Source organism: Vibrio sp. ABG19 (genome assembly GCF_029962385.1).
Lineage (GTDB): Bacteria > Pseudomonadota > Gammaproteobacteria > Enterobacterales > Vibrionaceae > Vibrio > Vibrio ostreae.
Map to the genome: position 1 here is coordinate 115,344 of NZ_CP071707.1, position 57,671 is coordinate 173,014.

Consider the following 57,671-nt stretch of genomic DNA (forward strand, 5'->3'; position numbering starts at 1 on the left):
CGGCACACTAATCACGTTATAGTCCAACAAACGAAACACAATAATAATGATTAGGACGAAGTATGTTATCGACTCAACAACGTTTAGCCTTGGCAACCACGCTGGGTGCAGCGCTCACTCTGGCGGGTGGCTGGCGGCTCGGCATCGAAAGTGGCGGCTTCATTTTTCTCAGCGCTGCTATCCCACTGTTACTCGCTCCCTGGCAAATGCGCAGCCAGCATACAAACAGGCAAACCGACTCATACGCCAGCGACGACAATGCCCTGATCGCTGCTCAGATCGGTGCTGAACTGAACAAAAATGCCGTCAGTGCTGCGAAAGTGTCGTATGCACTTGATACGGTAAAACAACAGACATCGCGTCAGGTTACATCAATCGAGCGGATTTCTGACAGCTCAGAAGCGATTACCGACACGCTGGCAGTCAGCGCATCGCACACCAGCTCAGCGCTACAGGCCACTCAAGTGATGCGGGCGACCAGTGAAGAAGGGCGAGCAGAGCTGGATCAAGCGGTGCAAAGTATGCAGCAGCTCAGTCATCAGACAGACGCATCGGTCGATCAAATCAAGACCCTGGAATCTCAGGTTGAACGTATCGAAACCGTGGTCGAGGTGATTGAAAGTATTGCCGCTCAAACCAACCTGCTGGCTCTCAACGCCGCAATTGAAGCGGCACGGGCCGGGGAAAGTGGGCGCGGTTTTGCTGTGGTTGCCGATGAAGTGCGTAATCTGGCAGAACGCACCGCTCGCAGCACCGAAGAAGTTTCGACGATTGTCGGGCAAATTTTCGCTCAGACGCGTCAGGTAACCGCATCGATTGGTGAGTTGTCTACCAATGTGACACAAGGTGTCGCACGAGTGGAAAGTGTCAGCCAACGCCTGGAAACGATCGCCAGCCAGTCGCAACAGGTAGAACAACAGATGAGTGCCATCAGTGACGACGTAGCCACTAATGAGCAGAGCCTGCGTCAGATCGCCCGTTCCATTACCCATAGTCAGCAGGAATTATCAGCCAGTGATCACGAACTGCTCGAACTACAGACCGAAGCAGAACATTTAATGCAACTTGCCGAGCACAGTAACGCGGTCCTGGTCGAACACTATCCGCAATCCATGCACCGGCCTTTCTATGAACTGGCCTCAGCACTGGCAACGGCGGTGGGTAAAAAATTCGAACAGGACATCGCCAGTGGCGTGATATCGCAGCAGGCGCTGTTCGACCGTCAGTATCAACCCGTTGGCAACACCCAGCCGGCCAAATATCAGACCGCATTTGATCAGTATTGTGACTCGGTCCTTCCTTCCATGCAGGAGCCGGTTCTGACCCAGCGTCCAGAGATGGTTTATGCCATTGCGACCGACGACCATGGTTACGTCCCGACTCACAATAATCAGTTCTGTCAGCCACTGACCGGCAACCCGCAGCAGGATATGGTTGGCAACCGCACCAAGCGTATCTTTTCGGACCGGGTCGGCATGCGATGCGGCCAGCATCAGCAGACCATGCTACTGCAAACTTATAAACGCGACACTGGAGAAGTGATGCACGATATCTCGGTACCCGTTTACGTTAACGGCCGTCACTGGGGCGGAATGCGCCTTGGTTATGCACCACCACAGTAATCCGGCCTGCCCTTGAGACCTCATTCGTCCCGTCTGCTTTGATCGGCGGGGCGAATTTTTCATTTCCACCGCGGTGAAAGCGTGCCACACCTGCGATTACTGCAATCTAACTGTGAGGTTTTGAGCAAGTTTGCCAATTGATAGTGTTGATTAGGTTAATTAGACTCCCGACATGGACCTGCTTATCATTTTCAAACTTTATCTTCTTTCCGGACTGGCTTTTTTTGCCATCGCTTTCGCTATTTTCTCGCGTAACCTCAACAACAGCCAAATTCTGATTGCCAAAGTACTGCCGATTTTCGCCCTGTTCGGGCTTGTTCATGCTGCGCATCTGTGGTCTGAACTCTATTTCGATCTCTATCAGCATGAATTCGCTTTGACCCGGCAGTTGGAAACATTCCTAGTGCTCAAATTGGCGCTCTCATTTATGCCCTTGGCTTACTTTGCCTGGCGCATGCTGGAACTGACACGCTGGAAAGCGTCTCTGCTACGCCGGATTAAACGTGTTATCGGGCTGCTGACCATCATTTTACTCAGCCACCTGTGCTGGTTATACAGCCAATTCAGCTATCCGGTGTTTGTGCACTATGCCAGTAACTATCTTTATTGGACCTTGGGCGTCGGATTCAGCATTCTAGCCGGCTGTACGCTTTTTTCTTATGCACATCGTATCGCTGGCAACGGCTACGGCTCACCGCTACCGTTTCAGGCACTAGGATTATCACTGATCAGCTACGCGCTTAGCGCCAGCCTGCTCGGAGAGGGCACTGAACCTTTGTGGGTACATCTTCTGCGTCTGGTCTGTGCTTATGCCGTGATGCTCAGCCTCTGGCATACACTGCGTGTTTTTGACCGTGAGCACGACCAGCAGTTGCAGTCAAACCTGCAATTGTCTCTGCAGGATGCCAAATTGCGCGAGCTTGGCGAACTGACCTCGGCGATTGCCCACGAGATCAAAACGCCGCTTAGCAGTGCCATGATGAGCTGTGATTTACTCGAGCGCCAACTGATTGATAATGCCAATCACAAGCGCCAGATTGACCGTATCCGCTTTGGCTTGAACCGCGCTGCAGAAATCAGCCAGGAGGTACTCAACTATGCACATCACAGACCGATTCAGCGTCAGCCCGTCAACCTGTCACAGGTCATTGAGCAAGCTTTAACGCTCAATCAATACCGGCTGGAAGAGTTCGATGTGCAGGTTGACGTTGACCATCAACTGGGCATTTCCGGTGATGCCGGCTTGCTGGAAGAAGTGTTCAGCAACCTGATTGGTAACAGCGTTGATGCCAGTCATGGCACCAAGGTATTGCGTATCCGGGCTATTCAGAATCAACAATACGCCATCGTCACCTTCACTGACTGTGGGAGTGGAATGCCGGATGCCCTGTTACATAAGGCGACCCAACCGTTTTTTACCACTAAACCCAAAGGTGAAGGAACCGGTATGGGCCTGGCGCTATGCAAACAAATCATTATGCAACACAACGGCGAACTACTGCTCTATAACCACGATAACGGCCTGACGGTGGAAGTTCGCATTCCGAGGAGTATTTGATGACTTTAAAACTGTTACTGGCAGAAGACGATCCGCAACTGCGTGAAGTCCTGCTTGAAGCTTTGGCACTGGAATCGTTTGAAGTGACTGCTTTTGATAATGCTGAAGATGCCCTGGATGCCGCGGCCAGGCAGCCGTTCGAACTGGCTCTGTTTGATGTCGTGATGGGTGGCATGACAGGTATTGATGCGCTGACAACACTACGCCGCCTGCAACCTAACATCGGCATTGTCATCACCACCGCTTTTGCCACCGTCGATCTGGCCGTTGATGCCATGAAAAAAGGCGCGGATGAGTTTCTCACCAAGCCGTTTAATCTGGCCACCTTGTCGGTAACTCTGAAACGGGTCCATGCTGAGCGCAGCCCGAAAGCCCAGATTGAAGAACGTCATCATGACCAGATCTTCAGCGCCCTCTCCAATCCGATTCGACGCACCGTGGTGAAACAGCTCAAATTACACCGCAAAGTCAAATTTATGGATTTGTGTCGCATGGTGGGGGTCGAAGATCATACCAAATTTAACTTTCACTTACGCCAACTGGTCAACAGCGGCCTGGTGGTTAAAGAAGAAAAGCGGGTCTATTCTCTGACCGCACAGGGCCAGCAAATATACGCCAGCTTGCTGCTGTGAATCGTGATCACGTGTAACGCGGCGCGGACAGCGTAAGTCACACAAGTTCACCTTGCCCTTATTGGCAAGGTGAAACCCTAAGCCCTATTCTTTAAATGGAGCTTGTTTCAAGCCAGAAAGGGGGTGACCTATGTTTTCCGTTAACCGTCATGGAGAAAACCGCCTCGATATTCAAATCAGCGGTACTCTTGATAAAGAAGGCATGACTTTCGCTTTGGATCAACTGCTGACCCAGGGTGAAGGCATGCAAAATGGCGTGATGCTGTACGATGTCATCGATTATCATCTGCCAACACTGGATGCCATCTGGGTTGAACTGAAACAGATGCCTGAATTAATTGCCCTGATGCGACGGTTCAATAAGGCCGCGATTCTGTCCGATAAACAGTGGATCAAAACCGCCAGTGAACTGGAGGGGAAACTGATGCCCCATATCGAAATCAAGGCGTTTGACCGCAGCGAAAAAGCGCAGGCTGAAGCCTGGCTAAACAGCTGATCAGTTCTGGCGAAGCAGCCGTTCGACGAAGGGCCGGGCTACCCCGGCCGCTGCGGCTAATCCGCTTCTTTTGCCCCATCTTTCACTCCTCTGTCATTCTTCCACTCTCCCGTCATTCTTTTAACTTTCCTGCCAAGCATCACCATTGACGATAATTTTTGTTATCCATATCATCTTTAAAACAAGCAGTTACATATCAATTCATTGCAGTTATGCTAAGGTGTTTAAAGGACACTCAGGAGTGTCGCTGTCCGCTACAAGGAGCGTATATGTACACAGGAAACATTGACGAGCTGTTGGGGTGCGAACTGCCCATTATTCAGGCGCCGATGGCTGGTGTGCAAGACAGCGAACTGGCCATCGCGGTGTGTCAGGCCGGGGGCCTGGGCTCCCTGCCCTGCGCAATGCTGAGTGCAGACGGCATGGTGGAGGAAATTAAACTCATTCAACGTTCAACGGATAAACCGTTTAATCTCAACTTTTTCTGCCACTCCATGCCTGCCTTCGATCCTGGAAAGCAACAGCGCTGGCAAACCACACTGAGCCCTTATTTTCAGCAACTGAACGCCGAGTTACCGGCGGCAGAGAATGGGGCCAGCCGGATGCCGTTCAGCCACGATATCGCCGATGCCATCGAGCCGTTTCACCCCCGGGTACTGAGTTTTCATTTCGGGCTGCCGGAGCCGGATCTGCTCAAACGAATCCAGCATTGGGACTGTACAATTCTCGCCTCCGCGACCACCTTACAGGAAGCACACTGGCTTGAAGCTCGCGGTGTTGATGCCATTATTGCTCAGGGCGTCGAAGCCGGAGGACATCGCGGTATGTTCCTCAGTCAAGACACCAGCACCCAAATCAGTACTACCGCACTGGTGCCACAAATCGCCCAGCAAGTGCGGGTACCCGTCATTGCTGCCGGTGGCATCGCTGACAGCCGTGGCATTCAGGCGGCACTGATGCTGGGAGCCAGCGCCGTTCAACTCGGCACGGCTTACCTGCTCTGTACAGAGGCAAAAACATCGTCGTTGCATCGTGCTGCGATTAAAAGTGAGCGTTCGCAACATACGGCCCTGACCAACCTGTTTTCCGGTCGTCCGGCACGCGGCATCGTCAATCGGTTAATGAGCGAGCAAGGTTACCTCAGCGATTCGGTCGCTGATTTCCCGTATGCCGCCAGCGAAGTCACTGCCTTGCGTAAACTGGCGGAAAGCCAGGGCCTTGATGATTTTTCTCCACTATGGTGCGGGCAAAACCCATCCGGCTGCGTTGAAATTTCTGCAGCGGAGCTGACCCTGCTGCTGGCGTGTGAAAGCGGAATGATCGATTGTCAGTACCTGTATGATGAGCCCTACCCTTACTCAATCTGAATTAGTTCTCACCATTTTCATCACCAGACACAAACGTGAAAAAAAGTCACTATTGTATCCTTAGTCTTTGACGTTACTGAATATCAAACCGTTATCATCAAGATCAAACTTGCACAGAAATCAACCTAATTTCTTCGTCAATAGCGCTGGCTGATATGCGCTATCATGAGCTAAATTCAAACACTGCTGAGAATGATCGTTAACGCGCACTAAAATAGTGATTCAGGTGTATTAAATATACGTAAGATTAAAACCGCAAAGAAATTTAAACTTGGCAGGAAACTCTCTCCATAATCAGTTAATTTCTCAGACAAAAATTTCACACGCCGTCTCCTAACCGCCTTCAAACAACAGGCATATCGATAAATATGAAATTTATCATTTCATTTTTACTGATGAGATTCATTTGTTTTTGCAAAAATAAAGCGATAAAGTAAACACAAGGTTATAAATTAATGCAGATACGAGTGATGTTAACATCATTTGCGATTTTCAATTTATAGGGTATTGGTTTATTAACCCAAATAAAAGCTAACTCTGATTTATATTAATCACCACTCTGAATGAATTTATTCAGAGTGGATTTTTTATTTAAATAATATTTAGATTTGAACCATAGCAAAATAAATTATTATAAATAGTAAACCTATATTTCATTCAATGCATATCAATAAATAACATCACTCAAATATATCAGGGTTGAACAATTTTCTCTTCAACCCTGAAAAATATCGCGAGATAAGTAAGTTTGGAGTTAGTTACTGACGAAAATTCTCGCATTACGCGGTTGAATCGGACGATTGTTTTGGCCCATCATACCGGTCAGGACCGCCCGTTGTTGCTCCGACAATGCTTTGGGCTGCTGCATAACAAACCAACGCACACCTTCACTGCAGGGTGGTGTCGTGAGAGAACCGTTGAAACGGTAGTAATGATTGGTCTCCGGCAGCAGCGTGTCGACGGCAAACGGATGAGCCAGATCGACCGTGTGCCCCTTATCAGGCAGAGACTCGGTCAATTGCTTGAGAGCAATATTCTCTGAACCCATATCGAACATAACCGCGACCACGGCCAGATTCCCCTGCTCATCGGCATTCACAAAATGCGCTTCCAGCGGGTATTGATAGGCCTTAATCAGGTTTTCCGACGGAGTATGGAAATGAAACTGCTTGAGGGTGAATGTTTTACCATCAACTTGCAGCTGATTATTACCTTCTACCGTCGCTTGCAAGGTGTGACCATTGTTAGTCAGAGCGGTTACCTGCCCCTGATAACTGACATTGAGTGCGGAAAGATTAGCGGGTAAGGCACCTTCAATATCGACCGGACTTTGATTTTGTCCCTTCGCACAGGTTTGTGAAACACCGCCCCAATGCGCCGGGCCATGACTCCCCTCATATCCCCATTCCGATGCCGCCGCTCCGGCACTGTAAAAAGCATACACAGACATTGCCAGCAAAAGCTTGTTCATTGTATCTCCTTGGTTTTTCTGTTGCCCTGAGGCGGTAAATACGTTGTAAGTTGTCAACACGTTGCAATCAACCCGATGATAAACAGCGAGCTATCGGTTACAACGATTCCCTGCTGGTAATCCATCGATGCGCAGTAAGTTATCAACAGCTGCCGGTATCGGATTTGATTTAAAACAACGGGTTGTCAATTTCGTCAGACAGTAAAACCCTTTTTATCCTGTGTGAATGATGAAATATAAGATTGAAGCGGAGAGTTGGAAGGACTATCGCACACATCTCACTGCTAATATGAGTGTGGCCAGTAAAACTGGAAGCTAAATCGCGTCATGTGCGACACACAGTTTCTTGGCTGCTACCAACGAAAAACCCGCTCCGTTTCCGGTAAAAGAAACTGAGCGGGTTTAAGCAGTCAGACGATCACTTAAGCAGAAGGGATAGCTTAAGCCAAATTTTTCCTTAATCGCTGATATGGGTCTGATTATCGGCAATGGTTTGCGTCAGGCGCTCAAACGTCATGGTCAGACGTTCGCACATCCCTTCCACAATTTCGTATTGACCCGGCAACAGAGGATAAAAACGTAATTGCGTCAGCAAGTCATTACACGCCTTGTTAAATTGCGAGGAGAACTGCCCTTTTGAGCACTGCATAAAGGCCTCAGCTAACCCATTCTGCCAGTTCTCCAGACCTTGCTGCAGATTCTCATCCACCACGCTGCCCACCATACGCCGCAGACGTACCGACACGTGCCCAAGGTTAAGACCGGTCAAAGCCAGCTCGGTAATATCACGAGTGCGGGCCGCCATACTTTTATCGTACGTCGCAATCCGTAACAAGCGATCGCCCATGCGGGCATTGAACCAGTGTTCAGGTGAAGGATGATTCATGATCTCACTCAGATCCTGCTTGGTGGCACGCAGCAGGCGGTATTGCATAAGCTGTAGTCCAGGTCCGGTGATCATTTTGAACATCCAGTACAACACCGTCACCCCGACAAAAATCGACAGCGAGTTACTCAGGGTGTAATCGACTGAGAAAGCCCGGCTCATATCATTACTCGGGCTGATCAAAATCGTGAACGGAATACAAAAGCCCAGGCCATATGGCATGGTCGCCCGGTTGGCCAATGCCATCAGGCCAAAGAAATACGGGCCGGCCAGCACCATGACCAGAATTTCATAATCTCCGCTACTTTGAGCCAACAGATTAAGGCCGTAAAACACCGCGACCGGCACGGCAATCATGACCCCGACCAACAGACGCTGCAGAACGATCATCAGAATCGTCATTGGCAGACGTGCCAGCATAATCGAGAAAATAACCGGCAGGATCATCATCATCAGCACGGCTGTCGAGCCCGTGCCAATCCACAAGCCAGCCCCGACCAGAAACACCAGCATGGTTCGACCGCCAGTCACCAGCCCCACCAGTGGATCCTTGTAGCTTTTCTGGGTTGGCGCGTTGAGTCGCACAGGCACAGCACTGATAAGCGCATTATAACCTTTCAGGATCATCACCAAATCGGCGCTGAGTTCGAGCGAAACTTTCATCAGCCTTAATTGCAGCGGCGTCAAATCACATGCCTGATTACTGTACACCAACTGGCGGCGGCGCAAAGATTGCGCCTGTTTGTAACATTCGTTGTAGTCGTTGGTTTCTTCCATACGTTTGAAAGAGTCACGCATGTCAGCAAGCATTTCTGCCAGATATTCGCCGATCAAATCAGGATGGTTACGTTGCAAGCGGCCGAAAATCTGAATCATCGCCAGTAGAGACAGGGTTTTATTGGATATCTGGCTGGCAGCGCGGCTTTGACCCGGCCCATCCGGGCCCTCGTAGACGACCGCGCTCTGGTCATCACTCATGGCAGCAATCGACTCCAGTATGGTATCGACATGCTGATGGCGGCCATCGTGAGAACCGTTCGGATCCAGCTCCAGGTTCAGGTAACTCAGGGTCTGGTTAATCACATGACGGGCGTGGGTACGCAGCCCGTCTTTAACCTGCATCGGAAAGACCAGTTTACTGACCAGGGCGGCACAAATCGCACCCACAATAATTTCACTGACCCGGGCCTGGGCGACTGCAAAGATGGTCTGGCTGCTGGCGGTGGCCGGAGACACCATCACCAGCAACACAATCAGACATGCCGTGATACCTGCCATCGCAAACAGATATATGAAGTTGGTACGACGTACCATCGCGCCCATGCCTGAGTTGATCCCCAGCCACAGCGCCAGACACCCGATCGCCAGTTCCGGATAAGGCATAAACCATTGCAGGATCGTGATCCCGACAATCCCCCCGACCAGAGTACCGACAATCTGGCAGATACCCTTTTCAATCACCAGACCACTTTCCGGGCGGATCTGCAGAAACACCGCAGAGACCAGCGCCCAGTATGGGCGATCAAGATTAAGAAACATGGCGATATAGAGGGAGAGCGCCATCGCGACCACCCCTTTTATCGCAAATATCACCGACTGTTTGTTCGGCATCAGTAAGGTGTTAAGCAGCACACCCATGACGTTCACTCAGCCTCTTGCAGATAGATCGAGACCGTCATACCGGCACTGATATTGACATTTTCATCCAGCGGATCGAGCTTGATATCGACCGGAATACGCTGTGCAAGACGAACCCAGTTAAAGGTTTGCTGCACCTGAGGCAATAACTGACCATTACTGCTGGTATTGGTATCCGCGATGGCTTTACCAATGCTGACCACCTTGCCGGTTAACGGTTTACCACCACTCATCAGGGTGATTTTGGCCGACTGGCCGACTTTAATCATCGGCAGTTTGGTTTCTTCAAAATACCCGGTGACGTAAAAAGAGTCTTTTTTCACCAGCGACAGGACCGAACTCCCCTGACTGACGTAGTTACCTTCACGTAAATTAAGGTTAATCAGCGTGCCATCTGCCGGTGCATGAATCTGGGTGCGGTCGAGGTTAATTTGCGCGGTATTGAGCTGTGCTTTGGCAATATCCAGACTTGCTTTTGCCAGTTCGGTATTAATACGAGCGCTTTCGACGGTCTCTTCGCTGATTAGGTTTTTACCCGTCAATTGCTGTCGACGTACATAGCGGTGACGTTCCAGATCGAGCGCGTATTGTTTGTTTTCTACTTCCGCTTCCAGCTCTTTGATCTTGGCCGCATAGCGGGTGGGATCGACACTAAAGATGAGTTCCCCTTTTGATACCTGCTGGTTATCCTGCACATTGAGGGTATCAACCCAGCCAGACACGTCCGGAGCTATGGTGATCACTTGGGCGCGGATTCGGCCATCACGGGTCCAGGGTGAGTAGAGATAATGATCCCATACCCAGTGACCGGCAATCACGGCAATGATAACCACCGCCAGAGTGAGACAAATACGCAATACTTTTCCCATATTCAACATTAACTCCCGAAAAAATGAATAATAATCGCCAGATAACAGACAAACAGCCCGACCTCAAACCAAGCTACTTTCCACAGTTTCTGATACACGCCCGTCTTGTGCAGCACTAGCCTGGACACACAGGAGAGCGCAAAGGCCATAGGTGCAAACATCACCAACGGGCTGAACAGCAAGCCTCCCAGCGCTAATTCTTCAAACATAACGAAATCATCTCAGTAGGTTAGATTAATAGTATATACCCAAGTCAGGACAATATGCCGAATTGGTGACACTCCGCCGGCAGGCAGATCACACCGGCTGAATAAGCAGGCCTCAGTTACAATCAACCATCGCTTTCGCAATTCTGAAGAACTCAATGACAGCGCAGGCTGCTGGATCGGCGATCCCGCCAGGTAACCACCGTTTAGTGCCGGCATAAAAAGAGAGAACGAAATGGGATAAACAGACGAAGACAGCTTATTCTTAATGAATTGTTACTTCTTAATGAATTGTGACTAATTACACAATTGTGCCTATTTGGCCGCCAGCCATCAAGCACCTGTCAGGACGCAGACTATTAACTTTAAAGAATAAATGATTCCGCAGAGCGTCAGAATAAGGCCTGTAAGGAAAGGATATCGCCCGCTCAAACAACGAGCGGATATCCGGCTGATGCGGGATTGCTTAATCCGTTGTGAAGTGACGACTCACGTGTGATACAGGCCTAAGACGGCTCGGCTAGTGAGACAGATGGGTATATTCGATAATGACCTGGTTGCCATCAACCTGAACGCGTTGAATTTCACCGTCAACAGTAATGCGATTTTGCAAACGCACTAAATGCTCACCGGAGGTAAACTTACTTTTTAATGTCGGCAGCACATTGTAAGGCTCGACATGCAAATGCTGGCAGAAGGTGGTCACAAAGGACATGGTCAGCGGAGCGTTACCGCGTAATAGGTTAGAAAATTCCACCTGACTGACACCCAGCCGTTTTGCCATTTCCATCTGGGTTAAATGCATTTTTGCTTTTTGGGACATCCAAATATCGTACAGTGCATGACGATCTTCTGGGCCAAATTCCATCGTATTTCCTCGCTTGAACTCAATGCGATAAAAATGACAAAAACAGTTAATCACAATGTCAATCGAAAGTGAGTTTCTGTCCAGAGTTTGCCCCGCGAGCCTCTGTTTGCGAGCAAAATCGCCCTCAATGTCAGCTCTCTGTCACCAAAGTAACGCCGCAAAAAGTAACGCCCGCAAATCGCGGGCATTGAGAACACAGTCATTCCAATTGAGAGAATCAGGAGAACAGACTGGCAAACAAGCGCTTAATCCAGTCCATCGCCTGGCTGAACCAACTGCCTTTTTGCACGCTTTCAAGTGCGACCAAAGGTGATTCTCCTACACTGCGGCCATCCACCTGATAGACCACTTTACCCACAACCTGACCTTGTTCTATTGGTGCCTCTAACTCTTTATCCATTTCAATCAGGCCGCTGAGCTGCGCCAGCTCCCCTTTCATGACCGTAATATATGTGGTTTGCGGCACACCGACCGCCACAGTGCTTTTCTCTCCCATCCAGATAGGTGCCTGTTCGAGGGCTTCACCTTGCTGATGGGGAGCCACGGTTTCAAAAAAACGAAAGCCATAACTCAACAACTGTTTGCTGTCCGACTCACGTCCTTTCTGGCTGCCTGAACCCATGACCGCAGAGATAAGGCGCATGTTACCATTGGTGGCTGACGTCACCAGGCTGTAACCAGCGCCACTGGTATAACCGGTTTTCATCCCATCCACATTCATACTGCGGTCATGCAACAGACCATTGCGGTTATACTGCGTGATACCGTTGTAGGTAAAAGACGTTTCGCTATACAGTGGATAGATATCCGGCAAATCACGGATAATCGCCTGAGCAAGCTTGGCAATATCATACGGCGTGGTGTAGAGGCCATCGCTGTCCAGTCCGTGCGGGTTAGTAAAGGCGGTATTGTTCAACCCGAGGCGCTGCGCCCATGAATTCATCAAATCGACAAAGCCACTTTCCGACCCTGCCACATGTTCGGCAATCGCGACGCTGGCATCGTTGCCGGACTGGACAATTAAGCCGCGGTAGAGATCCATCATGTTGACACTGGTCCCTACCTCAATAAACATTTTGGAAGAATCGGGGAAGTTTTTGGCCCAGGCATGTTCGCTGATGGTGACATTATCACTGGCGGAAATTTTGCCGCTTTTCATCTCCTGACCAGCGACATAAGACGTCATCAGCTTAGTCAAACTAGCCGGATTCATTTTTTCATTGCCATTGTGCTCAACCAGGACTTGCCCGGTGTGATAATCCATCAGCACATACCCTTTGGCAGACAATTGCGGCGGATTCGGAATCACGATCGGCTCGGCCGACGCCCATGCAGAAAATAAGCTCATACCGGTCGCAGAAATGGCGACCATCCATCCAGTTGTTTTCATAACCCGCATCCAGAACCATTAATATTGATTAACGTTGTAGTACTGCCAGCCACCTGATAATCAGGTTATCGGACTTTTGATTGTGGTGCTGACAACATGACGACTCGCATCACAATCAGAAATATTTGCGCCAATACGATGATCCGTTACGCCTGTAAAAAGCAGCGCGACGTAAGGCCATCAGGGCCGGGCATTACGGTGGTTATTGTACCCGAGTCACCCGGTAAGGCTGTGTTCTTTACTTAGACTTACGCAGCTGTAAATGATCGTTACAATCCACCTGAAACTGAGAGAAATCATGCGCCAAAGCGGGCTAAAATTCAGGCTATGGCACAGAAAGTGTGCTTTGGATAACAAAAAACCGAGCCTGTTGAGGCTCGGTTTGTGATTATTTCCCGGCAAATGGTTACAAACTATAATCTCATCGCCAAAATGTCGGGTGAGGGCGAATCAAACGTCACAGCACCTTAGCCAGGAACTGCTTAAGCCGCGGATGCTGAGGGTCATCAAACACCGCTTTGGGTTGGTCGTCCACCAGCAGTTTGCCCTCTTCCATAAACAGGACACGATCCGCCACTTCACGGGCAAAGCCCATTTCGTGGGTTACGATCACCATGGTCATGCCTTCTTTCGCCAGACCTTTAATTACATCCAGCACTTCACCCACCATCTCCGGGTCCAGTGCCGATGTCGGCTCATCGAACAACATCAGATCAGGCTTCATCGCTAACGCACGGGCAATCGCCACACGCTGCTGCTGACCGCCGGACAGATGAGACGGGTAGTTGTTCATGCGATCTTCGAGGCCCACCCGCTTAAGCAGATTTTTGGCATCCACCATAACATCGCTGTTCTGGCGCTTGGCCACTTTAAGCGGCGCTAACATCACGTTCTGTAATGCCGTCATGTGCGGAAACAAATTGAAGCTCTGGAACACCATACCGACGTTCTGACGCAGTACGTTGATATCGGTCGACTTCGCATACATATCAAACCCATCCACTATGATGGTGCCGGAAGAAATTTCTTCGAGCTGATTGAGCGTGCGTAAGAAGGTCGATTTACCAGAGCCGGACGGACCAATGATCGCGACCACTTCACCCCGTTTAACCGTGGTGGAGACTGACTTAAGTGCGTGGCATCCGTTCGGATAATATTTGTCAACTTCGCTGGCATAAACCATATCTTCGCCGTTGTATTCACTAGTCACTGGCCGATAACCTCTTCTCTAAACGTTGGATAGCCCACGACAGGGTCCCGGTGACCACCAGGTAAAGTGCCGCTACCGTAAACCAGACTTCAAATGGCGCAAAACTGCCGCTGACCACTTCACGTCCGGCCTTGGTCAGGTCGGTGATGGAAATCACTGAGACCAGTGAAGAATCTTTGATCAGGTTGATAAACTGACCGGCAAGTGGCGGCAGAGTGCGCTTCAATGCCTGAGGCAAAATGACATAGCGCATCGCTTTCGGATAAGTCATCCCCAGTGAACGAGCCGCTTCCATCTGTCCATTCGGGATAGCCTGAATACCGGCACGCACGATCTCTGCAACGTACGCCCCGGTAAAGACCGACAACGCAACCACACCGGCAGTAAAGCGCTCGAAATCAAGCACAGTGCCGATAAAGAAGTAAACAATAAAAATTTGTACCAGTAACGGCGTGCCGCGGATTAATTCCACATAGGTAATGGCAAGATTGCGCACCGTAAGGTTTTTGGACACCCGCATCAGGCCGAATATCAGCCCGAGAATGACCGCGAATATCAATGAAATAAACGAAATTTCGATCGTGACCCACAATCCGGTCGCAATAGGGCCGAATTGCCACTCGTTGAGTTTGGCAACGGTATCGCCCTGGAAGATAAGGTCGCCTTCACCCACCATCAGTTGAGTGTAGTCTGTGATAACCTGCGGCGAACCCTGGTTATCGAATTCTATGACTAGCTGGCCGTCTTTGATGCTTGCTGTGCCATCACCGGTTGCACGGATCTCCTGCATTTCGGTATTAATGACGTATGGCCACAAACGATCCCAGTGCCAATTGTAATTAATGCTGCGCCCGGAAAAATACACCGCGCTGACCAGCATTAGCATGATCAGACCATAAATCAGATGTCCGACCCAATTTGAGGATTTTGACTGCATCACTCAGATTCTCTTTATTCTTGGAATGAACCGGGCAGTCGGGCCGCCCGGCTTTGGCAACTTAAGTGACGACGTTTACTGTACGTCACTCAGCCAGCTGTCACTTTTGAACCACTTATCGTAGATACGATCATAAGTACCATCGCCCTGAATCTGGCGCAGGTAGTTGTTCAGGAAGTTAAGGAAGTTCGGGTCATCCTGACGGATTGCCCAACCCAGCGGCTCATAGGTAAACGGTTTTTCAAGGTGCACCACTTTGCCCTTGTTTTGCGCGCTGTAAATCGCGTTGTAAGGCAAGTCATAAACGAAGGCATCCGCTTTACCGTTAACAACCTGCAGCACAGCATCCACTTCCGTGTCATACAGGTCAAGCTTCGCGTTTGGTACGTATTTTTTCGCCGCTTCAGCACCTGTAGTCCCCAGCTTAGTAGCGATGGTGTATTTCGGATCGTTCAGATCTTTGTAGCTGGTCACTTTTCCTTCCAGTTTTGGCGACAACACCACAGACTGACCGATAACGATGTATGGCGTGGCAAAGTTCACTTTCAGGTTACGTTCCGCTGTTACCGTCATACCCGCCATAATGATGTCACATTTACCGGTTTGCATCGCAGGAATGATGCCATCCCATGCCGTGTTGACCGGCGTAAACTTCACCCCCATTGAACGCGCCATATATTTCGCGATATCAATGTCAAAACCGATGTAGCGACCATCCTTGGTTTTCATTTCGAACGGCATGTAACCCGCATCGAAACAGACTTTAAGTTCACCTGTATTTAAAATGTTTTCCAGCGCAGACTCCGCCGCAGAAGCCTGAGAGGCACCTAACAGAGAGCAAGCGAAAAGCAGCCCGGCTGCAGAAGATTTAATGAACTTTTTCATATTATCCCTTATGTAGATCTTGTTATTTTGTCGTTCGTCCTATGACAAAAACGCTGTCTGACGACACAAATGTGACTGACATTAACGTCTTGCAGATAATGCGATATTTTATCGCCGAGTTCCACCAACTTTTCGAATTTATAACCAATAGCGTGGTATAAATATGCAACCACTACCTGAGTAAACGCTGCAAGTCCCGAATTAAATCTTCCGCGGCCTCCAGGCCAATCGAAAGTCTCACCACGCCTTGTCCGGCATCGCGACAAAAATCGGCTTTTTGTTGCGGCGTAAAGCGGTAAGTTGACGCATCTAAGTCGTCGGTTCTCATTACCACAGCCAGGCTGCGCTGATGACCAATAGAATAAGCATAATAAAAAAGCGCCGATTCCTGGGCAAAACGCTGCTCGATCAAATCAATGTCATCGACCTGGAATGCAATAATGCCGCCAAAATGATCCATTTGACGCTGCGCCAGACTAAATTGCTGGTGTGAGGCCAATCCGGGGTATAAAACTCGTGCTACACGCGGATGGCTTTCCAGCCACTGAGCTATCTGTAACGCGGAGTCACACAAAGTTTTCATCCGCGGATAAAGCGTCTCCATCCCGCGCATAATTAGCCAGGCACTTTGTGCCGAGAGTGTCGCGCCCAGATAAACGCCTGCCATCGCTCTGATGGGTGACAACAGCGCTTTACTGCCCAGGATACAGCCCCCCAGCACATCGCCATGACCATTGATGAATTTGGTCAGCGAGTGGATGACAAAGTCCGCTCCCAGATCCAGTGGACGGGTCACAACCGGGGTAGAAAACGTGCTATCGACACTGAGCCGTACTCCGTGAGATTTCAGACACTGCGCCAGCGCGCCAATATCGGTTAAGCGAAGCAAAGGATTACTCGGGGTCTCAATATGCACTAACTTGGTGTTCTTTTTAAGCGCCTGTTGCACATTATTAGTGCATTCAGTATTGACTACCGACACTTCAATCCCAAATCCAGGCAACACCTGAGTGGCAAATTCATACACGGCGGCGTAACACATATCACTGACTATGAGGTGATCGCCTGCTTTGAGTATCGAGAGAAACAGGCCGGAAGCGGCTGCCATACCCGTTGCGGTAGCCAGGGCTTCTTCTGCGTGTTCCAGCACTGCCAGCCTTTGCTCCAAAAGGCGCACCGTAGGATTGGTCCACCCGGCATACAGGTAAGGCGCATCCGCAATGTCATCCAGTCCGCAGGCCGAAAATGCGCCACTTTCCGGACTGAAACTGTGATTGACTGACATGACGATACTGGGCGCGATCGCCTGATGAACCGGGTCGGCCTGCAACATAGCATGCAACGCCTGAGTCTGCGGCGCATAGGTCTCTGGTTCAGTCTGGTCAGCATCATGATAATGCATAATTACTCATTTCCTTTTACACGGGTTTAAATAGGAGGTTGACCACCATTGTCAATTCGATTGGCGCACAAAAATCGGCTATCCTAGCCGCCAAGATGCACAATCGCCGCATTTTTGCGGCCAATGATGCGGCCAGACCGCACAAGGATGACTATGAGTTCCCCACTGGATACGTTTGATCAGAAGATTCTCGAACTGATGCAGCGTAATTGTCGCCTGGCGGCAGATGTGATAGCTGAGCAAGTTGGACTGTCCGCCTCAGCGGTGCAGCGCCGGATTAAAAAACTGCGTGAAGAGGGGGTAATCCGGGCTGAAGTGGCGATTGTCGATCCGGCAGTGACCAGCCATAAGATGACGTTTCTGGCCGGGGTTGAGATTGACCGTGATAACTACGCAGTACTGAGCCGCTTCAAACGCTGGGCAGAAGGACAGAATACCGTGCAGCAAGTGTTCTACGTCACCGGCCATGTTGACCTGATGCTGGTGATCACCGCGCCGGATACCCGGGCTTATGACGCCTTTATCGAACAACTGATGCAACTTTATCCGCAGATCAAACGAGTCACCACCAATGTAGTGCTGGATACACCGAAAAAAAGCCTCTACGTACCGGTCTGCGACGAAGATATCACCGCTTAAGTTGAGCGCATTGCAGAGGCAACACGGCCACCGAAACGGGGGCGTAAAAAAACCGAGGACAGACCTCGGTTTTGATTGGCTCTTTGCAACTATTCGTCGTCGGACTTATTGGATGCCCACACGTAAAGCAGTTCCAGTGCGATGGTTGCGCCGGCCAGTGACGTCAAGTCACTCTGATCGTATGGCGGAGATACTTCAACCACATCCATACCCACCAGATTAATGCCTTTCAGCGCCCGGATGATTTTCAGAATTTTGTCTGAACTCAGGCCGCCGCACACCGGCGTACCAGTACCCGGTGCGAACGCCGGATCCAGGCAGTCAATGTCAAACGTCAGATAAACCGGCTTATCACCGATAATGTGTTTAATCTGACCGACAATTTCATCCACCGCCATGTCGTTAGCCTGCATTGCATTGATCACGTTGAAGCCATGACCTTCCTGCTTATACTCTGTACGAATACCGATCTGCACTGAATGACGCGGAGAAATCAATCCCTCCTTCGGCGCATGGTAGAACATGGTGCCGTGGTCATAGGCGCTGCCATTGGCATAAGTGTCGGTATGAGCGTCGAAGTGAATCAGCGCCATCTCGCCGTGATGCTTGGCATACGCACGCAGAATCGGCAGGGTAATAAAATGATCCCCGCCCAGAGCCAGCATGGTTTTACCGCTCTTCAGGATCTCATTGGTGGCTGCTTCCAGACGATAGGTAAAATCCTCTGCGTCACCGCAATCAAACACCAAATCACCGGCATCAACTACGTTAATGCGCTTGAACAGATTGAAATCCCACGGGAATTTCTTGCCTTCCCACGCCAGGTTAACCGAAGCGCGACGAATGGCATCCGGTCCCATACGCGCACCGGGACGGCCGGACGTTGCCATATCCAACGGTACACCCAGCACGACGATATCGGCGTCTGTTTCCAGCGGATCACGCTGGTACGGACGACGCACGAACGTCATCGCGTTGGAGTAGAGTGAATAATCAGTTTTAGTAAACAAATCATTCATTTAAAAATCCTCTAGATAAGTATAACCGTTCAGGCCCTGTTCCAGTTCGGCCAAAACAGTCGCTTGTTCCTGCGCCGCCACTCGCTGGCTTACCAACTGACGATAATTGGTGCGAATCGCATCCACATCAATATGTACGTAACGCATCATGTCTTCGACCGTATCACCTTCATTGACGAAGGTAATGTCTGACTCACCCTGATCGGTAATGTTGACCACCACACTGTGGGTATCACCAAACAGGTTGTGCATGTCGCCCAGGATTTCCTGGTAAGCACCCACCAGGAAAAAGCCCATCAGATATGGCTGATCTTGGTTCCAGGCGGGTACCGGCAGAGTCGTTTCAATCCCCTGGCCTTCCACGTACTGTTCCACAGCGCCGTCCGAGTCACAGGTAATGTCCAGCATCACCGCGCGACGGTCAGCCATGTTTTCCAGTCCTGACAAAGGCAGGACCGGAAACACCTGATCGATACCCCAGGCATCCGGCAGCGACTGGAACAACGAGAAGTTGACGAAGAACTTATCCGCCAACCGGTTCTGCAGTTCATCCAGGATTGGACGGTGGAAACGGTTTTTGGTGTTCATTTTCTGGCGCAGTTCATGGTAAATACGCAGTGACAGCTGCTCCACCCATGCCCGGTGCTGCAAATTGATCACACCGGTTGCAAACAGGCTGTGCGCTTCGGACAAGTCACTTTGCGTGTCGTTAAACAGCTCAATCAGAGCACGGGCATCACTGCCTTCGCTCAGGTTTTCCCAACTGCGCCACATGTTCTGCAGCAGAATCGGGGCGTCCTCTTCCGGCGCTTCAATCGCTTCCGGCTGGTACGACTCAGCACCAATCACGTTAGTAATCAGCACAGCGTGATGCGCCGTTACCGAACGACCGGATTCCGAGATAATGGTTGGCATCGGCTGGTTGTACAAAGTACACACATCACCGACTGTGTTAACGATGTTGCGGGCGTATTCCAGCAAACCGTAGTTCATCGAGTTCGATGACTGGCTGCGGGTGCCGTCATAATCCACCGCCAAACCGCCCCCCACATCAAAGTACTGGATCTGTGCACCCAGCTCACGCAGCTCGCAGTAGAAACGCGCCGATTCATTCACACCGTTGCGCACGTCGCGAATATTCGCCATCTGCGAACCTAGGTGGAAATGTACTAACTGTAGCGCGTCTAACTGCTGTTCCTGTTTCAGGCGGTCAATCACACTCAGCACCTGAGCCGCCGCCAGACCAAACTTAGATTTGTCGCCACCGCTCGACTGCCACTTACCCGCTCCCTGAGACGCAAGACGAATACGCAGGCCCAGGCGTGGTTTCACACCCAGACTTTTGGCCTCTTTCAGAACCAGATCCAGCTCAGACAGTTTCTCCAGCACGATGAACACTTTGTGGCCCAGTTTTTCACCGATCAGAGCCAAACGCATGTACTCACGGTCTTTGTAACCGTTACATACAATCACAGAGCTGGCTTGCTGTGCCATGGCCAACACCGCCAGAAGCTCGGGCTTACTGCCTGCTTCCAGACCGAGCTGCTTGGTTTCCAGCTCTGCCTGGCTGGCGAGGATTTCATCCACCACTTCTTTTTGCTGGTTCACTTTAATCGGGTAAACCAACAGGTATTTGTTCGGGTAATCGTACTCTTCAATCGCCTGGTTAAACGCATCACAAATGTTGTGCACACGCTGATGCAGGATTTGCGGAAAACGCACCAATACCGGCAAATTCAAATTACGCGCTTCGAGTTGCTTTACAATAGAACTCAACTGAGTGGGGTGAGCTCCGTCTTTACGGGGCGAAACATACACTTCGCCATGATCGTCAATGCCAAAAAAACCCTGGCTCCAGTAATGAACGTTGTAATCAGCTCGAACGCTGTCTAATTTGGATTGTTGCTCCACATCAAGTCTCACAATATCAAGAGAATTTGTCTGTGGCTTTGCGATAAAGCCACACCCGACACCCTAAATGTCACGCGCTTTATCAGGCAAAACACCCTAGGTGTCTAATGATAATAATTTGTCGTCAGGACAAGCTTTGGTTATAGCGCATAACTTTGCAAATTAATGAGTAATCAACAAATTTGCCCGGTGCCCTATCAAAGAATAGAACAAGATGAAGCCTTGTCAGATGAGAGTGGAAAAGAAAAGCGCGCTCCGGGAGCGCGCTAAGTTAATGCATAAAGTAATTGTGACTATTATTCAATTGCTTGTATATATTTAATCCGCTTGAGTTGCTTTGACTAACGCATCAAACTTTTTATTGCCATACAGGGACTCAAAATCTGCTTCATCAGCGATCAGTTCGCGCAGCGAAGGGGTGGTTTCCAGCGCGCGGGTCATGTCTTCCATGGCTTGTTCTTCTGCCCCCAAACGCGCATAAGCACAGGCACGCTGGTACAGGGCCGGACCATTATTTTCATCCAGTTCGAGCACTCGGTTACACAGGCTCATTGCCCAGTGGTACTCTTTAATCTCCATCGCAGCATCGGCTTTGTAGGTTAATGCTTCCAAATCACCAGGGCGGATTTTAAGAATTTCATCGTACACTTCGATGCGCTGGTCAGCGGTCTGCGCGTTCTGCGCTCGCAGCCACAGGTTGTGTATCTCGTTAATAATTTCGATTTCACGGTTATTCTCCGACAGCATCCGGGTTTTACGCTTCAAATCCCGCTCCAGTGCCACGAACTTCTTCTCATATTCCATGGCAATTTTGTTGAGACGCTTATCCGCCATTTCACGGGTGTTATGTTTCACTTCCCGTAACGACTGCCAGCCGACTAACGCCACCAGCGATGCAACTCCGGCGATGATATAGAAGAAATAAGTCACGGTAACATTGGCGTAGTTCATCGATTTATCCGCCACCGTCAACTCACGATCGGTAATTTGGGTGATCACCCTGCGCTCGAGATCCTGCTGGTCCTGACGCAAAGATTTCAATTCATCAAGAATGTAACGTTCCATCAGTGGCCGATCCAGCAATGCTGATTCTGAGTAAGCCGGCGCCTGTTGTTGTGCTGTGTCCTGCGCGGCTTCTTCGGCCTCTTCGGCTGAGACTCCGAAAGTGAACAACATAGCCAAACAGCTGATTATTAGCCAAATTTTATGCACGTAGCGCTCCTTAAATGATGCATTTCCTGTCAGTGGAAAGCAGATTGAATGCTGTAATTTGTCGGTGTGTTACCCGATTATTCTACTAATACAAAACATTCTAACTCAAATTAACTGTAAGTTTTTTGAAAATTTAATTTTTCTTATAAATCATAGAAATAAGTAAAGATCGCAACATCTTTCTCTCTTTAACAACTTGATAACTGCGAAGTTAATGTTTAGTGTACTATACATATTTACAATTTATCGTCGCTAATTTTTGACGACAACAAAGGATGTAAATGATGTCAACCATGCTAGAAGTTAACAACCTCTATAAGGTGTTTGGAGAGACACCGCAAGAGGCATTCGCCCTGATCGATAAGGGGCTCAACAAAGATGAGATTTTCGAGCAAACCGGCCTTACTGTGGGGGTTAAGGACGTGTCTCTCTCGATCAATGAGGGTGAGATTTTTGTCATTATGGGGTTGTCCGGTTCCGGTAAATCGACCCTGGTCCGCTTGCTGAACCGCCTGATTGAACCCACCCGTGGCAGTGTATTGCTCAAGGGTAAAGACATTGCCCAGATCTCGGATAACGAACTGAGAAAAGTTCGGCGTCAAAACATTTCCATGGTGTTCCAGAACTTTGCGCTAATGCCGCATATGACAGTGATTGAAAATGCCGCCTTCGGTCTGGAGCTGGCTGGTGTTGCCGAGCAGCAACGCCACACTGCCGCCAAAGCCGCTCTGCAACGAGTAGGCTTGGAGGCTTATTGCGATTCATACCCCGATGAATTGTCAGGCGGGATGAAGCAACGGGTCGGGCTGGCACGTGCACTGACCAATGACCCGGACATCCTGCTGATGGACGAAGCTTTTTCTGCTCTCGACCCGTTAATCCGAACCGAAATGCAGGACGAACTGATTCGACTGCAGAATGACGATAAACGTACCATTGTCTTTATTTCTCATGACCTGGATGAAGCGATGCGCATCGGTGACCGCATCGCCATCATGCAAGACGGGGTTGTGGTCCAGGTCGGAACACCCGATGAAATCCTGCATCATCCGGCTAATGATTATGTCAGTTCTTTCTTCCGCGGCGTCAATGTCGCCAGCGTCTTCTGTGCCAAAGACATCGCGCGCAAAAAGCCGGCTGCGATGTTCAAAAAACACGATAACGATGGTCCTGCGGCGGCAATGCAACTGCTGATGGACAACGATCGCGAATACGGCATCGTGGTCGATCGCAGCAATAAGTACACCGGGATCGTTTCCCTCGATTCTCTCAAAGCCGCCAAACGCGAGCAACGCTCTCTCAGCAGTGCCCTGCTAGATGACACCATCACTATTGACCCGGATGTCTCTGTGGGCGATCTGATCGGCCAGGTCGCCGAAGTGCCTTACTCAGTGCCAGTCGTCGATGCCCAAGGTCATTATTATGGTGTGATCACCAAAAGCCGCTTACTGCAAACTTTAGATAGGGAATAATCATGACGACGGAAACGACAACTTCGGCTGCACAAGCCGCCGATCCCTGGGGCGCCGCGAATCAGGCTGCGTCATCAAACAGCGATCCCTGGGCTGGCAATGCCACAGCTTCAGGGGCAGACTGGCTTAATACCGCCACTCCTGATGCCACGCCTTTTGACTGGCTACATCCATTCAAAGACGCGATTCTGCCCTTTGACAGCTGGGTTGAAACTGCTCTTGACTGGCTCGTGACCCACGGACGTCCCGTATTTCAGGCGATTCGCATCCCGATAGACTTAATACTGACCTCATTTCAAACCGCATTGGTATCCACCCCTGCTCCGGTCATGCTGCTGATTCTGTTTCTGATCACCTGGCAACTGGCTGGTTCAAGAATGGGCATCGCGACGTTCTGCTCATTACTGGTCGTCGGCCTGATCGGCGCCTGGGATGAAGCCATGGTCACACTGGCACTGGTGATGACCTCAGTGTTCTTCTGCCTGCTGATCGGGCTGCCGCTCGGTATCTGGCTGGCACGCAGTGAGACCGCAGGCAAAATTATCCGGCCGGTGCTGGACGCGATGCAGACCACGCCCGCCTTCGTCTATCTGGTGCCGATTGTAATGCTGTTTGGTATCGGTAACGTACCGGGCGTGGTGGTGACGATTATCTTCGCCCTGCCGCCTATCGTGCGTCTGACTATCTTGGGTATCCAGCAGGTACCTGAGGAGCTGATTGAAGCCGGTCACGCCTTTGGCGCCAGTCCGAAACAGATGTTGTATCGCATTCAGTTACCGCTGGCGATGCCAACCATTATGGCCGGCGTCAACCAGACGCTGATGCTGTCGCTGTCCATGGTCGTGATCGCATCCATGATTGCGGTCGGCGGTTTAGGTCAGATGGTGCTGCGTGGTATTGGCCGTCTCGACATGGGCTTAGCCGCAGTCGGTGGTCTGGGTATCGTCATTCTGGCGATTCTTCTCGACCGGATTACTCAGTCCATAGGCGCAAACAGCCGTGACAAGAAAACCCATTGGTACCAGAAAGGCCCGGCCTCACTGGTATACCACCTGAAACAGAAACTGATTCACACAGAAGGTAAAAACACGCTAGGAGAACAGAAATGAAGTTAGCATGGAAGACAATACTCACCACAGGATTTGTGGCCGGTACAACACTCGCAGCCCCGGCCTTTGCCAAGTTGCCTGGTGAGGGTATTACAGTGCAACCGGTTCAGTCGACTGTGGCTGAAGAAACGTTCCAGACGCTGATCGTTAATAAAGCGATGGAAGCACTAGGTTACACCGTATTACCAACCAAAGAAGTGGATTACAACGTCGGTTACACCTCGATCAGCGAAGGCGATGCCACCTATCTGGCGGTTAACTGGGCGCCGCTGCACAAAGACAAATATCAGGCAGCCGGCGGTGACGCTAAATTTTATCGTAAAGGCGAGTATATTTCTGGCGCTGCACAAGGGTATCTGATTGATAAAAAAACCGCAGACAAGTACCACATCACCAATATTGAACAGCTCAAAGATCCGAAAATCGCCAAGCTGTTTGACGCCAACGATGACGGCAAAGCGGATTTAACCGGTTGTACTCCGGGCTGGGGCTGTGAAGGTGTAATAGAACATCAGATGGATGCTTTTGGCCTGCGTGACACTGTCACTCACAATCAGGGTAACTATGCCGCAATCATAGCCGATACCATCTCGCGCTATAAAAAAGGCGATTCAATCTTCTACTACACCTGGACTCCGTATTGGGTAAGTGGTGTGCTGGTTCCGGGTAAAGATGTTGTGTGGCTGGAAGTGCCCTTCTCTGCTCTGCCTGGCGATCGCAGCGACGTAGATACCACACTGCCGAATGGCAAAAATTACGGCTTCCAGATGAACTCGATGAAAATCGTCGCCAACAAGCAGTTTGCTGACAACAACCCGGCCGCAGCGAAACTGTTCGAAGTGATGAAACTCAACATCAATGATGTCAGTGCTGAAAACATGATGATGAGTCAGGGTCATAATTCCGAGCAGGATATTGAAGCGCATGCCGATGGCTGGATTAAAGCGCACCAGAAACTGTTCAATTCATGGATTGAAAGCGCTAAACAGGCCGCGATGTAATCACCACCAGGCAAAGGTGAAGTGATAGGCACCGGCGGGCTAATCGAGCTCACTAACGTCAGGGGAGATTAGCCTGCCCGGTCATGAACATCAGACGCTTATCACTATTCAGACAATTCAGTTAATTCAGATAATTCAGGTAACTCAGTGATAAGCGGGCATTTCAGCCCCAAACAGATATTTCGCACCACGCCGATATTTCGTACCCAATAAGCATTCAGTACCCAACTATTATAATGATAACGACAAGTCAGGCAGTTTTCTCTTCAGAGCGATAGGACGGAGAACGCCAATAAGACTTGATGGAGGATAACTTGGATATCCACGAGGAAGTATTAGTCGCGATACGACAAATCATACGCGCTATTGATCTGCACTCCAAAAAACTCAACAAAGACTTTGGACTGACCAGCCCGCAACTGCTGCTGATGAGAGCAATCAAAGCCGAACCGAGCATGACCATACGTCAGTTGTCTGGCGCGACCAACATGAGCCAGGCAACGGCCACCAGCATTCTGGATCGACTGGAAAAACGTGAACTGGTGAAACGGGAACGCGATACCACCGATAAACGTAAGGTGCACGCCCATCTCACGTCAGAAGGAGAGAAGATTCTTTCAGCCGCGCCGCAAATGCTGCAGGATGACTTTGTGCACCAGTTTCGTGCCTTGGACAAATGGGAGCAAACCCTGATTCTTTCTTCGCTGCAGCGTTTAGCACGGATGATGAATGCGCCGGAAATCACTCCCGACGCTTTATTACTCACCATAGAGAATGAAGATGCAGAGCCGCTCAAACTTCCGTAAGGGTCAACTAATCTTGCGCACCGTCATGACGCCGTTTTATTTGTACTTCGGCCAATAAAACAGCACATCCCCGGTTAAGGGGATAATTCAATTTGTAATTCCCTGTAATTCAGTTATTTTGAAGCAAACTTCTGTGTGCGTTGCCACTATGGATTACATTGCTTTATTACAAGACTATTACCAATGGTGGATCACCATTGTTGCTCTGCTCATCTACCCTAAAATTGCCAATGTGCTGCTGCGCCTGTTTGAAAGCACCGTGAGCGATCGTCATGACGTTCATCGCATCAAGCGCGCGCGCTGGCTGATCAAAGCAGCCATGCTGATCACCCTGCTACTGACCTTAATGATGATGTGGGGGATTGAACTACGCGGCTTGCTGGTGGTGGGCTCATCTCTGTTTGCCTTATTGGGCGTCGGCCTGTTCGCCAGTTGGTCGCTGCTGAGCAATGTCACCTCGTTCCTGGCGCTGTTTATTCAAAATCATTGCCGGATTGGCCTGTGGGTCCGCGTGGTCGATGGCGCTAACCATGTTGAGGGCCGAATTGTCGATATGACCTTCCTCAATGTCGTACTCGATACCGTTGATGGCAACCGCATCCTTTACCCGAATAATCTGTTTATTGTTCGCCCCGTGATTGTGCTGAGCAAAGCACCGGAAAAAGCGCTCAAGAAAGCAGACAAAAAGCAATTACCGAATGGAGTGAAACGTTGAGCGAGTACCAGGATCTGTCACAACAAATTCAAACCCTGGCCCAGGCTGACGACGATCAGCATCAAGTGGCTCTGCTTGGGGAAATGGTCGAAAACGGACTGGATGAAGGCTCACTGGCACTGATTCTGGAAGCGTTTCCGGTCGATGACCGGGTACGTTTATGGCGTAGCCTGCCGATGGAGATGCACATCGATGTGCTGACCGAAATGCGTGCCGACGTGCGGGTTTCTGTTATCAAAGCCCTGTCCGAAGCCGAGCTGAAACTGACTCTGGCCAATCTGGACAACTTATCACTGATCGAATGGGAAGACTCTCTGCCGGATGAGATCGTCTCGGAAGCACTGCGTCTTATCAGCCGTGACGAGCTTGAGTTGTATGATCAGGCCAATGAATTTGAAGATGACGAAATCGGCCACTGGGCAGACAGAAAGCTGTTTACCCTGCCGTTTGGGATCAGCGTAACCCGAGCTCTGGCCCTGATCGATAAATACCATCTGGAATCACCGCAATACATTTATCTGATTACCAAAGCGCGTAAATTCCGTGGAGTGGTGGCCTACAGTGATATTCTGCAAGCCGAGCGCAGCACACCGATCAAAGAGCTGAAAAAGGATGAACTGGTCCTGATCAACGCTCGTCAATCCCTGTCCGATGCCGTCGAAGCGCTGGAGCATGCTGACCTGCCCATGGTGCCGGTGGTCAGTGACGATGATACTCTGGTGGGTGCGGTTGACTGGCAGTTTGCCCTCAGTACGCAACGTGAATTGTACGAAGCGCGCCTGATGGCGGGTACCGGTATGGATGAAGGCGATGACCTGTTTGCTCCGGTCGTGCGCAGTTCCAAACGCCGTGGTGTCTGGCTCGGTATCAACCTGCTGACCGCTATTCTGGCCTCGGTCACAATTGGCCTGTTTGAAGATGTCATTTCCCAGGTCGTAGCCCTGGCAGTGTTAATGCCAATTGTCGCATCGATGGGCGGTATCGCCGGCAGTCAGACCCTGACTCTGATGGTACGAGCCATGGCACTCAATCAGGTCACGACAGGTAACCGCATTGCACTGATGAAAAACGAACTGGGCATCGGCGCCATTAACGGCGTAGTGTGGGCACTGATCATCGGCGGTGTCGCCGGGCTCTGGTTTCAGTCACCTATGATTGGCTACACCATTTCGCTGGCGATCGTGGTCAATATCATTACCGCGGCACTGTTTGGTGTGCTGATCCCTATTATTCTGGATAGACTGAAGCTCGATCCGGCATTGGCAGGATCGGTGATTCTGACCACAGTCACGGATGTGGTGGGTTTCTTCGCTTTCCTTGGCACCGCCAGCCTGGTGATGCTGTAACGACCTCTTTTATTGGCGCATGTTGTCAAATGCCCTGCAGCTGCAGGGCATTTTGGTTACTGCAAGAGTAAATTAAATCCACACCGGCCTCTTGAAGTCAGCAACAACGACCTTACATATATGGGTAAGTGGCCAGCGGCAACGCTGCTTTCGCCCACGCAGTTTGTTAACTTGAGGGTACGTCTGCACCCTCTTTTTAAGGAGGTGTGTATGAACTCTTATCCAACCGTGCAGTTGCACATCACTGAACCAGCCTCAGGCCCGGCACCGAGCATATGGCCTGCAGCACAATCATTTCCACGTTACCATCATGAGGCTATTTTCAGCCTGCCGGCGCTGCGGTACCCAACACATAAACCTATCTTGTGGTTGATTACGCTGGATATAAGCAAACTGGCTGAGCAACTGAATGTCACCGTGCATTGACAGGGGCAGAACACCTAACGTCATGTCAATGAGATAAAAAACCGGCTCCTCACGGAGCCGGTTATCGCTTTGAGTTACGGGGACGGAACCGTCAACGCTCCTGCATCAGGCCAGACTAGGCAGCCAGAGCGCCAGTTGCGGGACGGCACACAGAATAGCCGCCGCCAGACACATCAGCACAAAGAACGGCAGAGAAGCCCGTGCGATACGGCCGATCTTCTCTCCGGTCAAACCTTGCAATACAAACAGGTTAAAGCCCACCGGCGGCGTGATCTGGCCCAGCTCGACCATGATAACCAGAAAGACCCCGAACCAGAGCGGATCAAAACCGGCCTGTTCAATGATTGGCAGCGTAATTGGCAGGCTCATCACCGTAATCGAGATCCCGTCCAGAAACAGGCCCAGAATGATGTAGAACAGCGCCAATGCGCACAGCAGCAAAACCGGTGTCAGATCGATGGAGGCAATCCATTTGGCCAGTTCAGACGGCAGATGCAGATAGCCCATCGCAGTAGAAAGCAGCGCGGCGCTCACCATGATACTGCACACCATGGTCGAGCTTTGCACGGTCGAAATCAGCGCCTCTTTCAGCATCGCGACATTGAGCTGGCGCTCGAAGACCAGCAAAATCAAGGTCGCCAGTACGCCGACCGCAGCAGCCTCCGATGGCGTTGCAATCCCAGTATAGATCGCCCCCAGTACCACGAAGATCAGCAGCAGTACCGGTGCCAGGTAACCTACACTCTGCAGCTTAGAAATATCACTGCTCTGATCCTGCGGCACTAGTTCTGGTGACATCCAGGTGCGCAGCATCAGATAACCGGAATAGAGCATGGCAATCAGAATGCCGGGCAGAATACCCGCCATAAACAGCTTACTGATCGAGACTTCGGCCTGAATACCGTACACGATCATCACAATCGAAGGCGGGATCAGTAATCCCAGGCTACCGGCACCGGCCAGAGAGCCGATCGACAGCTGGCGATCGTAGCCACGCTTTTGCAGCTCGGTGGTGGTGATTTTACCAATCGTGGCTGTTGTCGCCGAGCTGGAACCACTGACCGCGGCAAACATGGCACAACCAAACACATTGGTATGCAAAATGCCTCCCGGGATCAAGCGGGTCCAGGGCTCCAGCCCTTTAAACAGACGATCGGAAATATCCGAGCGGAAAATCAGTTCACCCATCAGAATAAACAGCGGGATCGCCGCTAATTCCCAGGAGTTACCGGCACGAAAGAGAATCCGGCTCAGGATACTGCCGACCCGCTGTGGTGACATATCGCCAAACAACACCAAGGATCCAAATGACACGACCGCCAGACCGGCGAATACCCAGATACCGCTGCCCAGCACCACAAACAGCAGCGCCAGCACACCGAGCGCAATAAATAACATGTCCATATCAGGCTCCTTGCGCAGCAGGTTTCGGAGCCTGCTGATAACAGATCAGGGCGGCAATCCGCACAATCAGAGTCAGGCACAACATGCCCATCCCGATCAGCACCATTCCCTGCGGGATCCACAACGGTGTTTCTGCCAGCGACTGACTGGTAGTACCGCGCACAAAACTACGCGCTACGGTTAGCCACCAATAATAGCCGACCCAGAGAAAGAAAGCGCTGGCCAGAAGCGAGGCGAACAAATCCAGTATCCAGCGCTTCGATTCAGCAATTCGGTCCAGTACCACATTGACCCGGATCAGACCATCCCGCTCCAGGCTGTAACCCAAAGCAAAGAAAGTCGAAGCCGCAACGGCATAGCCGACAAACTCGTCCAGAACAAAAGTCGACATACCAAAAAAGCGCAAGCCGATCTCAACAATAATATGCACGAACATGTACAGGATCAGCGCAATGGCCATTCCTCCGCACAGTCGGTTCAGCGCATGAGATAAACGGATTAGTGTCTTCATCGGCGTCCCTATTTGCTCTGCGCAAACTTGTCCATGATGGTTTTGCCGCGCTCACCTGTCTCTTCCAGCCAATCTTTCAAGGCCGGTTGAGCCGCCTGCTGCAGTTGCAAAATAAAATCAGCCGGCAGCTCTTCAAGAATAGTGACATTGTTGGCACGTAATTCAGCATAATTGTTCTGGACGCGAGTACGGACTGTTTGCCAGTTATGTTGGTCGGTGTTACGCGCCGCCTGCATGATCGCCTGCTGCTGCTCATCGCTCAGAGCATCAAATTCATCACGATTTATGTGCACCATATTGAGTGGAATCGCATACTGAATCGCACTGTAAGAGTTGAGATTTTCCCAGAAGCGGCCACTTGCGCCTGCATCAGCCGAAGTCAGTACCGCTTCGATCCCGCCAGTCGACAATTGCGGTACCACATCGGCCCAAGACAGATTAACCGGTGCTGCACCAGCGGTTTTAAACGTCAGCGTACCATTCTTGTCGTAAGTGCGGATTTTCAGGCCTTTTAAAGTACGTTCACTGTTGACTGCATGCTTGGACCAGATACCACTCGCCGGCCAAGGAGAGGCATACAACAGGATTTCATTATTGTCGGCAAACACTTGCTCATAGTATGGCTTGGCAATGTGATACAACTTTTCTGCGTCATCCTCGCTCTTAACCACAAACGGCAATGAAGAAAGCAGGAAAATGGGGTCAATACCGGCCATGCTGCCTGCCAGTGTATCCGCCAGCGGCACCGCTCCGTCAGAAACCGCGTAAAAGTGGTCAACGGATTTAAAGCCGAGCGAACCGCCAGTATGCAAAGTGATATTGACTTCATCTTTGGTCAGTTCCTTGACCTGATTGATAAAGTACAGATCACCCTGGGCGTGAATAGATTGCGCGTTGTACTCATTGGAAAAATCGAGTTTAACCTGGGCATTCGCCAGTGGCGTCACTGCCATACATAAAGCCGATAACATCGCTGCCGCGGTCAGCTTTTTAAGTCGCGTTGTTGATCTCTGTTTAACTGACGTTGGTCTTTTTTCAAGTAACATTGATCTCTTTTCAAGTAACATTGTTGATTTCCTTCTCAAAATGAATCCTCAACTTTCACTCTAAGTAGGAAATCTTACCCTCGGTATTCCCGGCACGACGTCGGGACGGCGGTTAACGACATAGCAGCGGAAATTAATTAACTGTTCTGATAGTAACCAAGCAATTATTTGATTTTGATATAAAGCTACCAATTCATTTCCGAACGCGCCATGATGGAGTCACAGCGCTCAACTTAGCTGCTTGCCGAGACTCAGGCGTCATGAAGACCCATTCCCCAGGCGCTGAATACGGACATCGGCCCAGCCATACCGGCAAGCACAGAATTATCAGTAAGGTGTCCCGAATGGAAAACCCATCTCTTGTTGCGCCCGTAAAGCGCCCGCGTCGTTTAAGAGCTCACACTCATATCCGCCAGATGGTGCAGGAAACTCAGCTTTCGGTCAGTGATTTTATTCAGCCAATTTTTATTGAAGAGGGCATCGAAGCTCCAGTTGCCATTCCTTCACTGCCGGGCGTCAATCGTATTCCGGAATCTGATATCGCACGTGAAGTTAACGAGTTATACCAACTGGGTATTCGTTATGTGATGCCCTTTGGCATCTCGAAACATAAAGATGAATGCGGCTCAGATACCTGGCATAACAATGGCCTGCTGACCCGGATGATTCGCACGATTAAGGAAGCCTGTCCGGATATGATTGTGATCCCGGACATCTGTTTTTGTGAATACACCACGCACGGCCATTGCGGCGTAGTGCACGACGGCTATGTCGATAACGATCTGACCGTGACTAACCTGATCAAGCAGTCTGTTGCCGCGGCTAAAGCCGGCGCCGATATGCTGGCACCTTCCGCGATGATGGACGGCCAGGTGGGCGCAATTCGCCAGGGCCTGGACGCTGCCGGTTATCCGACCGTGAGCATCATGGCGCACGCAATTAAGTTTGCCTCGGCGTTTTACGGCCCGTTCCGCTCTGCGGTGGATTGTGAACTGGAAGGCGATCGCAACACCTATCAGGCCGATCCGCACAATGGTCGTCAGGCTCTGCTCGAAGCGGCGCTGGATGAAGACGAAGGTGCCGATATCCTGATGGTCAAACCAGGTACACCCTATCTGGATGTGCTGAAATCACTGAGCGATAACACTCGCCTGCCGTTGGCGGTGTATCAGGTCAGCGGCGAGTACGCGATGCTGAAAAATGCCGCGCAGGCTGGTTTGATTGAAGAGCAGCGCGCCGTACTGGAGACCATGGTCGGTTTTAAGCGTGCGGGTGCCAGCGTGATTGTGACGTACTACGCTAAAGAACTGGCACAATGGTTACAGCACTGATGCACAGGCTAAGGTAAGTCTCTTTATCCTCAGCACTCTATCGCCCGTACTGGTTAATGGTTAACGGTTAATTATTCATCGTTACGGGCGATTGCCTTTCTCGGTAGCGTCAATACGCTGCACTCCGTTCTTACCGGATTTTTTCACTGCATACATGGCACGATCAGCCAGCTCATACAGTTGCTCAAAGCTGTACTGTCCGGCACTAAACTCGCAAATACCGATACTAAAACCAATTTGCGCCGCACCGTTTTCCAGACGAATCGGCTGACTGACCAGCGTCAGCAGTTGATCGGTACACTGATTAAGCGCAGCCTCATCCTGCGCCGGACACAGCAGCACAAACTCATCGCCGCCGAGACGCGCCACCACAGAATGTTCAGGCGCGCAGCGGGTCAGCCATTGTGACACCACCATCAGCACACTATCCCCGGCCTTATGTCCGAGATGATCGTTAACGGCCTTAAAATTATCCAGGTCGATAAACACCAGTGACCAAGGTCCGGATTGAGCTAGGCCGCACAGCTGTTCAAACTCATCCAGCAGTGCATTGCGGTTCAACAGCCCCGTCAGCGGATCCTGACTGGCCAAACGCGACAGTTCCAGTTCATAGCGTTTTTCATTGGTGATATCGATGTGAGTGCCCATGATCCGCAGCGGCGAACCATCTTCCGCATACTCGACAATCCGCCCGCGATCGGAAACCCAGCTGTGGCTGCCGTCTTTGTGCAGCATACGGTGCACCACCTGGTAGGTATCCGTGCGTCCGTAGAGATGGTCCTCAAACGCTCCGACCGCCAGGTCATAATCATCCGGATGCAGTTTGCTTTTCCAGGTCTCAATATTCGCTTCCAGCTCATTGGGCTGAAAGCCGAGCATCTGGCCCCACTCCATATTGAAAATACGCAGCTGACCGGTTGGAACTTGCTGCTCCCACAAACAGAGCCCGGTACCATCCAACGCCGCGTTGAGTTTTTCCTGTAAACGCTCATTCTGCCGGGTAAGCTCTTCGACCCGAAGCTCGAGCTGTTGAATGCGATCTTGACTGTCTGGCATTGCCGTCACTTAGCACCGTGTAACTGATAACCAATGAATAACCTCTAGTCTGCCACAAATTCCGTGTCAACCACATCCCGGATAGAGACAATTCATCGTGCGGGGGAAATATCGCTTGCCATGGCAGGCTTATACTCAGGTGACGCGAGTTGATGCTCCTAAGCATCGTTATGCAGCGCACGGCAGTCCGCCTGACGTAGACTTCCCACACCGTGACCGATACAGTGATCAGACACTTTTTAATGCCTTTTTCATCACGGAAGAAATCATGAGACACATCAGTTCCCTTATTCTGCTTTGCTCGACCCTGTTTGCGGCCACCACACAAGCTGGTGGTCCGCCGCTGCGTATCGGCGTCGATGCCACCTTTCCTCCGTTTGAGTCCACCAATCCGGACGGCTCTCTGACCGGTTTCGAAATTGATCTTGGTAACGCAATTTGTGCTGAAATCAACAGAACATGCCAATGGGTACCTTCGAATTTTGATGGCCTGATCGTCAGCCTGAAAGCACGTAAAATTGATGCCGTGTTCTCTTCTTTAGGGGTTACCGAGCAACGTAGCCGCCAGGTGAATTTCACCAACGTCGTGTGGAGTGGCTACTCTTCGATGCTAAGCCGCAGTGAAGAAGGACTGGCCGCCAATCCACAATCGCTACAGGGCAAGGTGGTCGGCGTTCAGATGGGCTCAATGCAGGAAGAGTTTGTACGACAGCGTTTTGAGCAGCATGGTATCCAGGTCAAGACCTACCAGGATCAGGACCAGGTCTATGCCGATCTGCTCAGCGGCCGTATCGATGCCTCTTTTCAGGATATGATCCAGGCTCAGTTTAACTTTATTGATCGTGGCAACAAGGCGAGCTTTACCAACTTGCAGATTGAAGACGAACTGCTGCCGGCCGATACCGCGATTGCAGTGCGTAAAAACGACCGCAAGCTGACTCAGCAGCTCAACGAAGGTCTGGAAAAAATCCATGCCAATGGTACTTATGACCGTATCCAGCGCCAATACTTTGGTGACCTGCAGCTTTATCATCGCTAACCCATTTTACCGATACTCATCAAATGACCGTCGATAACATGAGTGTCGATTTCATAATGAAAAGGCAGCCACTCAGGCTGTCTTTGCTTTATTGACCGCGTGACCTTGTGTCATTGGCTTTACCCTACAGGCTCACTATGAAACATATTCAGACCCCTTTAATCGCTCCGGTTCCCGGCACTCAGCGCTGCATCGACAGCTTTCATTTCGGGCCACAAGATGCCGGCAAGAAAGTCTATATTCAGTCCTCTCTGCACGCTGACGAATTACCCGGCATGCTGGTCAGTTGGAAACTGAAACAGCAATTACTCGAGCTCGAACAGCATGGTTTGCTGTTGGGTGAAGTGGTATTGGTGCCGGTTGCCAACCCGATTGGGCAAAACCAGCACATCATGGATATTCACCTTGGCCGTTATGAGCTGGAAAATGGTGCTAACTTTAATCGCAATTATTACGATACCTACAGTGACGTGCGCGCGGCAATCGCAGACCAGCTCAGTGACGATACCCAGCATAACAAGCAGCTGATTCGCGCCGCGATGAGAACAGCGCTGCTTGCTCAGACCGTCACAACCGAATATCAGTCACATCATCAGGCGCTGCAACTGCTGAGCCATGATGCGGATGTGATGCTCGATCTGCATTGTGATTTTGAAGCAATGCTGCACACCTACAGTACCTATTATTCGTGGCCGGGTATCGAACCGCTGGCGCGGGCTCTGGATTCACAAGTCAATATGCTGGCGAATGAGACCGGTGGCAGCCCGTTTGACTGCAGCGTGGATATGATCTGGCAGCGTCTGCAGGCTGAATTCGGCGAACGGATCCCTCAGGGCTGTCTCGGCGCTACCATTGAGCTGCGCGGCCAGGCTGATGTGAATGACACATACGCCGAAAAAGACGCCAATGCTATCATCCAGTACCTGCACACCCTGGATATCATCAGCGGCGATACCATGATGCCGGAGGGTACGGCGCCAAGCAGCGATTTAGCTGCTGTTGAGACTCTGACGACACCGATGGGTGGATTATTGGTACTGCATGCGCAGCCGGGTGACTGGCTGCAGGCCGGCGACCTGTTTGCCGAAGTGATTGACCCGGTCAGCGATAAAGTCGAACCAATCCGGGTCAGCCAGGCAGGAAGAGTCTACTCACGCACCAATCGTCGCATGGCAACGGCCGGTATGCTGGTTGGTAATGTGGCCGGAGAGAAAGTGATCCGCAGCGGCTATCTGCTGGCACCTTAACCGGTTAAAGCAAGCTGCTGTAAACAGAACCTTTTGATCATAAAACTTTTATCGAGAGCTCTGAGGCAACAGCTTGCCCAATCCCTTCAATAGTTTTCCGCCGCAGTAAAAATATGCGGGTCATCGAGACTGCCACAGGCGGTCAAGCGCGATAAAACCGCAGGTGATAGGTTGTTGTCATCGATCCGCTCCAGGCTGACTCCGCGCAATTTTTGTTTCAGCGGCTGCTCACTGCTTAACTTTTCAAAAACGACCCGCGAAGTGAACGGAATACGTGAGTTGCGCCCCTGAATCCCCATGGTCAATCCAGAGAGCAGATGGACATTGCCGCGGGTTGCGCCATACAGAATCGTCTGGGAAACCGCACGCTGACAATGCACGCTGTAATCCACGATCTGCAGACGTTCGCCCAGCAGAAACACGACACCAACAAATTTACCGATATCACAATGCTCCTGCATCGCCTGGCCGGATTCGACCCGTTCGTAGAAATGCGAATAGCCAATGCCATTTTTCATTGTCAGGCGGGCAAAACTTTTGCTGATATGTCCGGGATAAGACGGGGTCATATAGTAGTAATAATAATCGCCCAGATAACGCTCCAGCCCCTGAGCGGAATGTTCTATCATGCCTTGTAATTGCCGGCTATAGCGCTGGCTCTGCGGCGAATCATCCACCAGGCGCAGAGGTTGGTGAGTGATCGGCTGGGTTGATAACAGCTTTTTGAATAACTCCGGCTCAAGATAAATTTCATCACTGTCGACACCAAAGTAATCGCAGATTTTACGCAAACTCTGCATCGAAGGCTGACTGTAGCCGTTGAGGTATTTGGAAAACTGCTGCCGGTTGATGCCGATTTTACGACTGCACTCAGTGACATTACCAACATAACTGCATAGAAGACGAAGATTGACTGCTATATTTTGCAATTCCATACCAACAAACCAAATATTTATTCAAAATTCTGCACTTTTTAACACATCCGTCTGCGAAGCGACAGGCTTATGTGAAGCCAGATCGGGCTTTGTAAAAAAACCTTCGCCGGAGGCTTCTCGTTACCGGGATTAAATAATAAGCTAATGGTTTAACACCATAATAAGGAAAATTGTCGTGAAACGATTGGCTACCATACTGTTGGCAGGAACAGCATTATTCGCATCGGGAACATTTGCTGCCAGCAGTGATCATATCTACGTACAGGCATCCAAAGGCAGCTTTAACGATGCAGCGATCAGCAAACTGTTTAAGCAACAACCCAGTTTAAAAGCGGACGTCGACTTTTCCGGTACACCGCTCAACACTTTTATGCAGGCTGATCTGCACAATTCTCTTGCTTTCAGCGCAGTTGAAAACTCAACCATCGATGGACACCTGGTTCAGGCGACGGTCGAAGCGTTACAGCAATACAAACTGGTGGACGTCAAAGCCTTCATTACCACACCGATTGAAATGTGCGTATTAATGAACCGTGCTGATGTGGCGTCCAAACACCCGATTACGCTAATAGCCTCCCATCCGGCGGCGCTCAAACAGATCAAGAGCTGGAAACAGAGTCTGGGGGTGAAAGAGCTGTCCGTGCCGGAAGGCACTGCAGTCGCCGCGCAGCGCGTTTCGAACGGAGATATGCCGGATGGTACAGCCGCTATCGGGGCCTGTGTACTGGAAAAAGTGTACGCCAACCTAGTCGTGGTTGAGCAAGGCGTGCAGGACAACAAAAATAATACCACGTCATTTCTGTTAATGGATGTCGAAAAACGTGTTTCGCCAATCAGTCAGCAGCAGGCGCGTCAGGAACTGCAAGCCGCGATTGATCTGGGCCAGAAGCTTTAGTCTACCAAGAGCTTTAGTCGACTAAGAGCTATAGCCTGCCAAGAGCTATAATCCGCCGCATCAACCACAATCCTTTGAATGCTCTATGCCCGGACTGCCATGCATAGAGCATTCTCACTGAGTACCTGGCCAATAGATTGTTGCTCCCAGGCTTGGTAACGTTATTCTTTGTTCTGAATTGTGACTTGTCTATGAATTGTGACTTGTCTATGAATTGTGACTTGTCTATAAATGGTTTTTGACTTGTACCTTGAGTCGCCACTTTTACTACCACAGCCCCCATGACTGCCCATGCCCAAATCCCGCACCAAACTGCAAGATAATCCCCTGCCAGATAATGCAAACGAAGTGCTGACGATTGCCCTGCCATCGTTGATTCATCGCATTGGCCGGTTACATACCCAGGTACTTAAACAACTGGCGCTGGCGCAGCAGTGTGAGCTCAAACGAGTCCGCCGTTCACGTCACTGGCAACTGAGCGGTCAGGGAGAACAGCTAGCGGCACTGCTACGCGAGCTCCATGCCAGCCCGGACGCTGAAGCGATTCGGTTTGTCACCCAGAAATTAACTGTCAGTATCGAGGCTTACCAGCGGCAGACGAGGCCAAACCGGCTGGTTGAATTAATCCGGACATCTCCGGGTATTACCCTGGCGGAGCTGGTTCAGCAGACAGGCTGTACTCTGGCTGAGGCGCGTGCGGCACGGGAAGCGCACGAATGGCAACAATAACGCGCAGTTGAAAGCAGACAAAAGTAAAAAAGCGGATACCTTCACCGGTACCCGCCTTCTGTCAGAACTGATTAAATAGCATGGCGATGCTCAAACAACATAGCGTGTTCATTAAACCTTAGCAGGCCTGATTAAACCTTAGCAGGCCTGGTCAAACCTCAACTCTGTTGTTCAAACAGGCGCTCTTCACCGTTTAACAGCGCTTTCAGTACCTGCAGCACACCTTTATCACGGTTACTTGGGGCACGGAAGCGGGCCAGAGCTTTGATCTCTTGATGGGCATTCTCAACCGCAAAAGAGTAATAACTGGCCTCCAGCATTTCGACGTCGTTAAAGTAGTCGCCAAAGCCCATGGTTTGCTGTTCGCTAAAGCCGAGTGACTGCTGCAGTTGAGTAATAGCGGTGCCTTTTGAAGCCGAAGCATGCATCACATCCAACCAGATTTTCGCACTCACCACCACTTTATGGCTGGCGCCAAACGCCTGATTGATTACCGGGTATACGTGCTGCTCGGTGCCGCCAAAATGACAGATAGCCACTTTGATGAAATCATCATCGACCGCCAGTAAATCCGTCACCGACTCACAACGGTGATAATATTTTTCAATTTCCTGCAAAGCCTCACGCTCTGTCGTCTCAATGTAGGCCGAACGCTTACCGCATAACACAACATGTGCATCCTCAATCTGACGCGCCTGTTGAATGATCTGCTCAATATCGGCTTTATTTATGGTACTGCTGTGTAACTCTTCACCCTTGTACATCACCAGGGTGCCATTTTCAGCAATAAACATGATCTGATCCTGAATATCAGCAAAAGTGTCGAGCAGGCTGTAATACTGACGTCCGGAAGCAGCCGCGAACAAAATTCCGCGCTCAGCCAGTTGCTGGTGCAGGGCAAAAAACTCCGCATCAAGCTGGCCGTTTTCATCCAGCAGAGTGCCATCCATATCGGTGGCAATAAATTTGATATTCGGTTGTGACATGTTGTGGGGCTCTTGTTTCTGTTATCAATCAATCATCAACCGCACCGCCATACAGTGCGGAGACTATCTCCGTACTGTACAACGTCTGGCGTGAAACTGTAAGAGAACAAGCAATGAAATCATCGCGCGTCGCGGACATTCACACGCCATCCGGGGCTGCGATGCTCAAGCCAACAAGAATTTGTAACCTAATGAGAGCATCAACAGGCTGAGCGACAACGAAATGGTGCGCTGGATTAACTTCGGGCCATACTTGAGCGCGGAAGAACTGCCTGCATGGTTCCCAAGCAGATTCATCACCACCAGCGGCAACGCCAGCGCATACAGCACATGACCGGCCAGCATAAAAGCAATCAATGCCCCAAGATTAGACGCAAAATTAAATAATTTGGACGTCGCCGACGCTGCCACAAGATCAAATTTAAGCAAATAGTGCAGCGCGATGATCAAAAAACTGCCGGTACCGGGGCCAAAAAAGCCGTCATAAAAGCCAATCACCAACACAGTTAACGGCACACCAACCAAAAGGACCGCTCTATTAACGGGAGCACTGACCTCATTGGCCCGCTCTTTTTTTGGTACAAAAGACAATGCAATCCCGACAGGTAACAGCGCCAGAATAATTTTGCCGACCGTGTCCGGTTCAAAATAGAGTATGGCCTGAGCGCCGGCGTACGCCCCCAGCAATCCGGCCGGGATCCCCGCCGCCACCGCCATCCAGACCACTCTTTTATTGCGCACAAAATTTCTGATCGCGGCCAGCGTGCCAATGGTACTGACGATCTTTTCCTGTCCGAGCGCTACCTGCGCGGGCAGACCGGCTAAAATAAAGGCCGGCACCAGTACCAGTCCGCCGCCGCCGGCCACACTATCGATGAATCCAGCCGCAAACGCTGCCGCCATCAGAGCCACTAACATCCAAAACGTAATATCACTACCCAGCCAATCCATCATGCTCTTATCCTTAATATTATTTTTTACAGACAGGCTTTGATCAATACCGAGGTATCCATCCGGCCTAATCCCTGTTGCTGTAAGATCTGATACTGACGATCCACTTCGGCGGTGAGCGGCAGTGTTAACTGATGACGCTCCGCCTCTGCCAGACAAATCGCCAGGTCTTTGCGCATCCAGTCGATAGCAAAACCAAAGTCGAAGCGCTGCTGACTCATGGTTAAAGCGCGATTTTCCAGTTGCCACGAGCCGGCGGCCCCCTGTTTGAGAACCTCGACGACCTGGCCGATATCCAGCCCTGCAGCATCGGCCACCAGCAGCGCCTCACTCAGCCCTTTCAGTACACCGGCGATGCAAATCTGATTGACCATTTTGCAGCGCTGGCCCTGACCATGCTCCCCCAGCAAAGTGGCTTGGCGGGCATAACAATCAAACACCGGCTTCATCGCTGTAAACACGGCTTCCTCACCGCCGCACATCACCGTCAAAGCGCCCTGCTCTGCACCGACCTGACCACCGGACACCGGCGCATCAATAAAATGTACCCCCTGCTTGCTGCAGGCCCGGGCGAGTTCCTGCGCCAGTTCGGCCGACGTGGTGGTGTGATCAATCAAAGTCGAGCCAGGCCGCATTGCGCCTAACACTCCCGATGGTCCGTACACCACACTGCGCACATCGTCATCATTGCCGACGCACACCAGCACCACATCCGCGTCCTGGGCTGCCAGAGAAGGCGTTACGGCATGCCGCCCCGGGTAACACTCCAGCCAGTTGATCGCCTTGTGCTCATTACGGTTATAAACACAGGTCTCAAACCCACGCAAAGCCAGATGCCCTGCCATCGGCGCTCCCATGACGCCCAATCCGATAAATGCTGCTCTTTTCATCTCCGCTCCTTGTGATATCCCTCTTTGCCCTATAATCAGGCACTCAACCTATGTCAATTGTGAATTAAACTAAGTAGCCAGGGCACTGTACCTTCCAACGCTCAATCCCGACCTAAACTGGCCAGCCGATTATCGAATCTAATATAAAATCAGATACTTATCGTAAATCACCAACGGTAACGACAATCCAAACCACTGATACCCTGACTTTTGAACTAACCTAAACCCCACATTAACATATGTCAATTTAAAAAATTAAATTAGTTGGAAAATACCAAGTCACATTAAGTTAAGTCATGGTTTATAATGAGGCGAATATTGAGTGAGGAGAGCCAGGTGAGTGATACAAAATTCCATAACATAGCGCAGATCATTGAACAGCGGATCGAGCAAGGTATTTATGCACTCAATACTAAGCTGCCTACTCATCGCGCCTTGTCAGAAGAACTGAACACCACACCGGCTACGGTCGCGAAAGCCTATAAATTACTGGCTGATAAAGGACGCCTTGAATCATTCGTCGGCCGGGGCACCTATGTCAGCCGCCAGTCGGAATTGAATCAGGTCATTCAGGCTCCGGACGATGAGCATGAATACAACTTCTCTATTCTACAGCCCTGCTTATATAAGAATGTTCAGCCTCTGCAACACGCCTATCAGCACGCCGCGGCTCAATTGACCGCCGATCTGATTGGCTATACCGAACATTCCGGTCATGCTGCACATCGTCAGGCCGGTGTGGAATGGGCCAGACATTATGGCCTTGAGGGCGGTCACCAGGAAAATACGGTATTGACCAACGGCGCGCAGCACGCGTTGTTCCTGCTGATCAACACCCTGACGAAACCAGGTGACACCATTGCAGTTGAAGAACTCACCTACCCGGGAATCATGACTGCCGCCAACCTGTCCGGTCGGCACGTGGTCAGCCTGCCGATGGATCACGAAGGTGTGATCCCGCAGCAACTGGACAGAATCATTGCCGAGCACAAGGTCAGCCTGGCTATCGTTGTCCCCTCACACCAAAACCCGACCGGTGTGACCATGCCGGAGCAGCGCCGGCGTGAGATTGCCCGGGTGATTGAACAGAGGAACATCTGGCTGGTGGAGGACGACATCTATGCCTTTCTCAATCCGCACCCAATCCCGGCGATCAGCAATTTTATTCCCGAGCGTGCTGTCCATATCAGTTCGCTCTCCAAAGCGATCAGCCCCGCGATGCGCTGTGGTTTTATCAAGGCGCCCGCCAGCCTGATCCACACACTCAACGCACACATTCGCACCTACACCTGGCTCTCTTCACCGATCAATTACGTGGCAGCAGCGCATTTAATTAACCACGGCGAAGCCTTCCGTCTTGCAGAGCAGCAACGTGACACCGCGCTTGAGCGTCAGGCGATGCTGCGCGATATTTTTCCTCAGGTGGGAGAGCGCTTTAACGGCTACCATGTCTGGCTGCCGCTGCCAGCGCACTGGCGTGCCGACCGTCTGGTAATGGCGGCCAAAGACCGGCAGGTTATCGTCAGCAGCGGCAGTTACTTTGATGTGTCCGGCGACGACAGCAGCCATATCCGCCTCTCTTTGATGTCTGTCAGCCGTGAAGATAAGCTGCAAGAAGGGCTGTTGATCCTCAAGCAACTGATTGACTCTGACGTCAGCAGCCTGTTCCCTTTTTAGCATGAATCAAACGCCTTGCGTATTCACCAAACACCGGTTTGCACAAGCGCGTGGTATCAATCGAGCATAAAAAAGCCGCCCGGGTTTTCCCCGGACGGCTTGTTCAACCTGTTAATTTGCTTCAGTCCGCGATTTGGACTCCCCCGCCACTAGGCGATGCGGGCCAGAAACTACGCCGCTTTGGCTGCTTTAGCTTGGGCTGTCGCAGCCTGCTCATCAATCAGCGCATGATGCAGGGCGCAAATCGCGCTGTTGTAGTCGCTGTCTTCGACCACAAACTGCACATTAACGTTACGCATTGACGAGTGCGCCGCCATCGGGCTGACCTCCACTTCCGCCAGTGCGTGCATACCGCGCGCCAGCGCCTGGTTGGTATTGATATGTGCGCCGATGGCTGAGATTAACGCGACCATTTTCCCGGAGATCGACGCATTAGGATAGCGTTTCTCTGCCTTATACAACACTTTGTTCAGATTATCGCTGGTGCCGCTAAGGAAATAAGTCATCGAGTTAGCGTTCATCTCTTTTCCGACCAGATGCACTTTAGCATCAGCAATGATCTCCATCAGTTCATAACTGACGTTATCAATGTGTCCCACCATGTTCTGATCAAACACGTGCAGCGCAAACACCTTGTTACGGCCGGCAATAATCTCAACTTTATTGTCCTGTGGCTGATGATGACCGGAGATCAGGGTTCCGGGATGCTCCGGCTCAAAGGTATTTTTAACCCGTAGTTCAATCTCCTGATGACGCAGACCAGCTGCCGCATTGGGATGGATAGCTTCCATGCCCAGATTCGCCAGCTGGTCAGCGACATCAAAGTTGGTCAGCCCCATCGGGCGGACTTTGTCCGGCCCCACCACACGCGGGTCGGCAGAGCTTAAGTGATATTCTTTGTGAATTATCGCCTGATCGGCATTGGTCAGCGCGGCGATCCGGCTGAAGGTCATTTCACTGTAACCGCGATCATAGGTCTTCATCAGGCCTTCATCGCAGTAGGCGTAGCCGGTCACGATCGGCAGTTCTGTCGTCACATCCACATCATTAAATGCCTGAATAATCACTTCATCCAGGCTACCGCGTGATTCTTCATTCCAGCCGGACAGGTCGACAAAACGCGCATTCACGCCCAGCGTTTTGAGTTTTAAACTGGTGTTATACGCACTATGCGCTTCACCAATCGAAGACAGAAACTCACGGACCTGCGGCAGGTAGTGGCGCAGCGAAAATTGACCATACTGACAGGTGTCCAGAATGTTATTGATGCAGTTGACCGCTTCAGAGATTCGGGAGCGGATAAACTTGTCGGCACGAATCCGGGTGATAGGATCAGCGAACAGGTTTTCATTGATCATCAGCATGCGCTTTTCGAGATCATACATCGCATCCGGCCAGTTTTCGTCGCGTTTGGCAACCATCTGGTAGATGCCGGGTTTACCGCTGCGCTTACACTCCAGCAGCGCATCAGTCATTCCCGAATAAGCCGATACCACAAACACACGGTTATACGGGTCACTCGGTTTAAGCAGAATATTATCAAGTACAGCATCAAACGCTGTCATCGAAGTGCCACCGATCTTTTCTACGGTGTAAGACATGGGGTCTCCTGGTTGTTTGTTTTTTTAGATAAGACATTAGTAAAGACAAAGTGAAAATAAGCGGACTTTACTGCGAAAGTCAGTGGCCGGTTATTCTCGCCGGCCACTGGCATACATCACTCAGTGCTTAGTCAACAACCGGATAAACACCGTCTTTGTCGTGCACTTCGGCTCCGGTCAGCGGCGGGTTAAATACACAGGCCATCACCATATCAGCGCCTTTATCGGCGCGCAGGTAATGCTCGTCGTGCTTGTCCAGCACGTAGAGCGTGCCGGGTTTGATCGGATAGGTTTCCCCGCCGACCACTTCAATCTCGCCTTCGCCGGACATGCAGTACACAGATTCGAGGTGATTCTTGTAATGAATGTGTGTTTCGGTACCTTGATAGATGGTCGTGATGTGAAAAGAGAAGCCCATCTGATCGTCTTTCAATAGCATGCGCACGCTTTCCCACGTGCCCGTTTCTGCAACGATACGGCGTTCACTTTGGCGACATTCTTCCAGGGTTCTTACAATCATGACTCTTCCTTATGAGGCTTGTTTAATGAATTGCGGGGCAACATTGGCCACCGCCTTGTCGAAAATACTCAGACCTTGTGCCAGTTCAGCTTCGCTGATGGTCAACGGACAGAAGAACTTGACCACTTCATCCTGCGGCCCTGCGGTCTCAATCACCATGCCGAGGCGGAAACACTCGCGCGCAATTTTGTCTGAAATATCGCCGTCCTGACATTCAATGCCCTGCATCAGACCGCGACCTTTACGGCGGGTGAACAGCTCAGGATAACGGCTCAGAGCTTGCTCAATGGTTGCACTAACCTGCTCGGCACGCGCTTTGATGTGCTGCTCAAACTCGTCATCGGCCCAGTAAGTTTCCAGCGCTTTCGCGGCGGTAACAAACGCATGGTTATTACCACGGAATGTGCCGTTATGTTCACCGGGCTTCCACTCATCCAGCTCAGGCTTAAACAACACCACAGCCAGTGGCAGGCCATAACCACCAATCGATTTCGACAGGGTCACAATGTCAGGTTTAATGCCGGCAGTTTCAAAGCTGAAAAACGTACCGGTTCGGCCACAGCCAGCCTGAATGTCATCCACAATCACCAATACACCATGAGACTGACAAATCTTACTCAGGCGTTGCAGCCACGTATCAGAAGCGGCATTCAAGCCACCTTCCCCCTGTACGGCTTCCACCAGCACGGCCGCCGGTTTGTCCAGGCCAGACGAGTTGTCAGCCAGCATGGCTTCAAACAGAGCCAGACCATCGATGTCAGCATAGCCGTCATATGGCAGGCGGGTAACGCCCGATAAACCCAAGCCGGCGCCACCACGATGATGCTGATTACCGGTTGCGGCCAAAGCGCCGTAAGAGCAGCCGTGGAAACCGTTAGTAAACGCAACAATATTCGAGCGTCCAGTCACTTTACGCGCCAGTTTCATCGCGGCTTCCACCGCATTGGTGCCGGTCGGGCCGGTAAACTGCACTTTGTAGTCCAGCTCGCGCGGGGCAAAGATGTAAGTTTGCAGAGCATGCAGAAATTCCGCTTTCGCTTCAGAGTGCATGTCCAGGCCGTGAGTAATACCATCTTTGTCGATGTACTCGAGCAACGCCTGCTTGAAGATAGCGTTGTTATGGCCATAGTTCAGCGAGCCTGCGCCCGCCAGAAAATCGAGGTAAGCATCGCCATCTTTGGTATACAGCCAACTGCCTTTCGCAGTCGAAAACACGACGGGAAAATTGTTGGCATAAGATTGAACGTTTGATTCTTTCTTTTTAAAGATATCCATAACGATGGGATTTATCCTTATCGGTTGGTTCGAGAATTTAGGGGAATACGATACAAGTATTCTGTATCGTGCTCGCCGTCGAAATGGCGAGTCTGATCGAGAAAAGTTGACACTTCACCGCGTTCGCCGTTGGCTTTATCCAGTTTTTTGAACAAACTCCAGGAGCCTTGGTTATCTCGGGTGATTGTCGTTTCGATGACCGTAACGTCAGCAAGATCATCGCGGGTCAACAATTCGGTCAGCATATGGAAAGCAAGACCCATTCCGCGCGCATCCTGATGCACTGCGACTTGCCAGATGAATAATTCTTCTGGTTTGTCCGGCTTGCGATAGGCTGAGACGAATCCTACCAAATCCCCATTGCGTTCCGCTACCACACAGGTACTGCGGAAATGTGTCGATTGCAGGAAGTTACAGTAAGCGGAGTTCTCATCCAGAGGCGAACATTGCGCGATCAACTCGTGAACGCGTTTTCCGTCAGTTCGACTCGGTGATCGAAACGCCCACTCATCCTGAGTGTTGTGCATAATTTCAGGGTATGCGACCCAAGGTGCTGCTGTAATCATTGTCTGCCACATATCAGTTAGTGCTCTAAACAAATTCCTTTTATAAACTAACAGCTCAAATGATTATTTCAACCCTCAATATTACCCAACAATAACAAATTAGCACATAACTTATTGATTTTGAAAAGTATAAAATTATTTAAATCCCCCCTAAAACGAAGTTATTTATTTAGATGTGTAAACAAAATGACAGAGCGATAACAAAACAATTTCAATCTCATTACTAACACAAGGGTCACTAGCAAAATTGTTTTTGTTTCGCATTTTGCATTCGCATAATGCAACAGAATGAGTAGAAAAAGGGGAAAAAAGGTGAGATTTAGCGTAAAACCGGGGGTATAAAACTTGGCACATATACTGCATTATTAGAAATGACCCTTATTAAGCCGAGGGTCACCTAGCCAACTGACGTTGTTAGTGAATACTTTTTGTTCACAACTTATATCAAGCCAATCGTGATGATTACGATTGGCTCTTTTTTTATCTGCGAAATACGATCCACCCGGTGTAATACGTTCTTAACGGTGGAATCTTCTCACAGTGTAATCCCAGTCACAGACAGAGCTGACTGAAATCTTCAGGCGGCCAGATGCCCGTCAGTGAGCGAACACATCTCCTTTCACACATGAAAACCTGGCCTCAAACTTAAGCATCACTTCGAACTTAAGCATCACCTCACACCAAAGCATCACATTTCGCGGCACAGATAAAATCGTTTTTGTGCAGTCCTTTGATCGAATGACTCCACCAGGTCACCGTGACCTGACCCCACTCCAGCAAAATGGCCGGATGATGAAACTGCTCTTCAGCCAGTTGCGCGATTTGGTCAGCAAACGCCCAGGCTTGCTTAAAATTTTTAAATCGATAGATTTTTTCCAGCTGTGGAATACCAGCCCGCAGCATCAGCGACCAATCATCCAACTCACGTAATAATGTTTGCTGCTCGGCAGCGTTTAACGCGATGGCATCTGCACCGCACGCCTCACAGCGTAGTTCTTCAAGCATGGTTTTCTTCCTTTGGCGTAAATAGCGGCGGCAGAAGACCTGCCTGCATCGCTTGTTCAACGTGGCTCATTAAATTCATTTTACTCAGTTGATAGAGCTGACGAATATCATCCAACACAAAATATATTGGCTGCATAATGTCTATCCGATACGGTGTTCTGAGCACCCGCTGCAAGTCAAACTCGGCGCGCATAGGAGTGTCACTGCCCAGTGAATAGATCGTCTCTCCCGGAGACGACAGGATCCCTCCACCGTAGATCTTGGTCAAATCACCTTCCCGTACCAGTCCAAACTCGACCGTAAACCAGTAGAGCCGCGCCAGAAAACCACGTTGCTTGGCGGATGCCTCACGCCCAAGCTGACCATATTTGTGGGTAAAAGCAGCAAAATCAGGATGCGTCAGCATCGCACAGTGACCAAAAATTTCATGGAAAAAATCCGGCTCTTGCAGATAGTCAAACTCTTCCCGACTACGTAAAAACGTGGCAACCGGAAATTGCTTTTCCGCCAGCAGGGCAAAAAAACGATCAAACGGAATCAATGCGGGAACTGGCGCAACCCGCCAGCCAGTTTCACGTTGCAGAATCCGGTTAATTTCCGGCAGTTGCGGAACCCGGTCGAGCGGTAAGTCCAGCATACTCAGCCCGTCGAGGTAAGCCTGACAAGCGCGGGGATGAATCACTGATTGCTGACGGGCAACCAGATCATGCCATATCGCATCTTCCTGCTCGCTCCATTGCACCAACCCTTTGTGATTCACTGGCTTGGAATGATAATGTGTCATCATTCCTCTCCTTAACAATTGCGTTACATTAAGCCTATCGCCTTCACTGGTTGGCGCCAATCGCGGCCAATTATTCCCCACCGTCATTCTGTGTAACATTTATTTTACATTGATATTTTTTTACTTAAATATCAGCCATCTGATCCTGACATTCAGGTTTGACTTTAGCCAGATATGGTCAAAACTTGTTGCATTAAAGAATAATTATTGCGCCAGACGAGGACATTATGCCGAACCCGACACCATTGTGGATCCCAAGCGAGCAAAGAGTTGCCGCCTCCAATCTGGCGCAATTCCTGCGTCACATTAATATGCAGGGCGAAGCGTTTGAGGATTATCAGCAACTGCACAAATGGTCAGTATTCAGCAAAAATAAGTTCTGGATGGAAGTATGGCAGTTCTGCGACGTAATTGGCTATCGGGGCAATTGTGTCTTTGGTGAAGGAATGCCTCGCTGGCAGGAACTGGTACGCGCCCGGGATACCATCTGGTTTCCACAGGCGCAGCTCAACTATGCTGAGAATCTGCTCTCTTATGCCTATCAGAGCCCAAACGACGTAGCATTGTGGTTCAAAAATGAAAATGGCCAAAGCCGCAAGTTAAGCTGGCAAAAGTTGTGCGATCAGGTTTCGATTGTCCAGCAGTGGCTGAAACAAAATGGGGTCGGCCGCGGTGATGTGGTGGCGGGCTATCTGCCTTATATCCCGGAGTCGGTCATTGCCATGCTCGCGACCACCAGCCTGGGGGCGATATGGACCTCAACCTCACCTGATTTCGGTGTCGACAGCGTGGTTGAACGTTTTGGTCAGGTGCAACCCAAAATCCTGTTCTGCTGCAATGGCTATACTTTTGGCGGTAAAACTCACCGCATGGAAGAGCGCAACGCACAGATCGTCAACACCATCAGCTCAATCCAGAATACCTGCCAGATAGAATATCTGCAGCAACGCGACGACACCCCGGGCTTCAACGACACCTTTTCCGACTGGCAGGCGATTCTTGCCAGTTATCTGCCGCGCGGGCTCGAATTCGAGCGGGTCGGTTTCAATGAGCCACTGTTTGTTCTCTACTCGTCCGGTACTACCGGCCAGCCGAAGTGCATCACCCATTCCGTGGGCGGCACCATGCTCAACCACCTCAAGGAGCACCAACTCCATTGTGATATTCAACCCGGTGACCGGGTATTTTACTACACCACCTGCGGCTGGATGATGTGGAACTGGCACGTATCTGCTCTGGCCAGCGGGGCGACACTGGTCATCTATGATGGCAGCCCACTCTACCCGCAACCCAGCGTATTATGGGAACTGGCGCAAGAGAGCGATATGACACTCTTCGGCACCTCTGCCAGTTATCTTGCCACCCTGGAGAAAAGCGGATTTTCTCCCTGTGGCTACGTTAACCTCGGCGCATTGAAAACGCTCTGTTCAACCGGCTCAGTACTCTACCCGGAGCAATTTGATTTCGTCTACTCACAAATTAAGGCCGATTTACACTTGGCATCTATTTCCGGCGGAACCGATATCTGCGGCTGTTTTGTGCTTGGCAATCCGATTTCACCGGTATATCGCGGCGAGTGCCAGGGAGCTGGATTAGGCATGGACATTGCTGTGTTCAACGAGCAGGGGGAAGCCATTATTGAACAGCGCGGCGAGTTGGTGTGCCGCAACAGTTTTCCCAATCAACCGATTGGATTCTGGCACGATAATGGTGAAGCTTATCACCATGCATACTGGGATAAATTTGCTGGCGTCTGGCACCACGGCGATGAAATTGCACAAACAGCTCAAGCCGGTTACCGTTTTTACGGTCGCAGCGATGCTACCCTGAATCCAGGAGGCGTGCGGATTGGCACGGCAGAAATCTACCAGCAGATTAATCAAATACCTGAGATCGTCGATTCGGTTGCTGTTGGCTACAACCAAGGAGATCGTGAAGAAATCGTGCTGTTTGTCCAGTTGCAAGCACCCCATCAGCTCGATAACAACCTGCAAGAGAAAATACGTCACATCCTGAAGCAGCGCTGCTCGCCACGCCATGTACCCGCGTTTATTTATGCGATCAGCGAAGTGCCGCGCACCCGCTCCGGTAAACTGGTCGAATTGGCGGTAAAACAAACTTTGCACGGCGAAGCGGTCAAAAATATCGGCGCACTGGCCAACCCGCAGGTACTGGAAGAAATCCGCCAATCGCTTGGCAGACAACGGGAATGAAGGAATGTCACGTCGCCCGCTGCGCAGTGAAAATAATTCATTACACTATTTTTCCTTAATAATGATATGCTTGCGTCATTGATGAATGGCTTTCTAGTGTTATGGATTATATTCACCTATCGAGATTCAGCTTAAAACACCTTACGGCACTGCACGTCATGCTTAGTACACGCAGCGTGACTCAGACTGCTGCCAGGCTGTGTGTCAGCCCGTCCAGCATCAGTAAAATTCTCGCTCAGTTACGTGCGCTTCTCGATGATGATCTGTTTTATCGCGACGGGAATCAGCTAATTCCAACCCCCTGCGCCATCCAGATGGGACCTGCCGTTCACAGTATTCTCTCCAGTATGAACGGAATATTGCACCAGGCCAATTTTGAACCAACCCAATACAGCGGTCACTATCACCTCGCCATGCGTGAAAGTACTCTGGAGCTGTTTGCCGCAGACATCGCCAACATCATTGATGAGTGTTCCCCGGAATTATCGCTGACCATTCACTCCAAAGAGCATCACGGATTCGAATCGCTGCAACGTGGCGTAATAGACTTTATGATTTTGCCTCATGACATCAGTCAACCCCCGACTCATGCGAAAGATTTAGTGTGGCAGGTGATCACCGGTGATGAAATGGTGTGCCTGATGAATCCCGCCCATCCGCTTGCAGAGCAGGAAATGACGATAGAAAATTATCTGTCATGCCAGCATGTGTCCATTCTGGACAAAGAGCTCAGTGAACCATTCTTTGAAAAAGCACTCGCGCAAAATCACCGCTCGCGACACATCAAACTGACCACATCCGACTTCGGCGCCGCAGCCATTATGTGCCACCACACGGACCTGTTATTTACCTGCTCGCGCCATTGGGCAGAGCATGCGAAACAGGCCAAGGGATTGGTGTGTAAATCGTTGCCATTCGATTACGGTACCGTGGCCTACAGCCTGGTATGGAATAAACCAAGCATGAACGATCAGGCGATGAAATGGCTGTGTCAGCGCTTAACCCAAGGCCATTGTGACTGTGTCAGTCCGGGCGGCGAACGCCATCCGGTCTCATCAGAAGGTCCGGTCTCGTCAGAAGAAGGTATGCTGTGATAGGTCACTTGGCCATTAATGGTTGCGTGATCATTAGCCGTTAGTTGCCGTAAATAACAGGCGCTGCAACGAACAAGCGCCTGCAAGTTATGCCGGCAGTTAAAAATGTAGCAATCAGAAAGTAAAGTAGAAATTACAAAGTAAAAGAGGTCAGCTTGCGCTGACCTCTTTTGTTCTGTTCTTGATTCTATTTTTTAAAACCCTAGCCATGAGTTGTTAGTCAATAAACAGATTTTGTTTGTGTAATCTTGCAGGAAGGAGCGCCGTAACCGATTACATGACTAAAGTGTATGGCGAGATCGCGATTTCCGACAGTGAAATTACGTAAATACTCAATTTACCATTTGGAAATTTATCAATAAGCGATTGGCGCACTAGGCTTTAGGCAGATTCACCCAGAAAGTATTATGTTCATTTTGTCGCTCAAGCAGAACCACATCACCACGATGTAAGCGCGCAATATCACGTGTAATGGACATCCCCAAACCTGCTCCGTCACCTTTTTCGGTATTAGCGCGATAGAAATTTTCAAACAGTTTTTCTCTGGTTTCATCACTAATGGCAGGGCCGCTGTCACTGACCCAAAGATTGGCACTGCCGGCATCTTCATTGACCCTGATACAGATCTGGCTGCCCTGACCCGAGTAGCGGATCGCGTTATCGACCAGATTAGTGACTAAAATACGCAGCAGCGGCTCATCACCCAGTACAAAAATATCATCGCCTTCCAGTGACAATTCCTGTCCGTTACGCAGCGCCAGAGGCACTAATTCCGCCGTGACATTTTGTGCCAACCGTTTCAGGTTGAGGCTGGCAAACTTCAGATCATGGATACTTTCCACTTTAGCCAGTAGCAGCAGTTGCTGGATCAAACGGTCAGTCCGTTCAATGCCGCGCAATATATTGTTCAGATCAGATTTCAACTGCTCTTCGTTCTGGCTCAGCAGGGCATTTTCCGCGTTGAGCCTTAACACCGTCAGTGGCGTCTTCAATTCATGGGCAGCCATGCGGGTAAAGCGGCGTTCACGCATCCAGGCCTGTTCCAGCTCCTCCAGTAATGCGTTCAGCGCCGCGACCAGAGGGGAAAGCTCCTGAGTCGGGTTGGCAACAAAAATGGTGTCGAGCTTATTAACGTTACGCTGGGCAATCGCCCGTCTCAGCTCTGTGATCGGTTCAAAGTGTTTACCAATCAATAACGTCATCACCAGGGCAAGACAAGGGATCATTATCAGCTGAGGCAAAGCGGTCGATAACGCCAGTTCATGCACCATCTCATCGCGAATCGACTGTTTTTCGGCGACAATCACATATTCGGGACGTGTGTGATAATCATTAGGCAGAGGCAACTGAAAATAGCGCCAGGATTGATGCTTAATCGTCATATAGCCAAAACCGGCATAACGGGGATCATGCGGCGTGGTGGTGATTTCGGGAATTGAGCTCCAGGTTAACTGGCCATTGAGATAAAACTGAACCAGAATATTGCGCTCATAAGGATGACCAAACGCGGTCGCATCGTCGTCATCCTTAGCCTGGGCGGAAATACGCTCCATCCACGTATTGAGCATTTGTCTGGCTTTAGTCGCCTCAAGCCCCTGTTCTTCCAGGGGAATACCAAGTAACAGCAATTTGGCAGATTGGCCAAGACGCGCATCGTACACTTCTTCAATTTCGTGTTGCGATGCCATAAAACTGAAAAACAGAGAGATCAGGATCAACACCGAGGACAAGACGACAACGGTAATCGTCAGGCGCTTTTTAATCGAAAACTCTTTCTGACCACTATTTTTCAATGATATACCCCACACCACGAATATTTTTGATCACGTCATTAGAGACTTTTTTACGCAAATTATGAATATGGACCTCAATCGCATTATCACTGCTGCCTTCATCCCAGCCATGCAGTGACTGCTGTAATTGCTCTTTGCTCATCACCCGCCCCGCATGAGTGATCAGCGCTGCCAATAATTTAAATTCATTATTGGTCAGTTTGAGACGCCCTCCCTGATAATCTACCGCTTGCTCAGACAAGGACAAGGACAGCTCACCGACATCAATCCGGGTATCACAAAAGCCTGACTGGCGCCGAATCAGCACCCGCAACCGGGCCATAAGCTCTTCCAGCGCAAACGGTTTGATCAGGTAATCATCCGCCCCGCCATCCAACCCTTTGACGCGATCTTCGATATCATCCCGCGCGGTCAGAATCAAAACCGGCAGGGTGTAACCAGCGCGACGAATATTTTTCAACACCACCAGGCCATCAATATCCGGCAGGGTCAAATCCAATACCACCGCAGCGAACTGCTCGGTCTTTAGCGCCACATCAACGCCAGCGCCTCGTTCAACCCAATCGACCGTAAAACCATGGCGACTCAATGAAGTCACCATGGAACGTCCCAGCAATATATCATCTTCAACCAGCAGCAAACGCATTATCGTTTAAGTTCTCCGAGTTTCTTGGCTATTTCTTGCTGCCGCCCCTCATCCGCCAACGGACGCTCTGGCCGCGGCTTAGCCTGCTGAGCTTTAGTCAGGTATTGAATCGCTTCATCTTTACGTCCTTCCTCCGCCAGGAAGTCGCCATAAAAGTAGTTGGAGTCGATACCATCCGGATTGATTTGCAGTGCTTTAAGCAACATGGTCTCAGCCATATCGTCATCCCCAAAGCCAATTGGCCAGCCCGGCACCTGATAGTATAGCGAACCTAAACTGGTATACGCGGAGCCATCTAACGTTTCTGGTGCCTGGTCAATCACTTGTTCCAGTAACACTTTCGCTTCTTTGACCAAGGACAAGGCGCCCAAACCGCCGTCAGCACCTGCCAGAGAAGCTTTGTTTATCGCCAGCCACACTTTCAGTTCGGCCCGGTTGGGCTGCTGTTGCAGGGCCTCTTCGTTCCTTTTGATCAGATTTTCCAGGCAATACACCTGATGATCATTATCTTTTGACTGATACTGACACACCGCCCATTTTTTCTGAATCGTCTGTAACGGGTCCGCTCCTGCAGCAGCTGCGCTGCTTATCATGCCAAGAGTCAGAGTGGCCACAGCCATGGTTGTGATACATTTCATAATCGCGCCCTCGTTATTTAGATGTCGCCTGGTTGATGTAGTGGTGAATCGTGTCCTGTTGCTTGCGAATCGAGTTACTGACCAGCCTGGGCAGCAGTTGATTAACGCGCGCGAACAGTTTTTCCGGCCAGCCAATCCACATCGCGGCCCGCTCTTTTTCCAAAATTGTCACCACATGCTGTGCGACCACCTCAGGGGCGTCACTGTGGTTGCCGAGGCGACGGTTCATCTCAGTAACACGGTCGTCATTGAGGGGGGTGGCTGTCGCTCTGGGAGCCAGATACAGCACCCGGATTCCAGCGCCATCCAACTCTCGATCGAGCGCTTCGCTAAAGCGCTGCACACCGGCTTTGGCCGCGCAGTAACTGGTGTAACCAGGAAAACCGATCGACCCGAAGGTAGAACCGATATTGAGGATAATACCCGGACGCTGTAACCAGCCCAGAGCCGCCTGACTGGTTAGAATCGGGGTCATCAGATTAAGATGCATTTCTTGCTGCAGCGACTGGGCGGAACGCTGGGCCAGAAAGCTGAATTGATTATTGCCGGCGTTATTAATCAACACATCGATACGGCGCTTTTTGACCTGTGCCAGGCAAAACTCATCCAAGATTTCAATGCCATCGGACTGATTGAAATCAACGCACAGTACCTGGTGACGTTGAGGATAATTCAGACTATTTTTCAACGCTTCCAGTTTATTGCGATTACGGGCGACCAGAATCAATGACGCACCTTTCGCCTCCAGAGCCAACGCCATTTTTTCTCCGATACCACCCGACGCCCCGGTCAGTAATACCTGTTTATCCTGCAAATTCATGCTAATTCCCTTACGCCACATCCTGCAACTGGTCTGTGGTCAGCTGGCGCAACATACCGCCGTACAAACCAAAGACCATGTTGGCGGAATCTATAATCGCCTGTTGATCAACAGGATCCGTGATACGATTCATCAAGCTCTCAAACAATTGGATATGCTCCTGATCAAGCGTGCTGTGCGAAGTCAGATACGTCATCGCCTGCTCCGGCAGATTCAGCGTTTGTTTGATCAAAGCCGCAACCTGACCACCGACCCCGACACTGGTGCCTTCCAACACCCAGACCATGCCAAAGAAAGCCATCGGATTGGCGCGATCAATCTGGTGATAGAGGTAGGCAACCATCAGTTCAACCGGCACACCCACACGCCCTGCATCCCGATTGGCACGTACCGCCGCCGCATCGCCGCCGCAAGCATTGATATCATTGAGAATCCATTCGTGGTGTCCCTTTTCTTCCTCAATGTATTCACCAATCGCCTGACGCAGCCATTCATACTTTTCAGGCAACCGGCCGCCACAGGCCATCAGCAGCGGTACAGTGTGCTTTACATGGTGAAAAGCCTGGGTCAGAAATGCGAGATAAGTGGCACGATCAATTTCGCCCCGTGCGCACTGGGCAAAAATCGGCGCCTGAAGCATCGCCTGCTGGGTTGCGGACGTTTCTTGTTTTAGTCGGTCAAAAAATGCAGTCATATTGGATTCCTCGTGAATTGATATCGCCGGACGAACTATGTGAACCTGGATAAACTATGTACACCTGGATAAACTATGTAAACTTGGATAAATTACGTGAACCTGGATAAATAACGGCGGTGGAAACGATACCCGGCTCCTGCTCATCCAGTTGATGCAACCACTGCTCTAAACGCTGGCGAACCGGACGACCATTACTGGTAAACAGCCCTGCCCTGTGTTTCAACCCCGG

At 50.6% G+C, this 57,671-nt stretch carries 53 protein-coding genes and 1 pseudogene (1 of these 54 only partly in view); 21 read left to right on the forward strand and 33 right to left on the reverse strand.

Annotated features, from left to right (window positions below; all coding sequences use genetic code 11):
• The first annotated feature begins 62 nt into the window (after positions 1 to 62).
• The 5 genes from J0X00_RS00505 (at position 63) to J0X00_RS00525 (ending at position 5,675) form a co-directional block, all read left to right on the forward strand.
• Entirely contained in the window at positions 63 to 1,622 is a 1,560-nt protein-coding gene (locus J0X00_RS00505; RefSeq protein ID WP_282476729.1) for a methyl-accepting chemotaxis protein, read from the forward strand.
• Between the two features lie 172 nt (positions 1,623 to 1,794).
• On the forward strand, positions 1,795 to 3,180 hold the full coding sequence (locus tag J0X00_RS00510) for a HAMP domain-containing sensor histidine kinase (RefSeq protein ID WP_282476730.1): 1,386 nt from the start codon (positions 1,795 to 1,797) through the stop codon (positions 3,178 to 3,180).
• Positions 3,180 to 3,812, forward strand: a complete 633-nt coding sequence (locus J0X00_RS00515) for a response regulator (RefSeq protein ID WP_136483885.1) — start codon at positions 3,180 to 3,182, stop codon at positions 3,810 to 3,812. The genes J0X00_RS00510 and J0X00_RS00515 overlap by 1 nt, the downstream gene beginning before the upstream one ends.
• 130 nt (positions 3,813 to 3,942) lie before the next feature.
• On the forward strand, positions 3,943 to 4,308 hold the full coding sequence (locus tag J0X00_RS00520) for an STAS/SEC14 domain-containing protein (protein WP_136483884.1): 366 nt from the start codon (positions 3,943 to 3,945) through the stop codon (positions 4,306 to 4,308).
• Between the two features lie 269 nt (positions 4,309 to 4,577).
• The gene (locus J0X00_RS00525; RefSeq protein ID WP_282476731.1) at positions 4,578 to 5,675 is read left to right on the forward strand and encodes a nitronate monooxygenase; all 1,098 of its coding nucleotides are present in this window, start codon (positions 4,578 to 4,580) and stop codon (positions 5,673 to 5,675) included.
• Positions 5,676 to 6,429: 754 nt separating this feature from the next.
• Here the strand turns inward: J0X00_RS00525 and J0X00_RS00530 are convergent.
• From J0X00_RS00530 to J0X00_RS00575, 10 genes are all read right to left on the reverse strand, one after another.
• A complete protein-coding gene (locus J0X00_RS00530; RefSeq protein WP_282476732.1) occupies positions 6,430 to 7,146 on the reverse strand; it encodes a carbonic anhydrase family protein in 717 nt (238 codons plus the stop codon).
• A 457-nt stretch (positions 7,147 to 7,603) separates the two neighbouring features.
• Positions 7,604 to 9,670 (reverse strand): FUSC family protein, encoded by a 2,067-nt coding sequence (locus tag J0X00_RS00535; protein ID WP_282477009.1) that lies wholly within the window; start codon positions 9,668 to 9,670, stop codon positions 7,604 to 7,606.
• 5 nt (positions 9,671 to 9,675) lie between these two features.
• Complete coding sequence (locus J0X00_RS00540) at positions 9,676 to 10,539, reverse strand: HlyD family secretion protein (RefSeq protein ID WP_168796973.1); 864 nt, start codon at positions 10,537 to 10,539, stop codon at positions 9,676 to 9,678.
• Positions 10,540 to 10,547: 8 nt separating this feature from the next.
• On the reverse strand, positions 10,548 to 10,748 hold the full coding sequence (locus J0X00_RS00545; protein WP_136483880.1) for a DUF1656 domain-containing protein: 201 nt from the start codon (positions 10,746 to 10,748) through the stop codon (positions 10,548 to 10,550).
• A gap of 517 nt (positions 10,749 to 11,265) precedes the next feature.
• The gene (locus tag J0X00_RS00550; RefSeq protein ID WP_136483879.1) at positions 11,266 to 11,613 is read right to left on the reverse strand and encodes a helix-turn-helix transcriptional regulator; all 348 of its coding nucleotides are present in this window, start codon (positions 11,611 to 11,613) and stop codon (positions 11,266 to 11,268) included.
• Positions 11,614 to 11,830: 217 nt separating this feature from the next.
• The gene (locus tag J0X00_RS00555; protein ID WP_136483878.1) at positions 11,831 to 13,003 is read right to left on the reverse strand and encodes a D-alanyl-D-alanine carboxypeptidase family protein; all 1,173 of its coding nucleotides are present in this window, start codon (positions 13,001 to 13,003) and stop codon (positions 11,831 to 11,833) included.
• 457 nt (positions 13,004 to 13,460) lie between these two features.
• Positions 13,461 to 14,186 carry an amino acid ABC transporter ATP-binding protein gene (locus tag J0X00_RS00560; RefSeq protein ID WP_136484011.1) on the reverse strand — a complete coding sequence of 242 codons (726 nt, stop codon included), beginning with the start codon at positions 14,184 to 14,186 and terminating at the stop codon, positions 13,461 to 13,463.
• A 19-nt stretch (positions 14,187 to 14,205) separates the two neighbouring features.
• Entirely contained in the window at positions 14,206 to 15,150 is a 945-nt protein-coding gene (locus J0X00_RS00565) for an amino acid ABC transporter permease (RefSeq protein ID WP_282477010.1), read from the reverse strand.
• Between the two features lie 75 nt (positions 15,151 to 15,225).
• Complete coding sequence (locus tag J0X00_RS00570) at positions 15,226 to 16,035, reverse strand: transporter substrate-binding domain-containing protein (RefSeq protein WP_136483877.1); 810 nt, start codon at positions 16,033 to 16,035, stop codon at positions 15,226 to 15,228.
• Between the two features lie 172 nt (positions 16,036 to 16,207).
• The gene (locus J0X00_RS00575; RefSeq protein ID WP_282476733.1) at positions 16,208 to 17,437 is read right to left on the reverse strand and encodes an aminotransferase class I/II-fold pyridoxal phosphate-dependent enzyme; all 1,230 of its coding nucleotides are present in this window, start codon (positions 17,435 to 17,437) and stop codon (positions 16,208 to 16,210) included.
• Between the two features lie 153 nt (positions 17,438 to 17,590).
• Between J0X00_RS00575 and J0X00_RS00580 the strand changes: the two genes are divergently transcribed.
• Positions 17,591 to 18,076 (forward strand): Lrp/AsnC family transcriptional regulator, encoded by a 486-nt coding sequence (locus J0X00_RS00580; RefSeq protein WP_218561501.1) that lies wholly within the window; start codon positions 17,591 to 17,593, stop codon positions 18,074 to 18,076.
• 89 nt (positions 18,077 to 18,165) lie between these two features.
• On the opposite strand, the gene speB is transcribed toward J0X00_RS00580, so the two are convergent.
• From speB to J0X00_RS00595, 3 genes are all read right to left on the reverse strand, one after another.
• Complete coding sequence (speB, locus tag J0X00_RS00585; protein ID WP_136483874.1) at positions 18,166 to 19,095, reverse strand: agmatinase; 930 nt, start codon at positions 19,093 to 19,095, stop codon at positions 18,166 to 18,168.
• Positions 19,096 to 21,006, reverse strand: coding sequence for an arginine decarboxylase (speA, locus tag J0X00_RS00590; RefSeq protein WP_282476734.1), 1,911 nt, complete (start codon positions 21,004 to 21,006; stop codon positions 19,096 to 19,098). It abuts the gene before it with no gap.
• A 318-nt stretch (positions 21,007 to 21,324) separates the two neighbouring features.
• Positions 21,325 to 22,182, reverse strand: coding sequence for a hypothetical protein (locus tag J0X00_RS00595; RefSeq protein WP_136483872.1), 858 nt, complete (start codon positions 22,180 to 22,182; stop codon positions 21,325 to 21,327).
• A gap of 320 nt (positions 22,183 to 22,502) precedes the next feature.
• Here J0X00_RS00595 and proV point away from each other — a divergent pair, with 320 nt between their 5' ends.
• The 7 genes from proV to J0X00_RS00630 all read left to right on the forward strand — a co-directional run bounded on the left by proV (position 22,503) and on the right by J0X00_RS00630 (position 29,093).
• Positions 22,503 to 23,690 carry a glycine betaine/L-proline ABC transporter ATP-binding protein ProV gene (proV, locus tag J0X00_RS00600; protein ID WP_136484009.1) on the forward strand — a complete coding sequence of 396 codons (1,188 nt, stop codon included), beginning with the start codon at positions 22,503 to 22,505 and terminating at the stop codon, positions 23,688 to 23,690.
• A 2-nt stretch (positions 23,691 to 23,692) separates the two neighbouring features.
• Positions 23,693 to 24,799 (forward strand): glycine betaine/L-proline ABC transporter permease ProW, encoded by a 1,107-nt coding sequence (gene proW, locus J0X00_RS00605; RefSeq protein ID WP_282476735.1) that lies wholly within the window; start codon positions 23,693 to 23,695, stop codon positions 24,797 to 24,799.
• On the forward strand, positions 24,796 to 25,800 hold the full coding sequence (gene proX, locus J0X00_RS00610; RefSeq protein ID WP_136483870.1) for a glycine betaine/L-proline ABC transporter substrate-binding protein ProX: 1,005 nt from the start codon (positions 24,796 to 24,798) through the stop codon (positions 25,798 to 25,800). The genes proW and proX overlap by 4 nt, the downstream gene beginning before the upstream one ends.
• 314 nt (positions 25,801 to 26,114) lie before the next feature.
• Complete coding sequence (locus J0X00_RS00615) at positions 26,115 to 26,606, forward strand: MarR family transcriptional regulator (protein WP_136483869.1); 492 nt, start codon at positions 26,115 to 26,117, stop codon at positions 26,604 to 26,606.
• A 148-nt stretch (positions 26,607 to 26,754) separates the two neighbouring features.
• Positions 26,755 to 27,321, forward strand: a complete 567-nt coding sequence (locus J0X00_RS00620) for a mechanosensitive ion channel family protein (protein WP_282476736.1) — start codon at positions 26,755 to 26,757, stop codon at positions 27,319 to 27,321.
• Complete coding sequence (locus tag J0X00_RS00625) at positions 27,318 to 28,667, forward strand: magnesium transporter (RefSeq protein WP_136483867.1); 1,350 nt, start codon at positions 27,318 to 27,320, stop codon at positions 28,665 to 28,667. Before J0X00_RS00620 ends, J0X00_RS00625 begins: the two co-directional genes overlap by 4 nt.
• A gap of 210 nt (positions 28,668 to 28,877) precedes the next feature.
• The gene (locus J0X00_RS00630) at positions 28,878 to 29,093 is read left to right on the forward strand and encodes a hypothetical protein (RefSeq protein WP_136483866.1); all 216 of its coding nucleotides are present in this window, start codon (positions 28,878 to 28,880) and stop codon (positions 29,091 to 29,093) included.
• A 105-nt stretch (positions 29,094 to 29,198) separates the two neighbouring features.
• On the opposite strand, the gene J0X00_RS00635 is transcribed toward J0X00_RS00630, so the two are convergent.
• The 3 genes from J0X00_RS00635 to J0X00_RS00645 are packed head-to-tail and all read right to left on the reverse strand — an operon-like array spanning position 29,199 to position 32,054.
• The gene (locus tag J0X00_RS00635; protein WP_282476737.1) at positions 29,199 to 30,497 is read right to left on the reverse strand and encodes a TRAP transporter large permease subunit; all 1,299 of its coding nucleotides are present in this window, start codon (positions 30,495 to 30,497) and stop codon (positions 29,199 to 29,201) included.
• Between the two features lies 1 nt (position 30,498).
• A complete protein-coding gene (locus J0X00_RS00640) occupies positions 30,499 to 31,008 on the reverse strand; it encodes a TRAP transporter small permease (protein WP_136483864.1) in 510 nt (169 codons plus the stop codon).
• Positions 31,009 to 31,016: 8 nt separating this feature from the next.
• Positions 31,017 to 32,054 carry a TRAP transporter substrate-binding protein gene (locus J0X00_RS00645; RefSeq protein WP_282476738.1) on the reverse strand — a complete coding sequence of 346 codons (1,038 nt, stop codon included), beginning with the start codon at positions 32,052 to 32,054 and terminating at the stop codon, positions 31,017 to 31,019.
• 344 nt (positions 32,055 to 32,398) lie between these two features.
• Here J0X00_RS00645 and hemB point away from each other — a divergent pair, with 344 nt between their 5' ends.
• Positions 32,399 to 33,385 carry a porphobilinogen synthase gene (gene hemB / locus J0X00_RS00650; RefSeq protein ID WP_282476739.1) on the forward strand — a complete coding sequence of 329 codons (987 nt, stop codon included), beginning with the start codon at positions 32,399 to 32,401 and terminating at the stop codon, positions 33,383 to 33,385.
• 81 nt (positions 33,386 to 33,466) lie between these two features.
• On the opposite strand, the gene J0X00_RS00655 is transcribed toward hemB, so the two are convergent.
• A complete protein-coding gene (locus J0X00_RS00655) occupies positions 33,467 to 34,441 on the reverse strand; it encodes a sensor domain-containing diguanylate cyclase (protein WP_136483861.1) in 975 nt (324 codons plus the stop codon).
• Between the two features lie 268 nt (positions 34,442 to 34,709).
• On the opposite strand from J0X00_RS00655, the gene J0X00_RS00660 reads away from it, so the two are divergent.
• Positions 34,710 to 35,480 carry a transporter substrate-binding domain-containing protein gene (locus J0X00_RS00660; RefSeq protein ID WP_168796971.1) on the forward strand — a complete coding sequence of 257 codons (771 nt, stop codon included), beginning with the start codon at positions 34,710 to 34,712 and terminating at the stop codon, positions 35,478 to 35,480.
• Between the two features lie 137 nt (positions 35,481 to 35,617).
• Positions 35,618 to 36,727, forward strand: coding sequence for a succinylglutamate desuccinylase/aspartoacylase family protein (locus J0X00_RS00665; RefSeq protein WP_136483859.1), 1,110 nt, complete (start codon positions 35,618 to 35,620; stop codon positions 36,725 to 36,727).
• A gap of 86 nt (positions 36,728 to 36,813) precedes the next feature.
• Here J0X00_RS00665 and J0X00_RS00670 read toward each other — a convergent pair whose 3' ends face one another.
• Positions 36,814 to 37,662, reverse strand: coding sequence for a helix-turn-helix transcriptional regulator (locus J0X00_RS00670; protein WP_282476740.1), 849 nt, complete (start codon positions 37,660 to 37,662; stop codon positions 36,814 to 36,816).
• A 175-nt stretch (positions 37,663 to 37,837) separates the two neighbouring features.
• On the opposite strand from J0X00_RS00670, the gene J0X00_RS00675 reads away from it, so the two are divergent.
• Together J0X00_RS00675 and J0X00_RS00680 are read left to right on the forward strand one after the other, a co-directional pair.
• On the forward strand, positions 37,838 to 38,557 hold the full coding sequence (locus J0X00_RS00675; protein WP_240798137.1) for a prephenate dehydratase domain-containing protein: 720 nt from the start codon (positions 37,838 to 37,840) through the stop codon (positions 38,555 to 38,557).
• Positions 38,558 to 38,848: 291 nt separating this feature from the next.
• Entirely contained in the window at positions 38,849 to 39,286 is a 438-nt protein-coding gene (locus J0X00_RS00680; protein WP_282476741.1) for a ribosome recycling factor family protein, read from the forward strand.
• Positions 39,287 to 39,444: 158 nt separating this feature from the next.
• Here J0X00_RS00680 and J0X00_RS00685 read toward each other — a convergent pair whose 3' ends face one another.
• The 3 genes from J0X00_RS00685 to J0X00_RS00695 form a co-directional block, all read right to left on the reverse strand.
• Positions 39,445 to 40,272 carry a Cof-type HAD-IIB family hydrolase gene (locus tag J0X00_RS00685; protein WP_282476742.1) on the reverse strand — a complete coding sequence of 276 codons (828 nt, stop codon included), beginning with the start codon at positions 40,270 to 40,272 and terminating at the stop codon, positions 39,445 to 39,447.
• 165 nt (positions 40,273 to 40,437) lie between these two features.
• Positions 40,438 to 41,223, reverse strand: coding sequence for a TSUP family transporter (locus J0X00_RS00690; protein ID WP_136484008.1), 786 nt, complete (start codon positions 41,221 to 41,223; stop codon positions 40,438 to 40,440).
• Positions 41,224 to 41,249: 26 nt separating this feature from the next.
• Positions 41,250 to 42,113 carry an NAD(P)-dependent oxidoreductase gene (locus tag J0X00_RS00695; protein WP_282476743.1) on the reverse strand — a complete coding sequence of 288 codons (864 nt, stop codon included), beginning with the start codon at positions 42,111 to 42,113 and terminating at the stop codon, positions 41,250 to 41,252.
• Between the two features lie 336 nt (positions 42,114 to 42,449).
• Between J0X00_RS00695 and J0X00_RS00700 the strand changes: the two genes are divergently transcribed.
• Positions 42,450 to 43,790: a PLP-dependent aminotransferase family protein gene (locus tag J0X00_RS00700; protein ID WP_218561509.1), complete on the forward strand. Its 1,341-nt coding sequence runs from the start codon at positions 42,450 to 42,452 to the stop codon at positions 43,788 to 43,790.
• Between the two features lie 170 nt (positions 43,791 to 43,960).
• Here J0X00_RS00700 and J0X00_RS00705 read toward each other — a convergent pair whose 3' ends face one another.
• From J0X00_RS00705 to phhA, 6 genes are all read right to left on the reverse strand, one after another.
• A complete protein-coding gene (locus J0X00_RS00705; protein WP_136483852.1) occupies positions 43,961 to 45,391 on the reverse strand; it encodes an aspartate kinase in 1,431 nt (476 codons plus the stop codon).
• Between the two features lie 127 nt (positions 45,392 to 45,518).
• Positions 45,519 to 45,911: an ectoine synthase gene (locus J0X00_RS00710; RefSeq protein ID WP_282476744.1), complete on the reverse strand. Its 393-nt coding sequence runs from the start codon at positions 45,909 to 45,911 to the stop codon at positions 45,519 to 45,521.
• 9 nt (positions 45,912 to 45,920) lie between these two features.
• Positions 45,921 to 47,186, reverse strand: coding sequence for a diaminobutyrate--2-oxoglutarate transaminase (gene ectB, locus J0X00_RS00715; protein WP_136483850.1), 1,266 nt, complete (start codon positions 47,184 to 47,186; stop codon positions 45,921 to 45,923).
• A gap of 17 nt (positions 47,187 to 47,203) precedes the next feature.
• Positions 47,204 to 47,752 (reverse strand): diaminobutyrate acetyltransferase, encoded by a 549-nt coding sequence (gene ectA / locus J0X00_RS00720; RefSeq protein WP_206208382.1) that lies wholly within the window; start codon positions 47,750 to 47,752, stop codon positions 47,204 to 47,206.
• Positions 47,753 to 48,427: 675 nt separating this feature from the next.
• Entirely contained in the window at positions 48,428 to 48,757 is a 330-nt protein-coding gene (locus J0X00_RS00725; RefSeq protein ID WP_136483848.1) for a 4a-hydroxytetrahydrobiopterin dehydratase, read from the reverse strand.
• Positions 48,750 to 49,541 (reverse strand): phenylalanine 4-monooxygenase, encoded by a 792-nt coding sequence (phhA, locus tag J0X00_RS00730; RefSeq protein WP_282477011.1) that lies wholly within the window; start codon positions 49,539 to 49,541, stop codon positions 48,750 to 48,752. Before phhA ends, J0X00_RS00725 begins: the two co-directional genes overlap by 8 nt.
• A gap of 227 nt (positions 49,542 to 49,768) precedes the next feature.
• On the opposite strand from phhA, the gene J0X00_RS00735 reads away from it, so the two are divergent.
• Positions 49,769 to 51,754 (forward strand): acetoacetate--CoA ligase, encoded by a 1,986-nt coding sequence (locus tag J0X00_RS00735; protein WP_282476745.1) that lies wholly within the window; start codon positions 49,769 to 49,771, stop codon positions 51,752 to 51,754.
• A gap of 101 nt (positions 51,755 to 51,855) precedes the next feature.
• A pseudogene (locus J0X00_RS00740) lies at positions 51,856 to 52,755 on the forward strand (LysR family transcriptional regulator); the annotation flags it as partial.
• A 467-nt stretch (positions 52,756 to 53,222) separates the two neighbouring features.
• Here the strand turns inward: J0X00_RS00740 and J0X00_RS00745 are convergent.
• From J0X00_RS00745 to J0X00_RS00770, 6 genes are all read right to left on the reverse strand, one after another.
• The gene (locus J0X00_RS00745; protein WP_282476746.1) at positions 53,223 to 54,641 is read right to left on the reverse strand and encodes an ATP-binding protein; all 1,419 of its coding nucleotides are present in this window, start codon (positions 54,639 to 54,641) and stop codon (positions 53,223 to 53,225) included.
• Complete coding sequence (locus J0X00_RS00750; protein ID WP_282476747.1) at positions 54,631 to 55,287, reverse strand: response regulator; 657 nt, start codon at positions 55,285 to 55,287, stop codon at positions 54,631 to 54,633. The genes J0X00_RS00745 and J0X00_RS00750 overlap by 11 nt, the downstream gene beginning before the upstream one ends.
• A complete protein-coding gene (locus tag J0X00_RS00755) occupies positions 55,287 to 55,925 on the reverse strand; it encodes a hypothetical protein (RefSeq protein WP_282476748.1) in 639 nt (212 codons plus the stop codon). The genes J0X00_RS00750 and J0X00_RS00755 overlap by 1 nt, the downstream gene beginning before the upstream one ends.
• A gap of 13 nt (positions 55,926 to 55,938) precedes the next feature.
• Positions 55,939 to 56,745, reverse strand: coding sequence for an SDR family oxidoreductase (locus tag J0X00_RS00760; protein ID WP_282476749.1), 807 nt, complete (start codon positions 56,743 to 56,745; stop codon positions 55,939 to 55,941).
• Positions 56,746 to 56,755: 10 nt separating this feature from the next.
• Positions 56,756 to 57,439 carry an iron-containing redox enzyme family protein gene (locus J0X00_RS00765; RefSeq protein WP_282476750.1) on the reverse strand — a complete coding sequence of 228 codons (684 nt, stop codon included), beginning with the start codon at positions 57,437 to 57,439 and terminating at the stop codon, positions 56,756 to 56,758.
• A 73-nt stretch (positions 57,440 to 57,512) separates the two neighbouring features.
• A protein-coding gene (locus tag J0X00_RS00770; RefSeq protein WP_282476751.1) for an AMP-binding protein crosses the window boundary here: on the reverse strand, positions 57,513 to 57,671 show its 3' end. 1,350 nt of this gene lie beyond the right edge of the window; the window shows 159 of its 1,509 coding nt (coding positions 1,351–1,509); the start codon falls outside the window, past its right edge; it ends in the stop codon at positions 57,513 to 57,515.

Excerpts from the sequence above, each read along its gene's own strand:
- J0X00_RS00765 (WP_282476750.1), bottom strand. The coding sequence starts at position 57,439 with ATGACTGCATTTTTTGACCGACTAAAACAAGAAACGTCCGCAACCCAG.
- J0X00_RS00735 (WP_282476745.1), top strand. The coding sequence starts at position 49,769 with ATGCCGAACCCGACACCATTGTGGATCCCAAGCGAGCAAAGAGTTGCC.
- J0X00_RS00640 (WP_136483864.1), bottom strand. The coding sequence starts at position 31,008 with ATGAAGACACTAATCCGTTTATCTCATGCGCTGAACCGACTGTGCGGA.
- hemB (WP_282476739.1), top strand. The coding sequence starts at position 32,399 with ATGGAAAACCCATCTCTTGTTGCGCCCGTAAAGCGCCCGCGTCGTTTA.
- J0X00_RS00560 (WP_136484011.1), bottom strand. The coding sequence starts at position 14,186 with ATGGTTTATGCCAGCGAAGTTGACAAATATTATCCGAACGGATGCCAC.
- speB (WP_136483874.1), bottom strand. The coding sequence starts at position 19,095 with ATGAATGATTTGTTTACTAAAACTGATTATTCACTCTACTCCAACGCG.
- phhA (WP_282477011.1), bottom strand. The coding sequence starts at position 49,541 with ATGACACATTATCATTCCAAGCCAGTGAATCACAAAGGGTTGGTGCAA.
- J0X00_RS00515 (WP_136483885.1), top strand. The coding sequence starts at position 3,180 with ATGACTTTAAAACTGTTACTGGCAGAAGACGATCCGCAACTGCGTGAA.
- J0X00_RS00520 (WP_136483884.1), top strand. The coding sequence starts at position 3,943 with ATGTTTTCCGTTAACCGTCATGGAGAAAACCGCCTCGATATTCAAATC.
- J0X00_RS00695 (WP_282476743.1), bottom strand. The coding sequence starts at position 42,113 with ATGAAAAGAGCAGCATTTATCGGATTGGGCGTCATGGGAGCGCCGATG.
- proX (WP_136483870.1), top strand. The coding sequence starts at position 24,796 with ATGAAGTTAGCATGGAAGACAATACTCACCACAGGATTTGTGGCCGGT.
- J0X00_RS00755 (WP_282476748.1), bottom strand. The coding sequence starts at position 55,925 with ATGAAATGTATCACAACCATGGCTGTGGCCACTCTGACTCTTGGCATG.
- J0X00_RS00645 (WP_282476738.1), bottom strand. The coding sequence starts at position 32,054 with ATGTTACTTGAAAAAAGACCAACGTCAGTTAAACAGAGATCAACAACG.
- J0X00_RS00670 (WP_282476740.1), bottom strand. The coding sequence starts at position 37,662 with ATGGAATTGCAAAATATAGCAGTCAATCTTCGTCTTCTATGCAGTTAT.
- J0X00_RS00525 (WP_282476731.1), top strand. The coding sequence starts at position 4,578 with ATGTACACAGGAAACATTGACGAGCTGTTGGGGTGCGAACTGCCCATT.
- J0X00_RS00690 (WP_136484008.1), bottom strand. The coding sequence starts at position 41,223 with ATGGATTGGCTGGGTAGTGATATTACGTTTTGGATGTTAGTGGCTCTG.
- J0X00_RS00565 (WP_282477010.1), bottom strand. The coding sequence starts at position 15,150 with ATGCAGTCAAAATCCTCAAATTGGGTCGGACATCTGATTTATGGTCTG.
- ectA (WP_206208382.1), bottom strand. The coding sequence starts at position 47,752 with ATGATTACAGCAGCACCTTGGGTCGCATACCCTGAAATTATGCACAAC.
- J0X00_RS00655 (WP_136483861.1), bottom strand. The coding sequence starts at position 34,441 with ATGCCAGACAGTCAAGATCGCATTCAACAGCTCGAGCTTCGGGTCGAA.
- J0X00_RS00685 (WP_282476742.1), bottom strand. The coding sequence starts at position 40,272 with ATGTCACAACCGAATATCAAATTTATTGCCACCGATATGGATGGCACT.
- J0X00_RS00635 (WP_282476737.1), bottom strand. The coding sequence starts at position 30,497 with ATGGACATGTTATTTATTGCGCTCGGTGTGCTGGCGCTGCTGTTTGTG.
- J0X00_RS00705 (WP_136483852.1), bottom strand. The coding sequence starts at position 45,391 with ATGTCTTACACCGTAGAAAAGATCGGTGGCACTTCGATGACAGCGTTT.
- J0X00_RS00540 (WP_168796973.1), bottom strand. The coding sequence starts at position 10,539 with ATGGGAAAAGTATTGCGTATTTGTCTCACTCTGGCGGTGGTTATCATT.
- J0X00_RS00570 (WP_136483877.1), bottom strand. The coding sequence starts at position 16,035 with ATGAAAAAGTTCATTAAATCTTCTGCAGCCGGGCTGCTTTTCGCTTGC.
- J0X00_RS00510 (WP_282476730.1), top strand. The coding sequence starts at position 1,795 with ATGGACCTGCTTATCATTTTCAAACTTTATCTTCTTTCCGGACTGGCT.
- J0X00_RS00660 (WP_168796971.1), top strand. The coding sequence starts at position 34,710 with ATGAGACACATCAGTTCCCTTATTCTGCTTTGCTCGACCCTGTTTGCG.
- J0X00_RS00725 (WP_136483848.1), bottom strand. The coding sequence starts at position 48,757 with ATGCTTGAAGAACTACGCTGTGAGGCGTGCGGTGCAGATGCCATCGCG.
- J0X00_RS00750 (WP_282476747.1), bottom strand. The coding sequence starts at position 55,287 with ATGCGTTTGCTGCTGGTTGAAGATGATATATTGCTGGGACGTTCCATG.
- J0X00_RS00575 (WP_282476733.1), bottom strand. The coding sequence starts at position 17,437 with ATGCATTATCATGATGCTGACCAGACTGAACCAGAGACCTATGCGCCG.
- J0X00_RS00555 (WP_136483878.1), bottom strand. The coding sequence starts at position 13,003 with ATGAAAACAACTGGATGGATGGTCGCCATTTCTGCGACCGGTATGAGC.
- J0X00_RS00580 (WP_218561501.1), top strand. The coding sequence starts at position 17,591 with ATGAGTTCCCCACTGGATACGTTTGATCAGAAGATTCTCGAACTGATG.
- J0X00_RS00505 (WP_282476729.1), top strand. The coding sequence starts at position 63 with ATGTTATCGACTCAACAACGTTTAGCCTTGGCAACCACGCTGGGTGCA.
- J0X00_RS00545 (WP_136483880.1), bottom strand. The coding sequence starts at position 10,748 with ATGTTTGAAGAATTAGCGCTGGGAGGCTTGCTGTTCAGCCCGTTGGTG.
- J0X00_RS00550 (WP_136483879.1), bottom strand. The coding sequence starts at position 11,613 with ATGGAATTTGGCCCAGAAGATCGTCATGCACTGTACGATATTTGGATG.
- J0X00_RS00760 (WP_282476749.1), bottom strand. The coding sequence starts at position 56,745 with ATGAATTTGCAGGATAAACAGGTATTACTGACCGGGGCGTCGGGTGGT.
- J0X00_RS00595 (WP_136483872.1), bottom strand. The coding sequence starts at position 22,182 with ATGTTGTTCACTTTCGGAGTCTCAGCCGAAGAGGCCGAAGAAGCCGCG.
- proW (WP_282476735.1), top strand. The coding sequence starts at position 23,693 with ATGACGACGGAAACGACAACTTCGGCTGCACAAGCCGCCGATCCCTGG.
- J0X00_RS00680 (WP_282476741.1), top strand. The coding sequence starts at position 38,849 with ATGCCCAAATCCCGCACCAAACTGCAAGATAATCCCCTGCCAGATAAT.
- proV (WP_136484009.1), top strand. The coding sequence starts at position 22,503 with ATGTCAACCATGCTAGAAGTTAACAACCTCTATAAGGTGTTTGGAGAG.
- ectB (WP_136483850.1), bottom strand. The coding sequence starts at position 47,186 with ATGGATATCTTTAAAAAGAAAGAATCAAACGTTCAATCTTATGCCAAC.
- J0X00_RS00665 (WP_136483859.1), top strand. The coding sequence starts at position 35,618 with ATGAAACATATTCAGACCCCTTTAATCGCTCCGGTTCCCGGCACTCAG.
- J0X00_RS00530 (WP_282476732.1), bottom strand. The coding sequence starts at position 7,146 with ATGAACAAGCTTTTGCTGGCAATGTCTGTGTATGCTTTTTACAGTGCC.
- J0X00_RS00630 (WP_136483866.1), top strand. The coding sequence starts at position 28,878 with ATGAACTCTTATCCAACCGTGCAGTTGCACATCACTGAACCAGCCTCA.
- J0X00_RS00535 (WP_282477009.1), bottom strand. The coding sequence starts at position 9,670 with ATGGGTGTGCTGCTTAACACCTTACTGATGCCGAACAAACAGTCGGTG.
- J0X00_RS00620 (WP_282476736.1), top strand. The coding sequence starts at position 26,755 with ATGGATTACATTGCTTTATTACAAGACTATTACCAATGGTGGATCACC.
- J0X00_RS00710 (WP_282476744.1), bottom strand. The coding sequence starts at position 45,911 with ATGATTGTAAGAACCCTGGAAGAATGTCGCCAAAGTGAACGCCGTATC.